Raw genomic sequence first — 57,671 nt, 5'->3', positions numbered from 1 at the left:
ACCACCGGCGGCTTGTCGCGCGGATCCTTGTCGGGGGCTGAGTCGCCGCAGGCGGCGAGGGTAAAGGGCAGGAGGCAGCCAACTAGGGCGGCGGGACGCAGGCGCATGGGATCCCTTTCTCAAAAGGCGATGTAAGAATCCAATTTTTATACTTGTGACCAATACTGTCAATGGTCACATAATCGTTGGGTCAGGTGGTCTCAGGGTGAGAGGCTTCTCAGGACCAGGGCCGGCAGTTGAATGATCGCGTCCGCGAGGGTGTCCAGATTGTGTTGCAGTAACGCGGCATTCACGTAAGGCCGGATGATCAGAAAGATGCCCAGGGTCGACTCGTCCAGCGGGGTCTTGCGCTCGAATTCGCCCAGATCGCGTCCCTGTACGAGGATCTGCCGAATGGTCTGCTGGACAGTGGCTTCATGGGCCATCACCGACGACCACTGATCGCGCGAGGCGACGGCAGCGATGTCGTAGAGCTTGCGGTCATGGAAGAACAGATCGGCGCCACCCTCGGCAATGGCGCGGAACAGACGCCTCAGCTGCTCGGACGGGGTGGTCGCGTCGCTGATCACGTCCTCGACGCGCTGGCGGATCAGCGCCAGCCGGCTGGAGCAGATGACCTCGCCGATGGCTTGCTTGGATTCAAAGAACTTGTAGATGTAGGCCTTTGAAAAGCCGATCGCCCTGGCCAGGTCCGAGACCGTGGTCTTGTCGTAGCCATAATGGGCGAAGTGCACCATGGCCGCCTGGATGATCTGATCCCTCACGTCGTGGTCGACAGGCCCCCGGGCCGGCGAGGGTGGAGAAGATGTGGTCATTCTGGAAGCATCCTAGAACTGATTGAAAGGGTGTGACCAATATAGGTTATGGTCACTATCTTTCGTGGTCTACGGGAAACGTCATGCTGGCCTATCGAGCGCTCATGCTTGTACTGAGTGCCAGTTTTGCAGCGGGTTGTTGGTGCGGATTATAAACGGCCAGCTGTCGCTTGAGTGCTCGGCACTCATCCGTCGTGGCCTCCAAGAAGGGTGCCACGAGCCTGATCAATGCCTTGTACGCCGATCCGTCATCACTCCGGGCGTCAGCCGTGCAACAGCCCAATCACCAGCAGCGCGTTGAACAGCAGCGACACCAGCGCAATAGCGCGCCAGGCCTTCACCGGTTCGCGTTCCAGCAGGGGCCGCGGGCGTGGGGGCGGCTGCTGTTCGCCGCGCTCCAGGGCCAGTTGCCACTCTTCGGCGGTCTCGAAGCGTTCGCTCGGATCGGTGGCCAGGGCCTTGTCGAGGGTGTGCACCAGCCACTCGGGCAGGTCCGGGCGGTAGCGGCTGGCCGGCACCGGGGTGCCGAAGCGGGGGCGCTGGAACGCTTCGATGGCGCCGTGGGGGTAGTGGCCCGTCAACAGGAAATACAGGGTCACGCCAGCGCTGTACAGGTCCTGGGCCGCGCTAGGCGCGGCGCCGGCATAGGCCTCCGGGGCGATGTAGTTGGGCGTGCCCGATAGCACGGCGGGGTCGTGGGTGGACAGCCCCGGGCAATAGGCCAGGCCGAAATCCAGCAGCCGCAGGTCACCGTCGTCACCGAGCAGCAGATTATCCGGCGTGACGTCGCGGTGCAGGATGTTGCGCCGGTGCAGCATGCCGAGTGCGCGTAGCAGCGCCGTGGCGATGTCCAGTGCCTGGTTGAGGGTCAGCGGGCCGTGCTGGCGATGTCGCTGGGCGAGGGTCAGACCGGGGTGCTCGCGCATCAGGTAATAGAGGTGCTGGCGGTCGCTGGCAGGGTGGACTTCGGGGAAACAGCGCCCGGCCACCCGGCGCAGGAACCATTCTTCCTGAAGCAGACGCTGGCCTGCTTCATCGTCTCCCTCGCATCGGGTCGGCAGGGTCTTGAGCAGCCAGCTGTTTTGCAGGGCATCGCGCACGCGGTACAGCAAGGACTGGCGGGTCTCGCTGAGCAGGGTCTCGACTTGCCAGCCCTCGAAGCACTGGCCTGGCTTGAGGCGCGCTGGCAGCGGCCAGTGTTCGACCTGCCCGAGGGCGTCGGTGAGGCTGGTCCGGCCGACGTCATCGACCTGCACCAGGACGGCGCTGGCGTTATCCTGGCTGCCGGCCAGGTGCGCGGCGTGGACCAGGGCGTCGACGGCTTTCTGCAAGTCCGGCTCGTCGCGTAGCACGCCGGCGATCGTCGCGTCACCGAGGGTTGCCCAGACGCCATCGCTGACCAGCACAAAGCAGGCTCCGATACGCAGGTCGCCGTCGCGGTAGTCCACCACCACGTGCTGCTCCAGGCCCAGCGCACGCTTGAGCACGTGTTGCAGGCCTGGCTGAGACCACACGTGGTCTTCGCTGAGGCGCTGCAGTTGCCCGTCGTACCATTGGTAGACCCGGCAGTCGCCGATGTGCGCCAAGGTGAAGCGCTGGCCGCGCAGCACCAGCGCACTGAGGGTGGTAAGCAGCGGCTGACCGCCGCCATTGGCGTGGAGCCAGCGGTTCTGGGCCAGCAACAGACGGTCCAGCGCTTGCGCCACACTCCAGGTCTGCGGGGTGGCGTAGTAGTCGTGGGCCAGGGCCTGGACGGTCGAGCGTGCCGCCAGGCCACCGTCGGCGCAGTGGCTGACACCATCGGCCAGGGCGAACAGGTAGCCCTTGCTGGTGGCCAGTGCCGAGGTCGGGCTGACCATGCGCGTGGCGTCCTGGTTCTCGGCACGAGGACCACACGCGCTGCTTTGGGCGTAACGTAGTTGCAACGCCATGATCGCGGCTCAGACCCGTGCCGCCGTAAAGGCTGCCGAGCCCCAGGTGGTTCGCCAGCGACGCTTGACGCCATGCAGGCCGAACCACGCCACCAGGCCGAGGCTGGCGAACAGCCAAAGGCCTAGCTGATAGTCGCCTGTCTGCTGCTTGATGGCGCCAAGACCCGCGGCGAGGAGGAAGCCGCCGATGCCGCCGGCCATGCCGATCAATCCGGTCATCACCCCGATTTCCTTGCTGAAGCGCTGCGGCACCAACTGGAACACCGCGCCGTTTCCCGCGCCCAGGCCGAGCATGGCGCTGACGAACAGCGCCAGGGCGGCCACCGAGCTGGACAGGTTCATGCCCACCGCCGCGATGCACACGGCGGCCACGGCGTACATGCCCAGCAGGGTGCGAATGCCGCCGAAGCGGTCGGCGAGCGCACCGCCCAGCGGCCGCATCAGGCTGCCGCCGAAGACACAGGCAGCCGTGTAGTACCCGGCGGTCACCGGGCTCAGGCCATACTGGTCGTGGAAATAGCCGGGCAAGGCGCTGGCCAGGCCGATGAAGCCGCCGAAGGTGACGCTGTAGAACAGCATGAACCACCAGCTGTCGCGGTCGGTAAGGGCCCTGAGGTAGTCGGTGGTGGACTTGGGCTTGCTGCGGTTCGGCGCGTTCTTCGCCAGCAGGCTGAACAGGATCAGGGTCAGGACCAGCGGGATCAGCGCGAGGCCGAATACGTTGGTCCAGCCGAACGCCGCCGCCAGCACCGGTGCGGCGAGCGCCGCCAGCACCGTGCCGGAGTTGCCGGCACCGGCGATGCCCATGGCCTTGCCCTGGTGCTCGGCCGGATACCACTGCGAAGCCAGTGGCAGGGCGACGGCGAACGAGGCGCCGGCCATGCCCAGGCATACGCCCAGCAGCAGCGCTTGTGCGTAGCTGTGGATACCGAGCTGCCAGGCGGCCAGCAGCGAAACGATGACGATGACCTGGCCGATGATGCCTGCCGTCCTGGGCGACAGCTGGTCGGCCAGCATGCCCATGACGAAGCGCAGAATCGCGCCCGCGAGAATCGGCGTGGCGACCATGAAACCGCGCTGCTGGGTGGTCAGCTGCAAGTCGGTGGCGATCTGCACGGCCATCGGGCCGAGTAGGTACCAGACCATGAAGCTGAGGTCGAAGTACAGGAACGCGGCGAATAATGTGGGGGTGTGTCCGGCTTTCCAGAAGCTGTTGTTCATTCCAGCACCTCATCTGCAAAAAGAGTCAACGAAGGTCAAGTGCTTGCAGGTGGGCGACCTGTCACGGTTGCTCCACCGCCCCGTTTCGCAAGGCCAGAAACGCAAAAGACGTCGCAATCCCGATTCGCTTGCGCGATGGGAGGTGCGACGTCTTTGTCGGGGTGGGGCAGCCGCCGTTGGCTACCTGTGCACTGGCTACAGCAGGTTGTATGCCAAGAGGGCAAGAGGGCGGCCGCACCCGCTCTGGCGGGGCTTGGAGCGGGCCGCAGCAAAGGGCGGTAGGGCAGAAATGCCTCGATTGGTGCGCCCGCCGCCGCATTCTGGTGCGCGGCCTGCAACCGAGGTCGCCACCGGGCGTGGCGTGCGCGGTGGTCGACGGCGCGATGTGCGTGGAAGTCGTGACATGCGAGCGCCAGTGAAGCAGCGCGTGGAATCGATCGGCAGCGACACCGCTCCAGCACCCGGTGCAGCCGACCGACGCCTGGCTCAGTCCAGCAGCTCGCTCATGGCGATGATCTGTTCGGCCACCTGGATCAGCTTCTGCTGCCGGCTCATGGCCTGGCGACGCATGAGGGTGTAGGCCTCCTCTTCGCCGCACGCTTTCATCTTCATCAACAGGCCCTTGGCCAATTCCACGCGTTTGCGCTCGGCCAGTTGCTGGTCGCGGGCCTGGAGCTGCGCGCGCAGCACCTGGTCGCTCTCGAAGCGCGCCATGGCCACGTCCATGATCGGCTGCAGGCGCTGGGCCTGGATGCCTTCGACGATGTAGGCGCTGACACCGGCCTGGATCGCCTGGCGCATCACGCCAGGGTCATGCTCGTCGGTGAACATGACGATGGGCCTGGGCTGGTCGCGGGTCATCATGACCACCTGTTCCATGACGTCGCGGCCAGGGGACTCGGTGTCGATCAGCACCACATCCGGGCGCACCGCCTCCAGCCGTGCCGGCAGGTCGATGGTCAGGCCGGACTCGTCGATCACCTCGAAGCCGGCCTCGCTGAGGGCCGAGCGCAGGCGACCGACTTTTCGCGAAGTGTCGTTGATCAGCAGGATGCGCAGCATATCGTCAACCTCCGGTCACGGGTCATGGCGGGCGTGAAGCGCGAAGCTGCGGGCGTAGCCGGCGGGGTCGCTGCCGTCCCAGACACTGCCGTCGAGCAGCTGCGAGCGACGCATCGGCCCAGGGGCGTGCGGCATTCGCAGACCGCTCGCTGCCTGGCGATACAGCTCCAGCTGCTGCACCTGGCTGGCCGCGGCCAGGTAATCCGGGTCGTCACGCAGCAGCCCCCAGCGGCGGAACTGGGTCATGAACCACATGCCGTCGCACAGGTAGGGGAAGTTGGCGCGGCCGTGGTTGTGGAAGCTCAGTGCATGAGGGTCTTGCCACTGTCTGCCGAGCCCATCGTCGTAATGCCCCATGAAGCGCGGCTCGATACTGGCCAGTGGCAGGTCGAGGTACGCCTGGCCGCTCATCAGCTGTGCGGTGCTGCGCCGATTCTGCGGGCTGGCCTCGATGAAGCGGCTGGCCTCCAGGACGGCCATGACCAGTGCACGGGCAGCGTTGGGGTATCGCTCGACGAAGCTGCGCGTGCAGGCCAGGACTTTGTCCGGGTGATCGGGCCAGATGGCCTGGCTGGTGACCACCGTACAGCCCTGCCCGAGGGCCACCGCGTGGGCCGACCATGGCTCGCCCACGCAGAAGCCGTCGATGCGCTCGGCCTGCAGGTGCGCGAGCATCTGCGGCGGCGGCACGACCATGCTGTTCACGTCCCGCAGCGGGTGGATGCCCTGGCTGGCCAGCCAGTAATACAGCCACAGTGCGTGGCTGCCAGTGGGGAAGGTGTGGGCGAAATTGAGCGGCCTGCCGGGCTGACCGGCGCGCTGCCTGAGGGCGTCGGGGGAGGTGACACCGGCGCTTCGCAACGCTTGCGAGAGGTTGATGCTCTGGCCGTTCTGGTTCAGCCCCATCAGCACGGCCATGTCGCTGGCCGGCGCACCGCTGATGCCGAGTTGAATCGCATAGACCATGCCGTACAGGGCATGCGCCGCGTCCAGTTCACCGTTGAGCAGCTTGTCGTTGAGTCCCGCCCAGGACGTCTGTCGATGCAGGTCGAGGGTGAGGCCGTAGGGCTGAGCGAAGCCCTGGGTCGCCGCGACCACCACAGAGGCAGCGTCGCTGAGGGGCATGAAGCCGATGTTCAGCACGGTCTTTTCAGGGGCGTCGCTGCCGGCCACCCAGGCCAGTGCAGGCGGGAGTGGCGGATCTTCGCTGTCGTCGCTCATGAGGTATTTCCTGAATGCTCTTGTTGGAGGGCACGCGCCGGGCGAGCCCTCGTTCAATAGACGTCCCGCAGGTAGCGACGGGCCTTGCTCAGCTCGCTGACGTACAGCGTTGCCGCCGCGCCGCTCATCTTGCCGTGGCGTTGCACGATGTCCTTGAGCGCGGCGTCCACGTCCTTGGCCATGCGTGCGGCGTCGCCGCAGACGCACACCCAGGCGCCTTGCTCCAGCCAGTGCCACAGTTCGGCACCGGCCTCGCGCATGCGCTGCTGCACGTAGATCTTCTCGTCCTGATCGCGCGAAAAGGCGGTGTCCAGCCGTTGCAGGACGCCCTTGCGCTGCCAGTCGCGCAGCTCGTCGCGGTAGTAATAGTCGGTACGAGCACGCTGCTCACCGAAGAACAGCCAGTTACGACGGCTGCCCTGGGCTTCGCGCTCCTGCAGGAACGCGCGAAACGGTGCAATACCGGTGCCAGGCCCGATCATGATCAGCGGCGTCTCGGGATCTTTCGGTGGTCGGAAGTGCGCAGAGGGTTGCAGGAACAGACGCACCCCCTGTGCTTCGGCGCGGTCGGCCAGGAAGGTGGAACACACGCCGCCGCGCTCCACGCCCTGATGGGTGTAGCGTACGGTGGCGACGGTCAGGTGCACTTCGTCGGGGGTCAGCGCGGGGCTCGAGCTGATCGAGTACAGCCGCGGCTGCAGCGGCTTGAGCAGTTGTACCCACTGCTGCGCGTCCAGCACGACCGGGAACTCGCGCAGCAGCACCGGTAGCTGTCGGCCCCAGAGCCAGTCCTGCAAGGGGCCGTGCTGGTCTTCTTCGAGCAGTGCGCGCAAGTGGGCGCTGGCGTTGAGCTCGGCGACGCGGCGCAATAGGTTCGGGTTTATGCGGGCGATTTCCAGGTGCTCGCTCAGCGCGCGGCGCAGCGTCATCAGGGGCTGGTTGTCCAGTGCGACTTCGCTGTCACCGCTCACACCCATTGCAGCCAGCACCTCGTCCACCAGCCTTGGTGCATTGACCGGCCAGACGCCCAGCGCGTCGCCGGCTTGATAAGGGAAGGTGTGACCCGCGAGGTCGAATGCCAGATGGCGGGTCTCCTTCTCGGCGCCATGGCCGTTGAGCAGACGATTGCTCAGCAGTGTGGTTCGCAGGGGCTGGGCACGCGTGTAAGGGTTGCGCTCCGGGGTGAGGGCGCTGCGGTGGGTCGAGGCAGGCAAGGGCAGGGCAGGAGCGCCGCTGGCGTTCCCGTTGGCCTTTGCAGAGTCATCAGCATTGATAGAGGTGCCGAGCCTGGCGCACAGCTCGACCAGCCAGCGTTCGGCGGGCGCCTGATAGTCCGGCTCGCAGTCCAGGCGCGGCTGAATGCGTTCGGCGCCCAAGGCCGCCAGACGCTCATCGAGCCTGCGCCCGAAACCACAGAACTGCCGATAGCTGGAATCACCCAGGGCCAGAACGCTGAAACGGCTGTCGGTCAGCGCCTGCGGCTCGGCCTGGGACAGCGTCTGCCAGAAATCCACGGCATTGTCCGGTGGGTCGCCGTCACCGAAGGTGCTGGCCACCAGCAGCACGCCAGCGGCGCTGCGCAGTTGCGGCAACTCGACCTCGTTCATGGGCTGCACGCGCGCACGGTGCCCTGCACCGGCCAATCGCTGGGCGCAGAGCCCTGCAAGGGTCTCCCCATTGCCGGTCTGCGACCCCCACAGCACCAGCCATTCGGCGCTGGGTGTCGGGGCCGTGGCTGGCAGGGGGGTATCGCCCGTGCGGGAGAACAGGCCTGCCAACATGCCGTCGATCAATACGCGCCGTCGTGGATCGACCGGCGCCTGTTCGGGCAGGACCGGCACCCCTGACTGGCGTGCTTGCGTGCTGCGCAGCCCGAGCAGAAAACCACGCATGTACAGCTGCTCCTGGGGCTGCAGCTCGAACGCGGGGGCCGGCTGCAAGTCCAGCAGCCGCTCGAGCGTCTCGACCTGCTCCCGGGCGAAAGCGTTGAGCGCGTGTTCGGCCTCGGGCGGCTCGGCGTGCCCGGCGAGGGAGGTTTCTGGCTGCTCGCTATCGGCTGCCGGCTCCAGCGCCACGGCGCAGTACTTGAACCCAGGCTGCAATGAAATCGGGTCGACGGCATCGTGGGTCACGGCGTTGATGGCCAGTGCTTCGCCGAACACGTCATTCCAGTGAAAGGGTGCAAAGCAGTCGCCTGGCCGAACGCGGTCGCTGATCACCGCGGGCAGCACCGCCAGGCCACGGCGCGAACGAACCTGAACCCCTCTGCCGGCGCGCAGGCCCAGCCGTTCGGCATCCTTGGGGTGGACCTCGACGAAGGGGCCGGGGTTGAGTTTATTCAGCGTGGGCACTTTGCCGGTCTTGGTCAGGGTGTGCCACTGGTGCTGCACGCGGCCGGTGTTGAGGACCAGCGGGAACGCATCGTCCGGCAGCTCGGCGGGCGGCAGGTGAGGGCGGGCGAAGAATTGCGCCTTGCCACTTGCCGTCGGGAAGGTGATCTGCCGCTCGCCCGCTACCGCCGCTTTGCAGTAGCGGATCGGGTTGCGCGCCGGCGCTTGCGGGGTTGCGCAGGGCCATTGCACGGGCTGATCGCGCAGCCGCTCATGGCTGACGCCGCGCAGGTCGTAGCCGGTGGCCGGGTTGGCCGCGCGCTTGATTTCCTCGAATACCTCGGCGGCGTTGGCATAGCTGAAGGCGTGCGCGTAGCCCATGGCGCAGGCGACCCGGGCGATGATCTGCCAGTCCGGCAGGGCATCGCCCGGAGGTTGCACGGCTTGCTGGGTGAGGGTCATGGTGCGCTCGGAGTTGATCATCACGCCTTCGGCCTCGGCCCAGAGGGCAGCAGGCAGGAGAATGTCGGCGTAGCGATTGGTCTCGGTGTCGAGGAACGTGTCCTGGGCGATGACCAGCTCCGCCTTGCCCAGTGCGTCGATGACCTGCTGACGATTCGGCACGCTGGCCACCGGATTCGTGCAGATGATCCAGCAGGCCTTGATGCTGCCCTCGGCCATGGCCTGGAACAACGCCACGGTGCCGTCGCCGCTTTCGGCACGCAGGCTGTCGGGTTCCGTTCCCCATAGCTGCTCGACGAAGGCGCGATCCTCGGCGATCAGCGCCGACCGCTGGCCCGGCAACCCTGGGCCCATGTAGCCCATCTCCCGCCCGCCCATGGCATTGGGCTGGCCGGTCAGGGAAAACGGCCCGCTGCCGGTGCGGCAGATAGCGCCGGTGGCCAGGTGCAGGTTGCACAGGGCGTTGGTGTGCCAGGTGCCTTGCACACTCTGGTTCAGGCCCATGGTCCAGCAGCTCATCCAGTTCGCCGCTTCGCCGATCCACTGCGCGCATTGGCGGATATCGGCCTCGGCCAGGCCGGTGATCTGCGCCACGTATTCCGGGGTATAGCGCTCCAGGAAGTCCTCCATCACCTCCCAGCCTTCGGTGAAGCGGGCGATGAAGGCTGGGTCGGTGTGGCCGTTCTTTAGCAACAGGTGCAGCAGGCCGTTGAGCAGGGCCAGGTCGCTGCCAGGGGCGATCTGCAGGTACAGGTCGGCCTTGTCCGCCGTGCCGGTGCGCCGTGGGTCCACCACGATCAGTCGAGCGCCCGCCTTGCGTCGGTCGAGCAGGCGCAGGAACAGGATGGGGTGACAGTCGGCCATGTTGGCGCCGATCACCAGAAACACGTCGCTGTGCTCGAAGTCTTCGTAGGCACCGGGCGGCCCGTCCGCGCCCAGGGACAGCTTGTAGCCGCTGCCGGCGCTGGCCATGCACAGTCGTGAATTGGACTCGATATGCCGGCTGCGAATGAAGCCCTTGGTCAGCTTGTTGGCCAGGTACTGGGCCTCCAGCGACATCTGCCCACTGACATACAGGGCGAAGGCATCCGCGCCATGGGTGTCGACGATGGCGCGCAGGCGCCGGGCCGTGGCCTGGATGGCCGCCTCCATGCCGACGGGCACAGGATCCTGATGGCGTACTTCGCGCACGAAGGCTTGCGCCATGCGACCGCTGTCGACCACCGGCAGGGCGCAGGTGCTGCCTTTGGTGCACAGGCGACCGGCATTGCTGGGGTGCTGCTTGTCACCCGACACCTTGACGATCAGGTTGTCCTGCACCTGCAAGACGATCCCGCAGCCCACCCCGCAATAGGGACAGACGCTGCGTACGGTCTTGCCGAGCTCAAGGGGTTTCACCATAGCCGTGCTCTCTTGCAGAAACGACGAAGGCGCCATACGGCTTCGACGTTTTTCAACGGAAGCTGCACGGCGCCTTTGTCGTGGGGGGTATTGCCTGAATGGACAGCCATCGACGTTGACGGCGTTTGCACAGACCTAGCAATGGCCGGGCCAACCAGCGCGGACGTCGGGACCCATGCGCTCGAAGGGTGTCGAGCGCGGTTCGTCAGCCAGCGAGGTGGCACTCGAGCATCGGCAGTGCCTCGACCTGGAGCAGCGCTGCATGCCATGCACCGTTTTGGGACTGCTACGCCGTGCCCGGCGGCAGGCCTGCGACGCCACCTCGGCCGCAAGCGTGCGCCTCACCGGTCGCTGGAGGCCGTTGTGGCACAACCGCTGCATGTGTTCGTATAACCGCTGCACGACCGCAGCGGTCTACCTGAACGATCAACGGTGATCGTGTGGCCCTGGGCGGCTCAGGTAACGACGACTGCGTCAGGTCCACGGGCCGGCAGCACGAACAGGCAATGGCGCCTGGAACCTTCTGGTTCCAGGCGTTTTTTTTTGCTTCGAAACAACCGGATCGGCTTCCAGAGGTGAGTGCATGAACAGCGAGTGGGCGGGTGATCTGCAGAACCTAGTGATAATCGGCAATGGCATGGTCGGCCATCATTGCGTCGAGCAGTTGATCGAGCAGGGTGCGCTGCAACGCTACCGTATTCACGTTTTCGGCGAAGAGCCGCTGCGTGCCTACGACCGGGTCCACCTCTCCGAATACTTCGGCGGGCGTGATGCCGAGTCCCTGGCACTGGGTGATGCGGCGCTCTACCAGCGTCCGGGGCTGACCTTGCACCTGGGCGAGCCGGTGCTGGCGATCGACCGCACGGGCCATCAGGTGATCACCGCCAATGGCGCGCTGTCTTATGACCGTTTGGTCCTGGCGACGGGGTCCTATCCCTTCGTTCCGCCAATCGACGGTGCGGCTGCGCAATCGCGGCTGGTCTACCGCACCCTGGCAGACCTGGACACCCTTCGCAGCGCCGCGGCCAATGCCCGGCGTGGCGTGGTGGTCGGCGGCGGTCTGCTGGGCCTGGAAGCGGCCAATGCCCTGCGTAGCCTGGGGCTGGAGGCCCATGTGGTGGAGTTCGCGCCGCGCCTGATGCCGGTCCAGCTGGACGCCGAAGGCGGTGTGGCGCTCAAGGCGCGTATCGAGGCCCTGGGCGTGCAGGTGCATCTGTCCCGGGGCACCCAGTCGATCACGCCGGGTGAGCAGTTGCGCTTTCGCATGAACTTCGCCGATGGCCAGCACCTGGAAACCGACCTGGTGGTGTTCTCGGCCGGTATCCGTGCCCAGGATGCACTGGCCAGGGCCTGCAACCTGGAAATGGGTGCCCGCGGCGGTGTCGCCATCGACGGCCAGTGCCTGACCAGCGACCCGCACATCCATGCCATCGGCGAATGCGCCGCGTGGAACGACAGCGTGTTCGGCCTCGTGGCGCCGGGCTACCAGATGGCCCGCAGCGTGGCCGCACAGTTGTGCGGGTTGCAGGCTCCGGCATTCGCTGGCGCCGACCTGTCCACCAAGCTCAAGCTGCTGGGTGTCGATGTCGGCTCCATCGGCGATGCCCAGGGTGCCAGTGCCGGCGCACGCAGCTACCGCTTCATCGACGAGACCACGGCCAGCTATCGCCGGCTGGTGGTGTCCGCCGATGGCACGCGAGCCATCGGTGCGGTGCTGGTGGGCGACAACAGCTACTACGACACCTTGCTGCAATACATCCAGAACGGCATCAAGCTGCCGGCCGACCCGTCGTCGCTGATCCTGCCCCAGGGCGAGGCAGCACCTGCGTTGGGCATGGAGGCGCTGCCGGCCACCGCCACGCTGTGCTCCTGCCACAACGTCACCAAGGGCGCGGTCTGTTGCGCCATCGATGCAGGCTGCGCGGACCTTGCCACGCTCAAGGGTCAGACCAAGGCCGGCACCGGCTGCGGTGGTTGCGCCGGGCTGCTCAAGCAAGTGTTCGAGCACGAACTCAAGGCGCGCGGCGTGACGGTCGACACCCGCCTGTGCGAGCACTTCGCATTCACCCGCCAGGAGCTTTATGCCCTGGTGCGCGTGGAGCGCATCGAGACCTTCGACGACCTGTTGGCCCGCCACGGCCACGGCCACCTGGGCTGCGACATCTGCAAACCGGTGGTGGGCTCGATCCTGGCCTCGTGCTGGAACCGGCCGATCATGGAGCCGTGGCTGGTGCCGCTGCAGGACACCAACGACACCTTCATGGCCAACATGCAGAAGAACGGCACCTATTCGGTGGTGCCCCGCATTCCTGCCGGCGAGATCACCCCGGACGGCCTCATCGCCATTGGAGCGGTCGCCAAGAAATACGACCTGTACACCAAGATCACCGGCGGCCAGCGCATCGATTTGTTCGGTGCGCAGTTGCACGAATTGCCGGACATCTGGGCCGAGCTGATCGCCGCCGGCTTCGAGACCGGCCACGCCTACGGCAAGTCGACACGCACTGTGAAGAGCTGCGTGGGCAGTACCTGGTGCCGCTATGGCGTACAGGATAGCGTAGACATGGCGTTGCGCATCGAGCATCGCTACAAGGGCCTGCGTTCGCCGCACAAGCTCAAGTTCGCCGTGTCCGGCTGCACCCGCGAGTGCGCCGAGGCGCAGAGCAAGGACGTAGGCGTCATCGCCACCGAGAATGGCTGGAACCTGTACGTCAGCGGCAACGGCGGTATGCGTCCACGGCATGCCGAGCTGTTCGCCACCGACCTGGACGACGCCACCCTGATCCGCTACATCGACCGCTTCCTGATGCTCTACATCCGCACTGCCGACAAGCTGCAGCGTACCTCGGTATGGCGCGAGAGCCTGGAGGGCGGGCTCGACTATCTCAAGGCGGTGATCATCGACGACAGCCTGGGCCTGGCCGCCGAGCTGGAGGCGCAGATGCAGCTGGTGGTCGATCGCTACGAGTGCGAATGGGCCAATGCCCTGGACGATCCGGAAAAGCTCAAGCGCTTCCGCACGTTCGTCAACGCCGCAGGTGCGGACCCGGACGTGCAGTTCGTCAAGGAACGTGGTCAGCGCCGGCCTGCGCGTGTCGAGCACGCCAGCCTGATCGCTGCCAAGGAGATCGAGTGATGACCCTTTTGAACATGCAGAAAGCTGACATCGGCCTGGAGTGGGTACGCGTGTGCAGCCGCCAGGACCTGGTGGCCCATTCAGGCGTCGTCGCGCTGTGGCAGGGTGTGCAGATCGCCTTGTTTCATGTGCCCGGCCAAGGTGAGGACAAGGTGTACGCCGTGCAGAACCGCGATCCACGATCAGGCGCCAACGTGATCGGTCGGGGGCTGATCGGCACCCTGGCCGGCCGGCTGGTGGTCACGGCGCCCTTGTACAAACAGCATTTCGATCTGGAGCAGGGCATCTGTGTGGAAGCCCCCGAGCAGCGGCTGCAGGTGTGGGCTGCGCGGCTCAACGGCGATGACGTGGAGGTGCGCGCACGGTGACCTTGGCCGGTGCGGCTCAGTAGCCGGTGAGGATACTGGTGATCACGCCCGTGGCGATGGCCACCAGCACGTAGTCCCCATTGATGCGCAGCCAACGGTGGTCAGGTGGAGGCGCCGACAGCTGGCGCGCGCGCCAATCGGTCACCCAGTAGCGGTCCTCGCGGTACTGCGGCTCGACCACGCGGCCGCGCTGCCACTGCTGATGCGGCACGGGCATACCGGCCTGCGGTCGGAAGCCCTCGTCGCGGTAGGCAGGATGACCGCCGCCGCGAGGGTGCGCATCGCCTTGGGGCTGCGGTTGGCCTCGGCTCGGCTGGCCAGGTTGTGACCCTGGTTGCTGAGGCCCGCCCTGCGGCCCCTGCTGCTGGCCGCCCGGGCGGCCGCCATCACGACCGTCCGGCCCGGGGCCGGGTTGGGCGAAGCTGGCCAGCGGCGCGCCGAGCATCAGCAAGGTGCACAGTATCGTCAGGTGCTTTTTCATCAAGGGTCTTCTCCTCGTATTCGGATCTACGGCACCTGGCCGGCAGCGGGTCATCGTGCCTGGGCCGAGCAGGTGCAACTGATCCTTCAGACCCTGTTTTGCGCGAAGAAGTCGAAGCCGCGAGGTAAAGAACCGGTAAAGACCGATTGTTCCTGCGCAGCACTGATGACAGCCTGCGCAGCCCTGGTGACCGCAACAAAGGCGCCACACCTGTTCGCCTTCCAACGGGGCTAGGCCACCCCGCGCCTCGCCACCCCGCACCGTCATCTGCCTGGCTCACTCTCCCTCACGCGCCGCAGCCATCTGATCATTGAAGCGCTGGAAAAACGCTGGGTAGTCGTCCCCACGCTCGGCGAAGCGCAGCGGCTTGACCCGCTCCACCAGAATTTCCTCGGCCTCGGGCGTGCGTTGCAAGATTGCCATCACTTCATCGATGAACGCACGCAGCGGCATAGCCTGAGGGTCGTTCGCCTGGCGCTCGCCCATCAGTTCGGTCTGCACATAGGGCGGCACGATTTCGTGCACCTGCACGTGGGTGTTCTTGAGCTGATAGCGCAGGGACTGGCTGTAGGAATGAATCGCCGCTTTGGTCGCGCTGTAGCTGGGCGTGAGCGCCAGCGGCAGGAAGGCCAAGCCTGAGGACACGGTGATCACCGCCGCATGAGGCTGTTGGAGAAAATGCGGCATCAGCGCATCGTTCAGCCGGATGGGCCCCAGCAGATTGGTCGCGACGGTCTCTTCCAGCTCGCTGGCGCCGACCTTCAACGATTCGCCGCGCATGATTCCCGCCGCATGCAGCACGGCGTTCAGGCGGGGGTAGTCGCCAAGCAGTTCTCGCGTGACGCGTTCGATGTCGTTGGCATTGGTGACATCGAGCACCTTGTAATGCAGCCCGGGATGGTCAGCCACCTGTCGCTGCAGTACCGATTCGCGCCTTCCAGCGATGATCACCTCGTTGCCCAGGGCCATGAACGCCTTGGCCAGTTCGAGACCGATCCCGCTACCGCCGCCGGTGACCAGAAGGGTATTGCCTGTGGTGTGCATGATCGCTACCTGTGTGGTGGAGTAAGAGGGGGCTACATGCAGTACCCTAGTTCCCTGGAGCGTGCTGCGGAAGTACGCGCCGAAAAGTGCCGTACTTACCGTGAGGAAACCTTGCAGATGAGCGATCACACCCGACCTGCACTGCGCCGCCCTGCGTGGCCCCATGGCGACGACAAGGTCGACCCGGAGCTGGAGCAACTGGTGCGCGAGATCATCGGTCGTGTCGCCGACAAGTGGACGATGCTGGTCATCGAGGCGCTCGCCGAGCAGGGCTGCCTGCGCTTCACGCAACTGGCTGCGCACGTGGGCAACGTCAGCCAGAAGATGCTGACCAAGACCGTGCGGCAGATGGAGGCGGACGGGCTGTTGCTGCGCACGGTCTACCCGGTCGTGCCACCGAAGGTGGAATACCGCCTGACTGAAATGGGCATGAGCCTGGGGGAGGCGTTTTGCGGGGTGTGGTTGTGGGCCGAGCGGCATCGCCAGACCATCGCGGCGTCGCGTCGCGCCTATGAGGCCACGCACGGGACGCGGGACGACGAGTCGGCCCGGTAGGGCCGTTGCACGCTTGTCACCCCGATGTCGGATTGTTTCACTGGGTACGGACACGACCAACCACCATGCTCACAGTCGAAGACCTGGTCGCCATCGAGCGGCTTCAACTGCAGATCGCCGCTGGCGCGGGCGGTAGCCGTCGCGTCATCAACTGGGCGCATACCGTGGAGCTACCTGACCCGTGGCGCTGGGTCTCGCCCGGTGATCTGGTCATGACCACCGGGCTCGGCCTGCCCGAGGCCGCCGAGGCCCAGGTGGCCTGGCTTCGGCAGCTCGTGCAGAGCAACGCCAGCGCGCTGGTCATCGCGCCTTGCCCCGCTGCGCCTGCGCCTTCGCAGGCGATGCTGGACGCTGCCGAGCTGTTGCTGTTCCCCATTGTGCTTGCGAGTTTCGAGCTGGAGTTCGTCAAGCTGTCCCACCACGTGATCGAAAGTGTGCTCCAGGCCCAGCGCGAGCGCTTCAATGCCAGCGAGCGACTGTTCCAGACCTACGCCCAGGCGCTGCGCCAGGCTCCCGATCTGGGCGGCCGTCTGTTGATCCTGGCCAACTCGCTGAACATGAACCTGGCCCTGGAAGATGCTGTCAGCGGTGCGCTACTGGTCAGCACGGCAGGTGCCACGCCGGCCCTCCAGCGACAGGGCGAGCGCATTCCGATCGCAGGCCGGGTGCGCACCAATCTCCTGATGAGTCGGCAGGCCCGGCGCAACGGTGACGACTCGATGCTGGTGCGCTCCCTGGTCGGCCTGCTGGCGGTGGAAATCGAGCGGCTGATGATCAATCGCGATCAGCAGCGCGAGGAAAGCGCAGCGCTGCTGCACACCTTGCTGGACACTGCGGAACTGAAACTGGCGTTGCCGATGCTCGAGCGCCGAGGCCTCACCGGCACCTTGGTCAGCCTGGCGGTGCGTACGGATGACAAAGGCCTGTGGCCGGTGAGCGAGCTGCACCATGCCCCGGACTTTCACCAGGCCTGTCCGCTGATGAGCGTCGAGCAGGGCCTGTTGCTGATGATCTGTCGGGACGACCCCGCCTTGCTGGATGTCCTGGAGCGCAACCTGGGTGCAGGCACGGTCATGGGTATCAGCGCGCCCATCGCCATGGCCACCGGTGTGCATGAAAGTGTCCGCCAGGCCCGGTTGGCGCTGAGCCAGGCCGAGGACCTGGGCAGGGCTCGGCTGCGTTATGGCGAAGCTGAGCTGGGCCTGATCATGGCGCCCAAATCGCTGGCCGAAGCGCGGGCTCTGGTGGGCCGCTACCTGGGTCCGCTGATCGCACATGACCGCCTGCAGAATGCGGCACTGCTACCGACACTGACGGCGTTCCTGCGCAACGATGGCAGTTGGAAGGCCACCGCTTTCGACCTGGGCATTCATCGCCAGACCCTGGTCTACCGCCTCAAGCTGGTGGAGCAGCTCACCGGTATCAAGCCCACCACTACGCAGGGCATCGCGCGTTTCTGGATCGCTCTGGAGGCGGGCAGAAACAGCGACCTGCTCGGCCAGCCTTGAACCGACAGCAGATCCCCGCTGTGCGCGCACAGTCCTGCACAGCGGGGTCGGGTGGTCTCAGTGACTGCTCGGCATGGCGAACTCTGCGCCCTGTGACGTACCCTGAGGCCAGCGTTGCATGATGCTTTTCTGTCTGGTGTAGAAGCGTACGCCTTCCTCGCCATACGCGTGCATGTCACCGAACAGGCTTTTTTTCCACCCGCCGAAGCCGTGCCAGGCCATCGGCACCGGGATCGGCACGTTGATGCCGACCATGCCTACCTGAATGCGCCGGCCGAATTCGCGGGCGATGTGTCCGTCACGGGTGTACAGGCTTACGCCATTGCCGAATTCATGAGCGTTGATCAGCTCCACGGCTTCACCAAAATCCCTGACCCGCAGGCAAGCCAGTACCGGGCCGAAGATTTCTTCCTTGTAGATGCGCATGTCCGGGGTCACGTTGTCGAACAGCGTGCCGCCCAGCCAGAAGCCTTCGCCGCAGTCTTCGCCCGCGGTCTGGCCGTTGAAGTTGCGACCATCGACCAACAGCGTGGCACTTTCTTCGACACCCAGGTCGATGTAGCCGGTGATGCGTTCGAGCGCGGCACGGGTGACGATCGGTCCCATTTCCGCTTGCTGATGGGTGCCATTGAGTACCTTGAGTTCGGTAGTCCGCTGGATCAGCTTGGGCATGACCTTTTGCGCGGTGTCGTCGCCGACAAACACCGCCACGCTGATCGCCATGCAGCGCTCGCCCGCCGATCCATAGGCTGCACCGATCAACGCATCGACCACCTGATCGATGTCCGCATCGGGCATCACCACCAGATGATTCTTCGCCCCGCCCAGCGCTTGCACGCGCTTGCCGTGGCGGGCACCGGTCTCATAGATATGGTTGGCGATCGGCGTGGAGCCGACGAACGACACCGCCTGCACATCGGGGTGCTCGATCAGTGCATGGACCGCGTCCTTGTCGCCTTGCACCACATTGAATACGCCGTCGGGCAGGCCTGCACGCTTGAGCAGGTCGGCCATGAACAGACTGGGACTTGGGTCCAGCGGGCTTGGCTTGAGCACGAAGGTGTTGCCGGTAGCCAAGGCCATGGGAAACATCCACATCGGCACCATCACCGGGAAGTTGAACGGGGTGATGCCAGTGACCACGCCCAGCGGCTGGCGCAGGACCCAGTTGTCGATGTTGGTGCTGACCTGGTCGGTGAAGTCGGTTTTCAGCAACTGCGGCGCGCCGCAGGCGAACTCGACGATCTCGATCCCGCGCATGACCTCGCCCTGGGCATCGGTGAAGACCTTGCCATGTTCGGCGGTGATGAGCCGGGCGAGATCGTCACGATGCTCATTGAGCAGTGCCAGAAACCTGTTCAGTATGCGCGAGCGACGCAGGGGGGTGAGGTTGCTCCACGCGGGAAAGGCTGCCTTGGCCGAGGCTACGGCGGCGTCCACGTCCTGTGCATTGGACAGTTGCACCTGGCCAGTCACGGCGCCAGTGGCAGGGTTGTAGACGGGCGACCCCTGGCCGCTCGAAGCGCTCGCCGGGGCGCCGCAGATCCAGTTGGTGATGCGTTGAGTCATGGTGGTTGTCTCGTTGGGTGGAAAAGCAGGGGGTGGGCCGACCGAAGGCCGCAGGGCCTGCAGCCGGCGCGCCTGTCGTGCGCCGTGCGCGCCGGTCATCGACCTGGAGATCGCGCCGGCAAGGACTGCGTCCAGGTCTGGCCGCACCGCCGATCGCGGTGCGCTGCACGACCAGTGCGGAGGGTGCAGCGGTATCAGTAAATGGCGTAGACCTTGCGCACGGTTTCCAGCACGTCCCAGCGACCGCTCCAGCCGGGCGGGAGGATGATCAGGTCACCACCGTTCACTTCCACCACCTCGCCGGTCTGGTCGTCGGTCAGCAACGCTTTGCCGCAGAGCAGGTAGGTGAACTCGGTGTCGGGACGATCGACTACCGGCCAGCCACCGGGCTGGCACTCCCATACGCCGAGGTTGCCCACTGCATCTGGCGCCAGGGTTCGTACGGCGATCTGCGGATCGCCGCGGTCGGCGCCGGCGCGCTGACCGGCACCCGTCAGCGCAAGGGTCTTGAGGTTGGCATGCTTGAGGATGGTGAAGGCAGGCACGGGCATTTCTCCTGGTCAGTGGGCACCGGTGAGCTTTTCCAGCAGCTTGGCGGTGCGTGAGGGTTGATGGGTCAGGCGTTCTTCGAGGTCGCTCAGGGACGCTGCAGCCAGGCCACCGTTGACCCCGAACCAGCGCAGCGGCTCGCGCTCCCAGACCGGCGAGCGGTGGTTGACCAAAGGCAAACCGTTGATGGGCTCGTCCCGTTCGAGGATGAGGTTGCGCAGGATGCGTCCGGCCAGGTTGCTGGTCGCCACGCCGTCACCGACGTAGTTGCCGGCCCAGGCCAGACGCTGGCTGCGATCGATGCTCACGCTCGGGCACCAGTCGCGCGACACGGCCAGCGCGCCACCCCAGCGATGGCTGATGCGCGCATCGTGCAGCGCTGGGAAGAAGTCCAGCAGGGTGTCGTAGAGCCTGGCATGGGTACGGTCCACCAGATCCGCAGCGGCCGACATCTTGGAGCCCCAGCGGTAGGGCGCGCCGCGACCGCCGAACACCAGCCGGCCGTCAGCGGTGACCTGGCCGTACACCCGCAGGTGGCGCATGTCGTTGAAAGCCATGCGATGGTCGAGTCCCAGGCTGGCCAGCCGCTCGGGCGGCAACGGCTCGGTGGCCAGCACCAGTGAATACAAAGGGATGACCGCGCGTGAGCCGTCCGGCTGCTGCGAAGTGAAGGCCTCGGTGGCGCGCACGGTCATCCCGGCGCGCACCGAGCCGCGATCGGTGTGCACCAGGCCGGGGGTCATGGAGGTCACTGTCGAGTGGTGGTAGATCTTCGCGCCCAGACGCTCTACCCGCGCAGCCAGCCCGTGTACCAGCTTGCCCGGATGGATCAGCGCGCAATGCTCCGTGTAGAGGGCGCCTACCGTGTCCTGCGCGCCCAGACTGGCTCGCGCCTGGGTAGCGTCGAGCACACGCCATTGCTCGGGCAGTCCGAATCGCGTCGACGCGGCGACGGTCGCTTGTGCCCGCGCCATCTGCGGGCCGCTTCGGGCCAGGGAAACGAAGCCCTGCTTGGCATAGTCGGCTTCGATGCCTTCCAACGACAGCACTCGACCGATTTCATCGACGGTTTCATTCATCGCCGCCTGCAAGTGCAGCGCAGCGTCGTGCGAGTACAGCTGCGCCACCCGTTGCAGCGAAATGGGAAAAATGGCCGAGGCCCAGCCGCCGTTGCGTCCCGAGGCTCCGAAGCCGACTTCCTGCCTGTCGAGCAGCACCACACGCAGCGACGGGTCGCTCTTGAGCAGGTAGTAAGCGCTCCAGAGCCCTGTGTACCCAGCGCCGACGATGACCACGTCGGCGTCCACGGTCCCTTCGAGGCGCTCGCGTGCCGGGCAGTGGCTGAACCACAGAGGTTTGTTGGGCAGTAGGGGTAGATCGAGTTTTGCTGACATGGCGGGTTCTTCCCAATGACGACCCAGGATTCGGGTGGTGTCTGACACGGTATTCAGGGTTTTGCGCCTTGCGCAGAAAGCGTATGGGTGTCGGATTCAGGTTTGCCGCACAGCCGCTTGACGAGGTAGGAGGCTGCGATGGCGAGAATGGCGATCAGGCACTGGATCAGGCTGAGCTGCATGGAAGGGTCGAATGCCATGCTGACCAGCACCGAGATGATCGCGACGGTGACCAGGATTGGCAGCCATGGATGGCCCCACATGGCGAACTTCAGGCTGCCCTCGGCCACCCAGCGACGACGAAGCCTGAGTTGCGCCAGGCAGATCATCAGGTAGACGAACAGGAACACCGTGCCTGACGAGTTGATCAGGAACTGGAAGACGGTCTGCGGCCAGAGCGCAGCGATGACTACGCAGCCATAACCGATCAGGGTCGAGGCGAGCACCCCACGCACGGGGACGCCGCGTCGGCTCACGGCGGTCATCCAGCTTGGCGCCTCACCGTGGGAGGCCAGCACGAAGAGCAGTCGCGACGAGGTGTACAAACCGGCATTGAGTACCGAAAGCACGGCCACCAGAATGACCACGTTCAGCAAGGCGCCAGCGCCCGGGATTCCCATGTGGTCCAAGGTGGTCACGAACGGCGACTTGCCAGGGCTCAGATCGGTCCAGGGTTGGACGACGACGATGAGGAACGTCGCAAGCACGAAGAACACCAGGATACGCACCATCACCGTGTTGACGGCCTTGCGGATATTGCGCGTGGGGTCTTCGGATTCGGCGGCGGCGAGCGTGGCGACTTCCACGCCGGTCATCGAGAAGATCACTATCACCACGCCAGTGAACAGCGAGCCCAGGCCGTGGGGCAGGAAACCGCCGTGCTCGGTCAGATGGCCGAAGCTGGCGTCGGAGTTCGGCCACACGTGGAACGCGTAGGCGCCCGCCACCAGCAGGAACACCACGATGGCAGCGACTTTGACACCGGCGAACCAGTACTCGGCTTCTCCGAAGGAATGCACTGACATCAGGTTCAACAGGGTCATGACCAGCATCAGCCCCAGGGCGATCATCCAGACCGGAAGGTCGGGCAGCCAGGCATTGATGATCTGGCCGCCGACCACAGCCTCGAAGCCTACGACGATGACCCAGAAGTACCAGTACAGCCACCCGGTCATGTACCCGGCCGCTGGACCGAACGCCAGGCGTGCATAATCGACGAATGAACCCTTGCTGGGATGTGCGGCGGCCATTTCGCCCAGCATGCGCATCACCAGCGCCACGATCGCGCCGGTGATGGCATAGGTGATGAAAGCCCCGGGACCGGTCGCCGAGATCACGGCACTCGAACCCACGAAGAGTCCCGCCCCGATGACGCCGCCCAGGGCAAGCATGCTGATATGGCGGGTTTTCAGAGCACGTTTGAGGCGCGGGTCATGTTCGGACTGGATCGGCATGGGTCGTCTCCTGTTATTTTTAGTGGTCAACGCTGCCAGGGAGCACGGTAGGGGCTCGCGAACGGCGCCGAAATCGCAAAAAGTTCGAGGTCTCGGCGCCTGCTTCATACCGATGTATGAAAGCCTTGCGAGCAATAGGGATGTTGGCCGTCGACTGCTGGCGGACGCGAACCCGGCTCGCCGATGGACTCGCAGATGCTGCCGACCTGCGGGCGAACACGCCGCCTGGCGTGGCGACCCGTGCGGTCACCAGGACGTCGGTATTCACGCCTCGTCGGGTTAACTAAGCGTCAGCTGCGACTCAGGGGACGGCCTGGATGCGGGCACCGGAATCGGGCGCGCGCGTGGGAAGGAATGACTGCGGGGCGCCAGGATGAGAAACGAGGTGGGGTGAAGTGAGATCGCTCCGCAGCCAGCCAGATGACTGCAACGTCGCCGTCACTGGCTGGGCAAGAACGGAATCGGGTATGCCGGTGGAGTTGGGACACTCGAACATGCCCTGCATCGGCTTACAACAGTGCGCGCGCCATGTTCACCATGTGCATCAACGCAAACAGCACTTCCCGTGTGGTGCCCTGCTGGTGGCTACCGGTTTCCTGGGCCGTGGCGGCTGCGCAGCGCAGCAGGGCCATGGCATGGGCGTTGGCTTGCTCGGGCGGGACGTCATCGCGCACGACCCAGGGCAAGGTGTCGATGCTGGCGTGAGGCGGCGTTGGGTTCAGGTAGTAATCGAGCGCGCGGCGGGCGGCCTCGCCGTCCAAATCCTTTTCTGGATGTGTCATAGGTTTCATCCTGTTACCAGTGGAGCGTGAAGGGAAATCAGTCACAACAGATATTAGTACTATATGTATTCTTTATCATCGAATTAATAATACAATATGTGTATTGAGCGCTGACGGGCAGTCCGTATCGTGCGGGCGATGGAAAAATGGATCGAGCTGGTCAAGCAACGGATGCGAGAGCTGGGACTTTCGCAGGAGCAACTTGCCGAACGCGTCGGGGTCACCCAGGGCGGGGTGGGCCATTGGCTGCGCGGGACGCGCCAGCCCAAGGTGGCGATGATGAACGATGTGCTCCAGGCGCTGGGCCTGGCGCACCTGCACGTGTCGCTGCGGATGATGCGCATCGATCAGCTGGCTGAGCGCAGCGGCAGCTACGAGGCCGGCGAAACGGACGAGGTCGACGACCTGCTGCAGTACATCGTCTGCTTCCGCTATCCGGTGCTGACCTGGGCCGAGCTGGATGGGCCATTGCCCAAAGACGGCAGCGTCTACGAGCAGACCGACTACAGCGCCCAGGGCAAGGCCTTCTGGCTGCCGGTGGAAAGCGATGCCATGAGCGCGCCGACCGGGGCGAGCGTGCCCGAGGGCATGCTGGTGCTGGTCGACCCCGGCGTGCAGGCGGCCCCTGGCAAATTGGTGATCGCCCGCAATGGCGGCACCGCCGCAGTGTTCCGGCAGTTGGTCGAGGAGGGCGGGCAGCGTTACCTCAGACCGCTCAATCCGACCTATCCGAAACTGCTGTGCGGTGAGCACCTGCAAGTGCTGGGCGTGGTGGTCAGGTCACACGGGCGGCACTGATTTGCGCCACCCGGACCGGTGTGAGCGCCGCATCAGGCCTCCTCCAGCGCCACCAGTACCGTCCCTTCGCTGACCATGTCGCCTTCCTGGCAGTACAGCGCCTGCACCGTACCGGCGTGCGGCGCGCGGATGCTGTGCTCCATCTTCATCGCCTCCAGGACCACCAGGGCGAGCCCAGCCTGCACCGATTGGCCGGGCTCGACCAGCACCCTGACGATGCTGCCGTTCATCGGTGCATTCAGCCCGCCCTGATGCGCCTGTCCGGCCTCGGCCCTGGCAATGGGGTCGAAGGCCTCCACCGGGTACAGCTCGCCTTCCCAACGCAGGTACAGGGTATGCCCGCGACGAACCGCCAAGTGATCGCGGCGGACACCGGCATGCTCTTCCACGAGCTGTTCACCGACCCCTGCGAACAGCGAGGTCGCGCTGTCGTGCAGGCTCACGCTGTGATCCTGCCCGTGGCAACTCAGGTGCAGGCTGGTGCAGTTGGGCAGACCCAGGCGCAGGCCGTGGCGCGCAGTCCAGGGTGAGTGTGGATCGTCGGCACGACCCTCGGCTGCCATGCTCGACAGCCACGCCTGCGCGGCGGCTTGCCAGAAGCGCGCTGGCAGCGCCTCGACCGCAGGCAGCAGCTGCGCCTGATAGCGGGGAATGAAGCCGGTATCCAGGTCGGCGGCAGCGAAGGCGGGGTGTGCCAGGATGCGCCGCAGGAACGCCAGGTTGGTCTTGACGCCACCCACGGCGAATTCGTCGAGCATGGCCAGCAGCCGCAGCCGCGCCTGCTCGCGGTCCCGACCCCAGGCGATGAGCTTGCCGAGCATGGGATCGTAGAACGGCGACACTTCGTCGCCCTCGCTGACGCCGCTGTCCACCCGGCGACCTTCGCCCGGCGCCGACTCGCGGTACAGTGCCAGGGTGCCGGTCGAAGGCAGGAACTGCTGGGCCGGATCCTCGGCGTACAGGCGCACCTCGATGGCGTGGCCGTGCAGCGGCACTTGCTGCTGGGTGAGGGGCAGCGCCTCGCCGCAGGCCACGCGGATCTGCCAGGCCACCAGGTCGAGGCCGGTGATGGCCTCGGTCACCGGGTGTTCGACCTGCAGGCGCGTGTTCATCTCCATGAAGAAGAACGCGCCGCGGGCGTCGAGCAGAAATTCCACGGTGCCGGCACCGACGTAGCCGATGGCCTGGGCTGCGCGCACGGCCGCTTCGCCCATGGCCTGACGTAGTGCCGGCGACAGCCCGGGGGCGGGGGCCTCTTCGACCACTTTCTGGTGCCGGCGCTGGATCGAGCAATCGCGTTCGTTGAGGTATAGGCAGTGACCCTGCTGGTCGGCGAACACCTGGATTTCGACGTGCCGGGGCTTGAGCAGGTACTTTTCCACGAGGATCCGCGCGTCGCCGAACGAGGCGCGGGCTTCACGTTGCGCCGAGGTCAGCGCCTCGGCCAGCTCGCCCTCCTGCTCGACCACCTTCATGCCTTTGCCGCCTCCGCCGGCGCTGGCCTTGAGCAACACCGGATAGCCGATGCGCTGGGCGGCGTCGCGAAAGGTCGCCAGGTCCTGGGACTCGCCGTGGTAACCCGGCACCAGCGGTACGCTGGCGGCCTCCATCAGCGCCTTGGCGGCCGATTTGCTGCCCATGGCTTCGATGGCGCTGGCAGGCGGGCCGAGGAAGATCAGGCCCGCCGCTTCGACCGCCTGGGCGAAGGCGGCATTTTCGGACAGAAAGCCATAGCCGGGGTGAATCGCCTGCGCGCCGCTGGCCGTGGCGGCGGCGATCAGCTTGTCGATCATCAGGTAACTGTCGGCGGCCTTGCTGCCGCCGAGCTCGACCCGGATATCGGCCTCGCGGCTGTGTCGGGCGTCGCGGTCGGTGGCACTGTGCACGGCGACCGTGGTCAGGCCCATGGCCTTGGCGGTGCGCATCACGCGGCAGGCGATCTCGCCGCGGTTGGCGACCAGCAAGGTGGTCAGCGTCGGTGTACTCATGGCTGTGGCTCCTGGTCGATGGGTCGCCAGGCGGGGCGACGTTTTTCCAGGAAGGCGCGCAGGCCTTCCTGAGCTTCGTCACTGACACGAATGCGTGCGATGCTGTTCTCGCAGTAGCGGCGCAGCGCCGGGCTCAAGTGGCCGGCATCCACCTCGCGCAGCAGCTCTTTGGCAGCGCGCAGGGCTCTGGGGCCGTTGTGCAGGAGGGTATCGACCCAGTCCGCGAGGCGGGCCTCCAGCTGCGCCGGCGCACAGGCCTCGGCAAGAAGGCCCAGCTCACAGGCGCGCATGCCGCTGAAGCGCTCGGCCGTCAGGGCATAGCGGCGGGCGGCGCGCTCGCCGATGGCCTTGACCACGAAGGGGCTGATTACCGCCGGGACCAGGCCGATGCGCACCTCCGACAGGCACAGTTGAGCATCCTCGGTGCCGATCGCCATGTCGCAGCAGGCGATCAGCCCCAGTGCCCCGCCGAAGGCCGAACCGTGCACCACGGCCAGGGTCGGGACCTTCAGGCGGTGCAGGGCGTACATGAGTTCACCCAGCTCGCGGGCATCATCCAGGTTGCTGTTGAAGTCCAGCTGCGCTGCCTGGCGCATCCACGCCAGATCGGCGCCGGCACTGAAATGCCGGCCGCGACCGCGCAGCACCACGAAGCGCAGCTCGGCGTCGCTGGCCAGGCGCTCCAAGGCGATGATGAGCTCGCGGATCATCTGCGCATCGAAGGCGTTGTGCTTGTCTTCCCGGCTGAGCCACAGCGTGGCGAAACCGCGGGGGTCCTTGATCAGTTCCAGGGTGTCGAAGTCGTGCATGGGTCACATCCGGAAAATGCCGAAGCGGCTGGGTTCGATCGGGGCGTTGAGCGCGGCCGACAGCGCCAGGCCGAGTACGTCGCGGGTCTGCGCGGGATCGATCACCCCGTCGTCCCACAGCCGCGCGCTGGAATAATAGGGGTGCCCCTGATGTTCGTACTGGTCGAGGATCGGTTGGCGCAGTGCGCGCTCGTCATCGGCGCCGAACGCCTCGCCGCTGCGCTCGCTCTGTTCGCGCTTGACCTGCACCAAGACCCCGGCCGCCTGCTCGGCGCCCATCACGGCGATCCGTGCATTGGGCCACATCCACAGCAGGCGCGGATCGTAGGCCCGACCGCACATGCCGTAGTTGCCAGCACCGAAGCTGCCACCGATGATCACGGTGAACTTGGGCACCTGGGCACAGGCCACGGCGGTCACCAGCTTGGCGCCGTGCTTGGCGATGCCGCCTTCTTCGTATTTCCTGCCGACCATGAAACCGGTGATGTTCTGCAGGAACAGCAGCGGGATGCCGCGCTGGCAGGCCAGTTCGATGAAATGCGCGCCTTTCTGCGCCGCTTCGGCGAACAGGATGCCGTTGTTGGCCAGGATCGCCAGCGGATAACCGTGCAGGTGAGCGAAGCCGCACACCAGGGTGGTGCCGAACAGCGCCTTGAACTCGTCGAACACCGAGCCATCGACCAGGCGGGCGATGATTTCACGCACGTCGAAAGGCCGCTTGGCATCGGCCGAGACCACGCCGTACAGCTCCTGTGGGTCGTACAGCGGTGCCTGCGGGGCGCGGCATTGCAGGTGGCCGAGCTTGCGCCAGTTGAGGTTGGCCACGCAGCGCCTCGCCAGTGCCAGGGCATGCTCGTCGTCGTCGGCATAGTGGTCGGCCACGCCGCTGGTCCGGCAGTGAACGTCCGCACCTCCCAGGTCTTCGGCACTGACCACTTCGCCCGTGGCCGCCTTCACCAGCGGCGGGCCTGCGAGGAAGATGGTCGCTTGCTGGCGCACCATGATGGTTTCGTCGGCCATGGCCGGGACATAGGCACCACCGGCCGTGCACGAGCCCATGACCACGGCGATCTGGGGAATGCCCTGGGCGCTCATGTTGGCCTGGTTGAAGAAGATCCGCCCGAAGTGCTCGCGGTCCGGGAACACTTCGTCCTGGCGCGGCAGGTTGGCGCCACCGGAGTCCACCAGGTAGATGCAGGGCAGGCGGTTCTGCTGGGCGATGGTCTGCGCACGCAGGTGTTTCTTCACGGTCAGCGGGTAGTAGGAGCCGCCTTTGACCGTGGCATCGTTGGCCACGATCATGCACTCGATGCCTTCGACGCGGCCGATGCCGGCGATCAAGCCGGCCGCTGGCACCGCTTCGCCATAGACCTCGTAGGCCGCCAGCTGGCCGATCTCCAGAAACGCCGAGCCGGGATCGAGCAGCCGGTCGATCCGCTCGCGCGGCAGAAGCTTGCCCCGCGACACGTGCCGTTGCTGCGCCTTGGCGCCGCCACCTTCGGCGACACGGGTGAGCAGCGCACGCAGCGCCTGAACCTGTTCGAGCATCGCGGCGTGGTTCTCGACGAACTCCGCCGACCTGACATTCAGCTGTGACTTGAGGATCATCGTGGTGCCTTCAAGTGAAAAGGGGGGAGCTGCAGGTTCTGGGCGTCGAGCCGCTGGCAGCCTCAGCGGGTTTCATTGAACAGTTCACGGCCGATCAGCATGCGGCGGATCTCACTGGTGCCGGCGCCGATCTCGTACAGCTTGGCGTCACGCAGCAGGCGCCCGGCCGGGAATTCATTGATGTAGCCGTTGCCGCCGAGGATCTGGATCGCTTCCAGGGCCATCTGGGTCGCGCGCTCGGCGCTGTAGAGGATCACCCCGGCCGCGTCCTTGCGCGTGGTCTCGCCGCGGTCGCAGGCCTGCGCGACGGCATACAGGTAGGCGCGGCTGGCGTTGAGCTGGGTGTACATGTCGGCCAGCTTGCCCTGGATCATCTGGAATTCGCCGATGCTCTGGCCGAACTGCTTGCGGTCATGCACGTAGGGCACCACCAGATCCAGGCAGCTCTGCATGATGCCGGTGGGTCCGCCGGCCAGCACCACGCGCTCGTAGTCCAGGCCGCTCATCAGCACCCGTACGCCGCCGTCGAGCTGCCCGAGGATGTTCTCCTCGGGCACTTCGACGTCGTCGAAGAACAACTCGCAGGTGTTGGAACCGCGCATGCCGAGCTTGTCGAACTTGGCGCTACGGCTGAAGCCGCTCCAGTCCCGCTCGACGATGAACGCGGTGATGCCGTGGGCACCCCGGTCCAGGTCGGTCTTGGCGTAGATCACGTAGACGTTGGCATCGGGGCCGTTGGTGATCCAGGTCTTGCTGCCGTTGAGCATGAAGCGATCACCGCGCCTGTCGGCGCGCAGTTTCATCGACACCACATCGGAGCCGGCGTTGGGTTCGCTCATGGCCAGGGCGCCGATGTGTTCGCCCGTGATCAGCCTGGGCAGATAGCGACGCTTCTGCTCGGGGGTGCCGTTGCGGTTGATCTGGTTGACGCACAGGTTGGAATGGGCGCCATAGGAAAGGGCGACGGAGGCAGAGGCACGGCTGATCTCCTCCATGGCCAGAACATGGGCCAGATAGCCGAGGCCTGCACCGCCATATTCCTCCGACACGGTGATACCCAGCAGACCCATGTCGCCGAACTTGCGCCACATGTCGGCCGGAAACAGGTTGTCCTGGTCGATCTGCGCCGCGCGGGGCGCCAGCTCGGCGGTCGCGAAGGTGCGTACCTGATCGCGCAGCATGTCGAGGGTTTCGCCGAGGGCGAAGTTCAGGGTCGGATAATGCATGGGGCACCTTGTTGTTCTTGGAATGGGTGGAAACGGGTTCCGCTGCGCTGGCATCCCATGCAGAGCGGACGTGGGCTCTCATGGGCGGACGCAGACGGGCAGCGAAGCCTTGTCTGTGACCTTTACGTAAACGTAAACCTGGGGGCGGAGTCTGTCAAACCTCTTATTGACCTTTACGTAAACGTCAATTTAAGCCAAAGTATCGTTCGCTTGTTTCAGTCGCGCCCCAACAACCACAAGAAGGGACAGCTGTGAACACACTCAGTCATACGCAAGGCCCCTCGCACCCGCCATTGCTCAGCTTGACCCTGGGTGAGGCGCTGGACGCCACAGCGGCCCGCTGGCCGGACCGCGAGGCATTGGTCGTCAGGCATGAAGGCGTGCGACATACCTGGCGTTCGCTGGCCGAACAGGTCGACCTGCATGCGCGAGGCTTGATGGCGCTGGGCATCGAGCGCGGCGAGCGGGTCGGTATCTGGGCACCCAACGGTGCACCCTGGTGCATCCTGCAACTGGCCACGGCCAGGATCGGTGCGATCCTGGTCACCATCAATCCAGCCTATCGCGTCAACGAACTGGAATTCGTCCTGCGTCAGTCCGGCTGCTGCTGGTTGGTGTGCGCCGAGGCGTTCAAGTCGTCCGACTATCACGCCATGCTCCAGCAGCTGCTGCCGGAGCGCGCCGAGGGCGCGCCTGCCCGCGAACGGCTGCCGCACCTGCGCGGCGTGATCAGCCTGTCAGGCGCACCTCCGACGGGTTTTCTTCCCTGGTCTGCGCTGGCCGAGCGGGCAGGGCAGGTGGGCCTTCACGAGCTGCGTGAGCGCCAGCGCAGCCTGACGTGCGATCAGGCGGTGAACATCCAGTACACCTCCGGCACCACCGGCGCGCCCAAGGGCGCTACCTTGAGCCATCGCAACATTCTCAACAACGGCTACATGGTCGGTTGCAGCCTGGGGCTGAGCGAACAGGATCGGTTGGTGGTGCCTGTGCCGCTGTATCACTGCTTCGGCATGGTCATGGGCAATCTGGCCTGTCTGATCCACGGCAGCACGCTGATCTATCCCAACGACGCGTTCGATCCTGAAGCGACTTTGCGCGCGGTGGTCGAGGAACGCGCGACCGTACTCTACGGCGTACCGACCATGTTCATCGCCATGCTCGACCATCCCCTGTGCGCCCAGTCCGATCTCTCCACGCTGCGCACCGGCATCATGGCCGGCGCCACGTGTCCGATCGAGGTGATGCGCCGGGTCATCGAGCAGATGCACATGGCCCAGGTGCAGATCGCCTACGGCATGACCGAGACCAGCCCGGTGTCGCTGCAGACTGGTCCCCATGATGACCTGGAGCTGCGCGTGAGCACGGTCGGCCGCACCCAACCGCACCTGGAGACCAAGCTGGTGGACGCCAGCGGTGCCGTGGTGCCGCGCGGCGAGATCGGCGAGCTGTGCACCCGTGGTTACAGTGTGATGATCGGTTACTGGGACGCCCCCGACGCTACCCGCCAGGCCATCGATCCGGCCGGCTGGATGCGCACGGGCGACCTGGCGATCATGGACGAGCAGGGCTATGTGAAGATCGTCGGGCGCAACAAGGACATGATCATTCGTGGGGGCGAGAACATCTATCCGCGCGAGCTGGAAGAGTTCCTGCACACCCATCCAGCGGTCGCCGAGGCACAGGTGGTGGGCATTCCCTGCGATCGCTTCGGCGAGCAGATCGTCGCATGGCTCAGGCTGCATCCGGGGTGTGACTTGACGACCGACGAAGTTCAGGCCTGGTGCAAGGCCCGTATTGCCCATTTCAAGGTGCCCAGGCACATCCACTTCGTCGACCGCTTTCCGATGACGGTGACGGGGAAGGTGCAGAAGTTCAGGATCCGCGAGCTGAGTATCGCGCGTTTCGCTCCGGGACAGGGCAAGTAGCCGAGCCCGCACGATGCGGGCTCGGTTCGCCAACGGCTCAGGCCTTGATCGGCGGCTCTTGCTCTGGAGGATCACCCACCGGCGGCGGCGCCGGTTGAGTGGACGGAGGCTCGGGATCCACCTCCGGCTGTGGCGGCGGCAGCGGTGGATCGTCGATGTTCGGATCGGGCGTGTGGGGCGTGGGAAGCGTCATGGCCGGACCTCGCGAGCTGGTTGAGGGGTCTCGAAGCTTCGACATCCAGGCGCCACGATTCGCTCAATTTATATGGAACCCCTGCAGGACCCCAGGCTCTGAACCCTTACCGCCACCAGTCCCAGGGAGCAAGGCCCGATGTCCGGTAACGAGCCCGTCGCAGCAGCGCCTTTCGAGCAGGTGCCCAAGGCCAACGATCATCCCGACCAGGCCATCAATCTGTCGCAGGCCCTCCTGGCGCCGCGCATCGTCATCGAAGACACCACGCCGGTGCTCGACGGTGGTGCATTCGCGGTCAAGGCCATTCGAGGCCAGCCGGTAGCGGTGACCAGCAAGGTGTACAGCGACGGGCATGATCGCCTGGCCGTCTTGCTGCACTGGCGCCAGGCCGACAGTCGCCAATGGCAGGCCGTGCCGATGAGCGACGCCGGCAACGACCTGTGGACGGCCGCGTTCACTCCTCAGGCGCTGGGCCTGCACCTGTTCTGCATCGAGGCTTGGGTCGACCCTTACGCCACCTACTGTTACGACCTGGAGAAGAAATACCAGGCCGGCGTCGCCATCGAGCTGGAGCTGGAAGAAGGCCGGCTGCTGCTGGGCAAGGGCGTCGATCGCAGCGAGGGTGAGCTGCGGGAGCGGTTGCGTCAGCTACTGGAGCGTCTGCCGACCTTGTCCGGCGACGACCAGGTGGCGCTGCTGCTCGATCCGCAGAGCGCGAGCCTGATGAGCCAGGCCGAGCACCGCAGCTACCTGACATGCAGTCGCGAATTGCCGTTGGACGTGGACCGTGAGCAGGCGCAGTTCGCCAGCTGGTACGAGCTGTTCCCGCGCTCGATCACCGACGACCCGTCGCGTCACGGCACCTTCGACGACGTGCACCAGCGCCTGCCGATGATCCGTGACATGGGCTTCGACGTGTTGTATTTCCCGCCCATCCATCCCATTGGCAGACAGCACCGCAAGGGTCCCAACAACTCCCTGCAGGCGGGGCCGGACGATCCGGGCAGCCCTTACGCCATCGGCAGCCCGGACGGCGGCCACGACGCCATCCATCCGCAGCTCGGCAGCCGCGAAGACTTCCGCCGCCTGGTGGCCGCTGCGGCCGAGCATGGTCTGGAAATCGCCCTGGACTTCGCCATCCAGTGCTCGCAGGATCACCCTTGGCTCAGCGAGCACCCCGGCTGGTTCAGCTGGCGGCCGGACGGCACCATTCGCTACGCCGAGAACCCGCCAAAAAAGTACCAGGACATCGTCAACGTCGATTTCTACGCACCGGACGCCATCCCCTCGCTGTGGATCGCCCTGCGCGACGTGATCATCGGCTGGGTGGAGGAGGGCGTTCGTACTTTCCGCGTGGATAACCCGCACACCAAGCCCCTGCCGTTCTGGCAATGGCTGATCGCCAATGTGCGCAGCCGCTATCCGGACGTGCTGTTCCTGGCCGAGGCCTTCACCCGACCGGCGATGATGGCGCGGCTCGGCAAGGTCGGGTATGCCCAGAGTTACACCTACTTCACCTGGCGCAACACCAAGACTGAACTGCACACGTATTTCGAGCAGCTCAATCAGCCGCCGTGGAGCCTGTGCTATCGCCCGAACTTCTTCGTCAATACGCCAGACATCAACCCCTTCTTCCTGCACAGCAGCGGCCGCGCAGGCTTTCTCATCCGCGCCGCGCTAGCGACCATGGGCTCAGGTCTGTGGGGTATGTATTCAGGCTTCGAACTGTGCGAGAGCGCGGCGTTGCCGGGCAAGGAAGAGTACCTGGACTCGGAGAAGTACCAGATTCGCCCACGCGACTTTACGGCACCTGGCAACGTCATTGCCGAAATCGCCCAGCTCAACCGCATTCGCCGGCAGAACCCGGCGTTGCAGACTCACCTGGGCATCGCCTTCTTCAATTGCTGGAACGACCAGATCCTCTACTTCGCCAAGCGCACGGCCGAGGGTGACAACTTCATCCTGGTCGCCATCAGCCTGGACCCGCACAACGCCCAGGAAGCGCACTTCGAGTTGCCACTGTGGGAGCTGGGACTGGACGACGACGCCCACACCCAAGGCGAAGACCTGATGACGGGGCATCGCTGGACCTGGTACGGCAAGACCCAATGGATGCGCATCGAGCCCTGGCATCAGCCGTTCGGCATCTGGCGGATTTCCAAGCCCGTCTGAACGCAGCGTCGAACCCGATACAGCAAGGAGTCGCCCATGGCCAAGCGCGCGCGCCCGGCAGCCTTCAGCGAAGACCCGCTCTGGTACAAGGATGCGGTGATCTACCAGCTGCACATCAAGTCGTTCTTCGACTCCAACGGCGATGGCATCGGCGACTTCGCCGGACTGATCGGCAAGCTGGACTACATCGCCGAGCTGGGGGTGAACACCCTCTGGCTGCTGCCGTTCTATCCCTCGCCGCGGCGCGACGATGGCTATGACATCGCCGAATACAAGGCCGTGCACCCGGACTACGGCAGCCTGGCCGACGCGCGGCGCTTCATCGCCGAGGCCCACCGCCGCGGGCTGCGGGTGATCACCGAACTTGTGATCAATCACACTTCCGACCAGCACCCCTGGTTTCAACGCGCCCGGCACGCCAAGCGCGGCAGCAAGGCGCGCGAGTTCTACGTGTGGTCCGACGACGACCACAAGTACGATGGCACGCGGATCATCTTCCTGGATACCGAGAAATCCAACTGGACCTGGGACCCCGTCGCCGGCCAGTACTTCTGGCACCGCTTCTACTCCCATCAGCCGGACCTGAACTTCGACAACCCGCAGGTGATGAAGGCGGTGATCGGCGTGATGCGCTTCTGGCTCGACCTGGGTGTCGACGGGCTGCGTCTGGACGCCATTCCCTACCTGATCGAACGCGACGGCACCCACAACGAGAACCTCCCCGAGACCCACAGGGTGCTCAAGACGATCCGCGCCGAGATTGATGCCAACTACCCGGACCGCATGCTCCTGGCAGAGGCCAACCAGTGGCCGGAAGACACCCGTCCCTACTTCGGCGAGGGCGATGGCGACGAATGCCACATGGCCTTCCATTTCCCCCTGATGCCACGCATGTACATGGCGTTGGCCATGGAAGATCGCTTTCCCATCACCGATATCCTGCGCCAGACACCGGAAATTCCCGCCAACTGCCAGTGGGCGATCTTCCTGCGCAACCACGATGAACTGACCCTGGAAATGGTCACCGATCGCGAGCGCGATTACCTGTGGAACTATTATGCGGAGGACCGTCGGGCGCGCATCAACCTGGGCATCCGCCGGCGCCTGGCGCCCTTGCTGCAACGCGACCGACGGCGCATCGAGCTGCTGACCAGCCTGCTGCTGTCGATGCCCGGTACGCCAACCCTCTACTACGGGGACGAACTGGGCATGGGCGACAACATCTACCTGGGTGACCGCGATGGCGTGCGCACGCCGATGCAGTGGTCACCCGACCGCAACGGCGGGTTCTCCAAGGCCGATCCGCAGCGCCTCGTGCTGCCGCCGGTGATGGACCCGCTGTACGGCTACCAGTCGGTCAACGTCGAAGCGCAGAGCCACGACCCGCATTCGTTATTGAACTTCAATCGTCGGTTGCTGGCGGTGCGCAACCAGCAAAAGGCGTTCGGCCGGGGCTCGCTGAGAATGCTCAGCCCCAACAACCGGCGCATCCTGGCCTATGTACGCGAATACACCGATGCACAGGGCAACACCGAGGTGATCCTGTGCGTGGCCAACGTGTCGCGCGCGGCCCAGGCTGCCGAATTGGACCTGTCGGCCTACGTGGACAAGGTGCCGGTGGAAATGCTCGGCGGCAATGCCTTCCCGCCCATTGGCCAACTACCCTTTCTGTTGACGCTCTCGCCCTACGGCTTCTACTGGTTCCTGCTGGCGCCCCACGACAGCCTGCCGAGCTGGCACAACACACCTACCGAAGGAATGCCCGAATTGAACACTCTGGTGCTGCGCCAACGTCTGGAAGAATTGCTTCAGGCGCCTTCTGTCGACACCTTGCAGGACACGGTCCTGCCCGAATACCTGCTCAAGCGGCGCTGGTTCGCCGGCAAGGAAAGCCCGATCGACGCCGTGCGCATCCGCTATGGCGTGCGTTTCGGCAGCCCGAGCCACCCTGTACTGCTCAGTGAGCTGGAAGTGATCGGTGATGGCGTCAGCACGCAGTATCAGCTGCCGTTCGGCCTGCTCGCCGAAGATCAGATCAACAGCGCGCTGCCTCAGCAACTGGCTCTCTCACGGGTGCGCCGCGCCAGCCAGGTCGGCCTGATCACCGACGCCTTCGTCCTTGAGCCGTTCGTGCGTGCGGTACTGCGTGCCTGCCAGGACGGTACGCGACTGTCGACCGACGCCGGGGAGCTGCACTTCGAGTGCACCGATCAATTGGCCCCACTGGCACTGGGCGATGACAGCGCTGTGCGCTACCTGAGCGCCGAGCAGTCCAACAGCTCCGTAGTGATCGGTGAGCGTGCAGTGCTCAAGCTGATCCGCCGGGTCAATCCGGGTATCCACCCGGAACTGGAAATGAGCGCGTATCTCACCGCGGCGGGCTTCGCCAATATCTCCCCGCTGCTGGCGTGGGTCAGCCGAGTGGACGATCAGGCGCAGCCGCACCTGCTGATGATCGCTCAAGGCTACCTGAGCAACCAGGGCGATGCCTGGTCGTGGACACAGAACACCCTGGAGCGGGCGATTCGCGATGAGATGGAGCCGACCCAGGGCAGTGCCGAGGCGCACACCGATGCCCAGGCCGAGTTGGCCGGTTTCGCCACCTTGCTCGGTCGGCGCCTGGGCGAGATGCACATGCTGCTCGGCGCGCCCAGCGCTGATCCGGCCTTTTCGCCGCGGCCCAGCGACTCGCAGGACAGCCAGCGCTGGCGCCAGCAGATCGGTGCCGAGCTCGATCATGCCCTGGACCTGCTCGGCCAACACCGCGGCAACCTTGACCCCGGCAGCCAGGCGCTGGTGGATGACCTGCAGCAGCAGCGCGAGGGTCTGGCTCAGCATATCGACCAACTGGCCCGCCAGGCCGAGGGTGGCCTGCTGATGCGCGTGCACGGCGATCTGCACCTGGGCCAGGTGCTGGTGGTGCAAGGTGACGCCTACCTGATCGACTTCGAGGGCGAGCCGTCACGCCCGCTCGAGGAGCGACGGGCCATGCACAGCCCCTACAAGGACGTCAGCGGTGTGTTGCGTTCCTTCGACTATGCTGCAGCGATGATCCTGCGCAGCGCTTCGGCGGTCGACCTGTCCGACGCCGCGCGCCAGGCACGTCAACGGGTCGCCCGCCAGTATCTGCACCAATCGCGCCACGCTTTCGTCCACGCCTATGGACTTGCCACCGCCGCCATGCCTAACGCCTGGCAGCATGAGGACGGTGCGCGCGCAGCGCTGGAGCTGTTCAGCCTGGAGAAAGCCGCCTACGAAGTGACCTACGAGGCGGAGAATCGGCCGAGCTGGTTGGCCGTACCCTTGCAAGGCTTGCATGCATTGATCAGTACCTCGGGTGAGTCCTGATGACCACCCATGATGCGACAAGACACAACGCGCTGCGATGATCCAGGTCCAGCCCACTACCGACATTACATGCTAAGGAAGAGTCAGATGAGTTCAATCACGCGCAGCAACGGCGGCCTTCGCCAGCGCGATCTCGATGCACTGGCCAGCGCCGAGCATGCCGATCCCTTCGCGGTGCTCGGCCCGCACGATGATGGTGCCGGCGGCCAGGTCATTCGTGCGTTTCTGCCCGGTGCGTTGAATGCCCGGGTACTCGCACGTCACGACGACCGCGTACTCGCCGAAATGGAGCAGGGGAGTTTGCCGGGGCTGTTCACGGCGCATCTCGAGCAGCCCCAGGCCTACCGCTTGCAGATCGGCTGGGCAGGTGGTGAACAGATCACCGAGGATCCGTACAGCTTCGGTCCGCAACTAGGCGAGATGGACCTGTACCTGTTCGCCGAAGGTAATCATCGCGACCTGTCGAGCCGTTTTGGCGCTCAACCGACTCAGGTCGATGGCGTGCAGGGGGTGTGCTTCTCGGTGTGGGCACCCAATGCTCGACGCGTCTCGGTGGTGGGGACCTTCAACAACTGGGACGGACGTCGCCACCTGATGCGCCTGCGCCATAACGCCGGTGTGTGGGAATTGTTCATCCCAGGCCTGGCCGTGGGGGAGACCTACAAGTTCGAGGTGCTGGGGCGCGATGGCGTCCTGCCCCTGAAGGCCGATCCCCTGGCGCGCGCCACCGAGTTGCCGCCCAGCACCTCGTCCAAGGTCGCCGGCGCGCTGGGCCATACCTGGGCCGATCAGCAGTGGATGGAGCAGCGTGCCGAGCGCCATGCCATCAGCGCCCCATTGTCCATCTACGAGCTGCATGCCGGCTCCTGGCAATGCGAGATGAACGAGGCGGGCGAGGTGGCCCGGTTCTACAACTGGCGTGAACTGGCCGAGCGTCTGGTGCCCTATGTGCAGGAGCTGGGTTTCACCCACATCGAGCTGCTGCCGATCATGGAGCACCCCTTCGGCGGTTCCTGGGGCTACCAGCCGTTGTCGATGTTCGCACCCACTTCGCGCTATGGCACCCCCGAGGACTTCGCCGCCTTCATCGATGCCTGCCACCAGGGTGGCATCGGCGTGATCCTGGACTGGGTCCCGGCGCATTTCCCCACTGACGAGCACGGCCTGGCGCGCTTCGATGGCACCGCCCTGTACGAGTACGACAATCCGCTCGAAGGCTTTCATCAAGACTGGAACACGCTGATCTACAACCTCGGTCGCAACGAGGTGCGCGGCTTCATGCTGGCCTCGGCACTGCACTGGCTCAAGCATTTCCATATCGATGGGCTGCGGGTCGACGCCGTGGCCTCGATGCTGTATCGCGACTATTCGCGCAAGTCCGGCGAATGGATCCCGAACCGCCATGGCGGGCGCGAGAACCTCGAGGCCATCGAGTTCCTCCGTCAGCTCAACGACGTGGCAGCGCTCGAAGCGCCCGGCGCGCTGATCATCGCCGAGGAGTCCACCGCCTGGCCGGGTGTCAGCCAGCCCACCCACCAAGGTGGCCTGGGCTTCAGCTACAAGTGGAACATGGGTTGGATGCACGATTCGCTGCATTACATCCAGAACGATCCGGTCCACCGCGCGCATCACCACAACGAGCTGAGCTTCGGGCTGGTGTATGCCTACTCCGAGCGCTTCGTGCTGCCCATTTCCCACGATGAAGTGGTCCACGGCAAGCGCTCGCTGATCGACAAGATGCCCGGCGACCGCTGGCAGAAATTCGCCAACCTGCGTGCGTACCTGGCGTTCATGTGGACCCACCCTGGCAAGAAGCTGCTGTTCATGGGCTGCGAGTTCGGCCAGTGGCGAGAGTGGAATCATGACCAGCAGCTGGACTGGTACCTGTTGCAATACTCAGAGCATCAGGGGGTCAAGCATCTGGTGGGCGATCTCAACCGACTGTACCGCGAGCACTCGGCGCTGCATGAGCAGGACTGCCAGCCCCAGGGCTTCCAGTGGTTGATCGGCGATGATGCGGTGAACAGCGTTTATGCCTGGTTGCGCTGGAGCAGCAATGGCGAGCCACTGCTGGTGGTGGCCAACTTCACGCCGGTGCCTCGGCACGATTACCGCATCGGCGTGCCGTTTGGTCAGCATTGGCAGGAGTTGCTCAACAGCGATGCCGAGCGTTATGCCGGGTCAAATCTGGGCAACGGTGGCGGGGTGATGGCTGAGGAACTCCCGGCCCACGGCCAACCTTTGTCGATTAGCCTGAATCTGCCGCCGTTGGCGGTATTGGTCATGAAGCCACTCTGAGGGTGTTGCAAGCTGCCTGGCGTCCGCCTTTGGGATGCTGGGCTGGTGAGTGATGTCGATGAGACAGTGATGAATCGCCGCTGAGACCCCGAGACAACGCCTGTTGCACAGGGCCTCGTCTCAGCGGCGGGACGTCACGATTTCTTCAACTTCACATTACTGGCGTAGTTGCGGCCATCGCGTTGGGTTACCTCGAACTCGACTTCTGCGCCATTCTTGAGATCCAGGTCGCCCACGGCTTCGGCCGGCAATATCACATCGTCCTCGTCGACCTCGTAATCAAGGAAGCCTGCCTTGAGTTGGGCATTGTAGAGTTTCACTTTCGCAACTTTTACATCGGTCATGGTGTTTTCCTCTTGGTGGTCCGACTTGGCGTCGGTGTTGTACAACGCTCATGCAAATGCCGGATGGCCGCGCAATGGCAGTTCAGCAGCTCGCACAGTCAGGCCGCCTCGACGGCCTGGACCGCTGTCAATCGAGCCTGTGCCCGCCGCTTCCATAATTGAGCTGGTAGTCGCGTGGAGTGTATTCTCGGCCCCACACTCCTACGGGCGTCGAGCTATCGCCCTTCACCAGAGCGATCACTGACATGACCGCCCCATGAACAATGTACGTCTCGATCAACTTGCCTGTGAACCACGACCCTGCGGTCAACCAACGAGAGGACCTGGCAACGTAATTGTTGATCCTGTGACCCCGCAGCAGCGCTTTGCCGTAGAATCCTGCACGTGAGTAATCCGCCACGTTTACAAGGCGTACAGCGTCGACGTTCAGGTAGTTGAGCATCCATTTACCCCCCGGCATGAGTTTGTTACCCCCCGCCATGAGTTTGGCTCCCCATCCCCTAGCCGATTTGGTGACCTCCTGCGCGGCATAGATGGCCGTGGCATCGAAGCCGTGGATTGAGATCTCGCCCATTTCATTCATTGCGTAACTGGCGGCCTGGGCGATTCTGCGAGTCTGTCTCAACTTGCCGATCTGGCGCAGTGATCGCAGCCCGACCCTGATCGCCTTCGATGTTTCCTTGATCAGGCCCCAGGCACTTTGCGCCAGCGACGCTACCCCGGCGACCAACGAGGCAATACCGAGGGCCTTGGAAAGGCGCGGATCGGAGTCCTCCGTCAGCACCGCTGCCACCTCCAGGGTGAACGAGGCGAGTGCGAGCAATGTCATCGCCGTGAAGACCAATATCGTCGAAGTGCCCCCCGTCAAGACACCGCCTGCGATGCCGACGATCGTCAGCACCAGGGACAGTGCCAGACCTCGCCAACGCGAACCGACCGGCATCGGTTTGGTGTCCTGTAGCGCTCTGGCGTAAGTTGCCAGCTCACGATCCTGGCCCCACCGACTGAGCATGATCGCCCCGCTGGGGTCATGCAGGTTGACCGGATCCGGGCAGTGGGCATAGTCGTTCAGGCCGCCTTGACCAAACGGACTCAGCCAGTCAGGCTGGGCATAGCGGCGCAGCGTCGGGTCGTAGCTGCGGTAGCCATTGCCCGCATGGTAATGCCCGGTGACCGGGTCGCGGCGCATGCCGTTGTAGCCAGCGATCAGTCCATCGAGCACCACGCCTTCGCCGAACGGCAACAGCGGGGCCAGTTCGAGTGCGCCGTCGCGGACCTGCCCGGCGACGCCTGACTGCGGATCGTCGATCAGCCAGCGCACCTGATCGTCGTCGTACTGGGCCAGGCCCGGAGAAAGGCTGGTGTGCCGGGCCACTTGGCCTGCCTTGTCCAGGCAGACCTCGCCGATCAAGTTCGCGCCGTGGTAGCGCAAGACATGGGTGGTCCCGTCGTTGCCCGAGTGCTGCGCCGCCAGGCGCTGCAGACCGTCGTATTCATAGCGCGCCAGTAGTGCGCCGCTGGCATCCTTGACGCGGCTGAGCTGGCCGACGGCGGTGTAGTCGATCGTGCGTTGCTGGCCGTCCACTTGCAGGTGGCCATTGCTGTTCCAGCTCAGGCTCGTTTTCTGGCCGTCCTGTTCTACCGAGGTCATGCGGGTAGGGTCGTTCTGTGTTTCGAACGCAAACGTCTGGGTGACCTGGTCGCCCGTAAAGGGGGTGCTGGTGCAACTGACCAGGTTGTCCAGGGCGTCCCAGCGAAACTGCTGGGCTTTTATCGCTGTGCCGGCGTTGTCCGTAGGGCAGTGCGCCGCATCGCTGGCCTCGCACGTGTAGCTTTGCAGGCGGTCCAGCTTGTCGTAGGCGAAGCGTTCGCAGCGCAGTCGCTGCCCTTGCGAATAACTGGTCTTGCTTGCCAGGCGGCCATCGCCACGCCAGTCCATGTGCTGGCTGAAGCAGGCCACCCCATTGTGAAGGAAGGTGCGTGAGGTTTCGCGGTCGAAACCGTCATGCTCGCTCACCACGTGCCACTGCCCGGCGCCTTTAAGCGCGTGTACCTGGCGAGCCTGCAGGCGGCCGAGTCGATCGTAGCGGTAGCGCACCTCCTCGTGGTCCTGACAGCTGCGCAGCGCTCGGCCGTCACGGTCGAGGAACAGCCGTTGCCAGTGGCCATCGGCGCGCAACGAAGCCACGCTTTGCCCGCGCAGGCTCTGCCAGTCCGCGGTCTGCGAGGTAAATCGCGAGGTGGTTTCAGTGCTTCGCTGGCACCCAGGCAGGCGCGGGTTGGACAGGCTGTGCTGCCAGCCGTCACGCGCGGTGTCGGCACCTGCCGCTGGGTCAGCGGCGGCCTTGATCAGGGTTCGATCACCTTGCCGAGACTGGCTGAACAGACTGTCGCCCTGGGCCTGGACGTGGACCCCGGTGGATGTGGCGCGGGTGGTCAGCCGGGTTTTGTCGGGCAGGATCACCGTGTCTTTGGCAAAGCCGTATTCGCGGCTGCCCACCTTGCGCTTGGCCAGGATGGACGGCGCATTCACCGTCTGCGTGGCGACGCATGTGCCATCGACCTTCAGCTCGTCGATGTGGGTGCTGAAGCCGGGATAGCGGTGTTCGACGATGGAGGCGTCGGGTCGAGTGACCTTGGTTACCCGACCGAGGATATCCCGTTCGAATTGATAATTCAGCACCTCGCCGTCGACTGTGCGGGTGTAGCGAATCACGCGTCCATCGGCGTCGTAGTGCTGGGCAACCTGCATTTGCTGTTGACCGGTGGCGTCCGCCCATTGTCTGGTGGATTCAAACGTGCCGTCCGTATTGGCAGTATGTCGGGAGGTACGCTCGGAAAGACACCATTCACCCAGACCGCGTCGTTCGATGACGTCAATATCGATATCTTCGAGTGATGTGGCCAACGCGTCGTTCGACAATGCTGTGCCGGAAGAGAATTTCTTCAGGCCGTCCATTGCTTTTAATTCAGACTCGTCCAGCCCCTCAAAAAGGTCAAAGATATCCTGGACACTGACGCCCTCGATGTCGTCCAAGTTTTTGAATTTTTGGAGTGGGGGGGGCTGAAGGGTGTATTCCGCGCCGTGGTATTCAGTATGCTCGTTAATGATGGGCGGGTAGTTGACAAGAACAGGTCCGTGAATATTTTCTAGGCCATCTAATTTATTTAGACCGGCCAACCGCTGGATCGTTTTGATTAACTTCAACTCGTCAATGATGGAAAATTTATCAATTGCGGTTTTTTCCCCAAGCACATATGGGTCGGCGTTTAATATTTCGTCGTAATCCAAGTCGGATTGCAGATTGCGAATCTTGAGATAGGTTAATCCAATCGTATTTGCGTCAGAACCTTCATCAGATAATGAGTAATAGACTGACGACTCCCAAGAAACGCGCTTTTTCGGTTGATTGGCATCGATTCCAGCGAAAATGTCCAAGATACGCTGAGCCACACCAGACTCCGCTTCACTGGACTCAGACGTCACTGCCGTGCGTGCCAATTTCAGCGTCAACGCACCCTGAGCCCGACCGTGCTCAAGCGCAGCCTCGCCCGCGCCGGTTTCCACCGACAACCAGGGCTGCCCTGCCACTTGCCTGCGCAACGAACTGTCGTTACACACCGCCTGCCCGCCCGGCAGATAGTCCCACGACCAGCTACCGATCACCGAAGCGTCATCGATGCCCTTGAAGCAATACTCATCCATGGGCACGTAAACACTCGTCCCGGCCCTGCGCCACTCGTTGCGCCAGATGCGTTTCAACCCGTCCAGGTGGGACCGACTTTGATCGCCGTTGAGGAAAGTGCGCACGACCTGCTTGCCATCGGCGCTGTAGGCTGACCCTATACGCTCATCGGGAGCCTGCTTGGCGGCCCTGCCTGTATGCCCGGGCGCCAGTGTGTAGCGGGTCTGCTCGGTAACTCGTCCGACTGCATCGCGCCGCCAATGCGTCTCGACGTCGTTCTCAACCTCAACAAGTGCAGCACGGCTATGGCGCGAACGCAGCGTCTTGCTCACCTGGGCGGTACCGGCAGTCGTCCTGGCGGTTACGCGAACCCAGATGCCTGGCTGATTGGGGTTGTCTTCGAAGGCCTGGATAGTCTCCAGCTCGATACATTCGTCGTTGTGGTGCGTCGTCTGTTTGCTGGAGATCGACCACACTTTGACTTTGCTGTCCTGGCTGGGTGTGGGCTTGCTGGTGATGCCGGTGGTGGTCGTGCTGATCTGATGCCAGAGCACTTCGTCACCGGCAAGACTCCAGGTGGTGTGCTCGTCAAGAGAGTCGTCGGTCAGTGCGCCCTGGAGGCCCTCTATGATCACCAGCTCGGCCAGCTCCAGGTAGTCTCGTCCCGCGCGGTTGACGATGCGATAGCCATAGAGTTTCAGGCCCTGAGCATTGCCATGGTCGTCGCATTGGTACTCCGCCATCAGTGGCGCAGCGGCATGGTCCGGAAGGGCAGGGCACTCCAGCGTGGGCAACGTGCTGAGCTGGGTGACCGAGCCAGGCACTATCTGGTTGGTGGTGCCGCTCGTGTAGTAGCTGTAGTGGATCGAATGCTCGCCGCTGGCCCGCAGACGCAGCACCTTGCCATGCTCGTCCATGACCCTGGTGGTGACCTGCACGGTTTTGCCCAGGTCTTCACGCGCTACTTTCGGCGCCAGGCTGAGCATGCTGGCGATTGCCGAGCTGATCAGCTTTCTGTTTCTCGTGGAATACTGCCAGACCAGGGCCAATACGGCCTGCTGATAGTCGACACCGGAGGTATCGGCACTCACCTCAACGCCGTCTCCAGTGGGTTTGACGATGATGCGATTGATCACGCCATCCAGCTCATCTCCCCAGCCGGTGTAGCGATACTGGCTGACGGCACGTTCACTGCGCGAAACGAATTCCAGCCAGTGCCCCTCAGCAGTGCCCGAGCCCTGGAGCAACGTGACTCGGTCGCCGTTCGCGTCAAGGCCATAGACATGCGTGTCGTGGGCTATCGAACCATGTGCCCCATGGTGGACTGCGGCGATGAACAACTGATCGTCGGAGTGTTGATAGCTACCGGTATAGGCATAGTGCTCGATCTGATTCTGCTGGCCGTCACCTGGCAGCAGCGCATGCAGCGCAACCCGCGGCAGGGAAGGGGCGTCATGGTTCAGACGAGCGCTGTTGTGCAGGTACTGGACGCACTCGACCGAGCCGTCGAGCTCCTGCAGCCGGCACAGCACCCGGTCCAGCGTCGGGTCATCGTCATAGCCACACTCCACTTGCTGCACTACCGCCGTACCGTGCAGGCGCTTGAGGGTGCGCAGCAAGTAGTCCTTCAGGATCAGTTGGACGTCGAACGCTTCGTCGGTCCCCGGCCACACTTGCATGTTTACCTGACTGCCCGTTTTTTCCTGCGGCTTCACATAGTCGGCGGCAAACAGCGTGTGTCCGTCACTTTTGATGTTTTTCAGCAGGAACTGCCCGTTCTGACGCTTCCACTCCAGGTCCAGCGCTTCACCGTATTGCGAGACGATGCGCGAGGGCAGCAATTGCACGAACGGGCGCTGGTAGTGAGCGATGCGCTTGTCCAGTTCCTTGAGGTTGTCGTTACCCTCCCAGGCCTTGACGGCTTCGGCGTAATCAATCGCCGCTGCGCCGTAGTAACCTGCGGGTGCAAGGCCCCACAGCACCCAATGCTGCCATTTTTCTGGGAACGTCGGGAACTCGGGTGCACTTTTGTTTTTTATCGCCAGCAGCGCCGCCAATAGTTTCTTGCGGAACTCGTCGTTGGGCTCTATTTCATCACTGCCCGCCGATGCGGGCTTACTCAAGACCTCTTGACGTCCGCTGGGAAATTCGACGACGAATGTGCTGTAGTCCTTGTCACAACTCACTCTGCACGTTTCCAGCTTGAGGGCCTGGCCTTCACCCAGTTGTGCCCACTGATCCTGGCTGAAACGCACCATCGTGCCGTCGGCCAGCGTGAGTACGCGATGGTCGTCTGCCTGGATGGCGCTGGTGATCAGTTTGGAAAAGCGCCAGGCCCAGCCGTCACCCAAACCAGCTTCGTTGCCACGCAGTGCCGAATAGTGCAGGGACAGGTCGCACACTGGCCCCAGTCCGCGTATCCCTTGCAGGGTGGCGATGGCGTAATGGGCATGGAACAGGCCGCTGCGATGATCCACGCCGGTCTGGTCCTGGTTGCTGGTGTCGAACACCTCGGAGTGACTGGTGTTGCCGTAGTCCTCGCAGAGAAAGCTGATTTGCTCGTAGGGCTCAATGGCTGCGGGTGGAGTGAACTGTACGTTCTGCGCGGAATACCAGAAGTTGCTGGGGTGGCAGGCGCCAATCTCGCCCACCGTCAAGGCGGTGCTGTCCCGGGCGCTTTCCGGGTAATCCAGATACAGGTCGTAGAGGCTGTTTTCGATCGGCCCGGCCCAGGTAACCTGGGTATCCGTAACGTCAACTGGCCAATGCCGATGCTCGCTGCCACGAGGGATACATGCGCTTATGCGGTAACCTTTGGCGCGGGCGGCATCGCCAAGCAGGAATATCAGTTCGCCGTTCAGCGCCTTGACCGTGACCTGCAAGGCCTCCGGGACGTCGCCAGCCTTGACGGCGAACTCCGCCTTGGCGGTCTGTGCGCTGGCGGGCAGGTCGTCGAAGCCCGTGAGGTACTTGGCATAATCGCTGTCTTGCCAGCTCGTGCCGGCACCCACATTGGTCAAGGCCAGCTCCAGCTCAGAGTACCTTGGCAAATACGACGCCCCGGCGGCTGCATCGATTTGCACCTCTGGCCAGGCCTGGGCGGTGATGAAGCTGGCGAGCGCTTGTATCCAGGCATCGTGGGTCAACGGTTCGCTGGGCGTGTCGGGCTTGAACAGTGAGTGGTGCAGCAGCTTGCCATTAGGGTGCCGCAGGGTTACCAGGACAGCGTCTTCGACAGCCTTCCAGGCCGAATCCAGGAGCGGACCAGATACGCGATTGGTTGGGCCGGGTAACGTGGTGAAAATGCGCAGGCCATCGCCTAGTTGCCTGAGAACCCACTCGTCAGCGTCTTTGGACGATGCGGCGCCGGGGGCGATCGCTTTCGCCTGGAGGTAACGCGATATGGGCGAAACGTCCAGAGCTTGCGCCCATGCCGTCGCCCAGCCGTTTGCCAGTCTTTGGGTTGAGTCAGGCGTCCATTCGTGGTGCGCCATCAGCCGATGTGAAAACGCATCGTAGACCCAGGCTTGCAGTGCCTGCTGCTCCGGCAGCTCCACGCCCACTTCAATAGGTTGGCTCTGCCACCAATGCACCTCAGTTAAGGTCACGCTCAGCTCGGCACATTGCGGAACCCACAATGCGTTGCCGGAAACATTAGGTATTACATCACAATCTTTGTCGAGAACACCTGCGCGCAATAGTTGGCTCTTTTGGTTGATCAGGCAGGAGAGCGCCTTAGACCAGCTGGTAGGACTGCCATCCCCGGATGCCCTCATAAGATCGTATAGGCGTTGAGGTTCTAACATGTGTTGTTCGTAGAGCGCTTGCGTTGTCAGATCGCGTACCTGTACACAAAGAATTGCTCTGCCGGACGGATCAAATGAGTCGTTGATGGCTAGGGCCTGCACAATGTTTCCGGCAAACGGCGCTGTATGGAATGCGCGATAGCGCACTGGACTCCACAGGCGCAACTCCGTGGCCCCACCGACACGGCTCATACGGGGGACCATAAGCTCACTCTGCTGACTGATAAGTTGGGTAAAAGTATGAGGCCACTTCTCTTTCTCGAGCTCACCAGACTTGTACTCGACGCAACTGATGTCACCGGTCAGGCGGTCGATCGTATATGCTCTGAGCACCTCTTTTTTCTTCAGGTCTCGAACTGCCTTGATCGAGCTGCTGGAGTGCCAGCCGCCTTCGATACTGCCTAAGCGTTCGAGCGAGAAGCCCCGCATGTCCGGAAGATAGCCATCGGGCTGGGTAGTGATCAGGTACGGAACCTGGAAATGCTTCATCTGCACAGCGGTGGCTTGCCACTCAGGCTGCATCGTCAATTCGAGTTGCAGTACCTGCGGCAACTGCAGCGTCCACGAGGCCTTATCTGTTGTTGATTTTTGTGACTTGCCAATGTCATGAATAGCGTGGGTGACGCCGATATTGGCCTTGATGCTCTTCGCCAGCGCATCGATGCGCTCGAGCAGATTATCCGCGGCGAATGTCAGCTCGCACTGCCACTGTTTCAGGACTGCACCGGTTTTCTTGTCGCGCAATGCCAACGGTACGCTCTTTTTGCCGGCTCCACCTTCGGGGGGCGGGACGTAGGCATCGAGCATCTGCGCCAACGTGGCCTCCTTGCCGTCGGCAGTCCTCAGCGCGCTGTTCCAAGGGGTGGCCTTGTCGGTTTCCTCGAACCCCCCGAGAACGATGCGCAATGGTGTGTTCACATGCCAGAAATCGACGGTACCTTCCCCAGCGATATCGCCGTCGACCGCGCTACGGGTGCCCAGGCGCAGGTACGCGTCCAGCCCGCTGGCCTTGAGCTTGGCACGTACCAGCGTGGGCCATTTGTCCTGGGTACTGTCATCGCCAAAGCTGAACGACAGCGGCGAGCCCGGCACAGGGACGCCGGTCGTTTCATCGTTGACCTGAAGCACGCGTACCGCCTTGCTCCACTTGTCGTTCAACGGTATACCGGCATGGCAGGCGATCCACTCGGTCTGCGTCTCATCTTCGCTGCTCGCCACCTGGCTGAGGCCCAGTTCCAGCTGCAGCGCGTGCGGCAGGCTCAGCGTCCAGTTGCTCTTGTCGGTCTTGACGGTCAGTGCTTTGCCCAGGTCGTGCACCGTATGCTTGACCTGGATATTCGCTTCGATGCTGCTGGCCAGGTCATCGACTTGCTGCAGTGGGTCACCAGTGGCGGTGTAGTCCAATTCGCAATCCCACTGCTGCAGCACGTTCGCACTGTTCTTGTCGCGCAAAGTGAAGCGCACCCTGCGCTGACCGACGCCCCCCTTGGGCGGCTGGACGAACGCTTGCAGGGCCTGCGCGAGTGTCGCTTCAGCACCTGTGGCACTGTGCAGCGCACATGACCATTTCGCCGCCTTGTCCGTTTCTTCGAAACCACTGATCGACACGCGCAGCGGTTTATCGACCTGCCAGAAATCGACGGTCGCCTGCCCGTCGATGTCGCCATCGACCTCATCTTCGGTGCCCAGCCGCAAGTAGGCATCCAGGCCGCTGGCTGCGAGCTCTGCACGGACCCGTGCCGGCCACTTGTCCTTGGTGTCATCGTCGCCGAAGATGAACGACAAGGGCGATCCTGGGAGCGGCTCGCCAGTACGGCCGTCGCGCACATCGAAGGTGCGTACCGCCTTGCTCCACTTGTCATTCAAGGGAATTGCGCTCTGGCAACGGTGCCAGGCCGGTGAAGAGGATACGGAAGGTTCCAGCGCGCGTTCGGTCGCCATTTCGGCATGCTCCCACCTTGAGTTCGAGAGCCCATGGAACGGCCTTGGGAACCTGTCGGCAACTGGCAAAAATGCTAGGTGGCGGCCAGGAAACCAGCGCCGGCCACTGTTGGTTGGACATCCCGCAATGACCAACGCCCTCGCTGTCACCTGGTAGTTCTGCCAATTGCACGGTCAGGTAAAGGCCGTGATGCTCACCAGTCTTGCAGCCAGCGTTGGAGTGTCGAGCCATGAGTATCAGTACGCAGTGGGTAGCAGAGGCCAATCAGCAAAACACCCGTTCCCCCAGCCAATGGGCGGCCGACGCCCAAACGCTGGCGCAGGCACTGGTCAAGCGGGAGGCGACCGCGGAATCGGCAGCCACGCTTGAACTGTGGAAAAACAACTGCCTGCAGGGTGCCTTCAGCGACTTGCAATACCCGAGCAAGGATGCTGGCGACGATATCGCGCCGCTCCATGAGCACCTGGAACGCGTGCGCAAGCTGGCCAGCGCCGCCATCGGTAAAAGTGGCGATGCTGCCAGTGCCTATGCTGCCTGCGCCGCGCAAGCGTTGGCGTATTACACGGCGCAGCAATACACGACACGTAACTGGTGGCATATCCAGCTGGGGCTGGCACTGAAGGTGGGCGGTTGTCTGCTGCTGCTCGCCGGAACCGACCAGGCCGGCGCGATCGGGGGCAGCCTCGACTACCTCCAGCGTACGTCGAACGTCGACCTGGGCCATACCGGCGCCAACCAGATGAACTTCGCTTACGTGCAGCTGTTGTGGGCTATCGCCGGGTGGAAAGCCAAGCATGAGACACAGTATCTGGCCCATGCATACGCCGCTTCCAGGGCAGTTGCCCAATGTTGCGAAGTGGTAATTTCGTCTGGCCCGACCGAAGGTGAAGGGATCAGGGTCGATTCTTCCTACAGCCAACACAACCCGGTGACATCAGATAAACGTGTCCAGTCGCAGCTTTATGCGGGCACGTATGGTGAGGTGTTCCTGAGCGAGTTTTTCAAGTTCAACGAGGTGCTCACTGGCGTGTTCGCATTGACCGCCGAGAGTCTGGTGACGATCGAGCGTCATCTGACCGAGGGCGTGGGGTGGTTCGGCTACGCCGGACGTTACGACTTTCATGTCATGGGCAGAGCCGTCAGCCGAAACGCTGGCGGCGGCACACGGGTGTGGTCGAGCTGGTGCAAGGCATTGATGCCGACGGCCAGGAATCCGGCGCTGCTGGGTGAGATGAACGACCTGGCAACGGGCAAGGTGCTGACCACTCCGGGCTTCAGAGGTACCCGTGCATTCTGGAACAACGACTTTCTGGCTCACATCGATAATGACTTTGCCGTGTTTTGCAAAACGATTTCCACCCGCACCGTAGGTACCGAAACCGGAAACGGTGAAAACAAAAAAGGTTACTACATGGGTGGCGGCAGCTACTCGGTGCATACCCATGGCAAGGAATACCTGGGCATTGCGCCCGTATGGCACTGGCAGTTCATACCCGGCACCACGGTCGAGCGCGTTCCAGAGTTCACCTACCCACAGGCGCAGTGGGGGTATGGCGCCGAGGGCAGTCATGATTTCTCCGGGGTGATCAGCGATGGACAGACCGGGGTCGCGACCATGATCCTCACACGCCAGCGCATCCAGGAATCTCGTCAGACGCGGATTGCGAACGCAGGTATCTTGTACTGCCTGGGTCAGGCAGGTGACCTGACGAAAACGCAGCGCAAGGTACACACCACGGTCAATCAATGCTGGTTCAACGAATTGGCAGCCGTCGAATACAAGGGCGGCAATACGCATCTCAGGTCCGGTGAATTGACCCGGTCTGATATTGATCAAGTGGTGCATGACGATGTGGTCTATCAGTTCCTGAAGCACAGTAGCGTCACAGTCGAGATGGCCACCTGCAAGGGCTCGTGGCAGGCGATCAACGACACACTTCCCGACACTGAAGTCAGCGGCGAAGTGTTCTCGTTATGGATCAACCATGTCCTGGGCGCCTCCAACGACTACGCCTACGCCATTCGCAAGAAAGGCACTGCGGCGGCCAAGCCCGATGTCGTGTGCACCGATCACGCGCACTACGTGGATATCAAGGATGCAGGTGTTGCCGCAGGTGCGGTGTTCACCACCTCGACCGTGATCGCGCTTGCCCCCGTGAAAATCACTGCATTGGCGGCAATGGCCTTCGTCGCAAAGTATGACACCAGTACCTTGACGCTGACGGTAGGTGACCCCACGCAAAAACTCGATCAAATTGAGGTGCAACTCGATTGGAAGAGCAGCACTTACACGCACGTGATCAAGCTACCCACTGGCGACGATCACCGAGGTAAAAGCGTTACGGTCGCGTTCACTGAAAAAGGCGTCATCGGGTGAATGACCTCCTCGCTACGTTCACACGATCTGGTCAGCCATCACAGGTCTGGTGTCGATGGACACTGGCAGAGCGGCTGTGGCAGCGAGCCCTAGAAGGGGGCACTCGCAGTCCACCACTGCATCTTCACCCGAGCCACGCAAGGATGTGGCTTGCTTTCCCAGGCTGGGCCACCTGTATCAGCGTGCACCTCATATCAGCAAGCCGCCTTGTTCGGCGCGCTCGAAGGGACGGGTGAAGATGTTGGGCATGACCATCCACTGCGGGTAGCGAGTTCAGCCAGAAAGACGCGAAAGTTCGCCTCATGAGGTCGAGTCGGGTTAACTTGGGCCGGTTTCGAAAAGAGGCAGCGGACTGGATCGATCGAAAAAAATCAGGGCACATGGCTGAGATTGCCATGTGCCCTGAATAGGCTACTGCGAATGACTGCCAGCCGTCATGCCGCCAGGGTTGGCAGTGCGCGGCTAGTCTTCATCGCGCTCCAGTACCAGCAGCAGGAACGAGCGACCGGTGACATCGAAGGTTGTGTCGAAGTCCAGTCGTTGCGCCTTGCTCAGCTCGGGTCGGTCGGTGTCGATCAGGCAATTCCAGTGCTCACCCTGTGGCACGGAAGGCAGCACGAACGGCACGCTGTCATGGTGCGAATTGACGATCAGCAGAACCGTCGCTTCCGAACCAGGGCGGGCAATGCCACTGACCTGCGCGCGGCCATCGATCAGCATGCCCAGGCAGCGCCCGTGCGGATTCTCCCACTGCTCGACGCTCATCTCGTTGCCGTCCGGTGCCAGCCAGGTGACGTCCTTGACACCGATCGCCTCGTTGTAGTCGCCCACCAGGAAGCTGGAGCGGCGCAGCACGGGGTAGTCCTTGCGCAGCTTGGTCAGGCGCTTGACGAAGGCCAGCAGTGCGCTGCCTTCTTCGTCCAGGTCCCAGTTGATCCAGCCAATCTCGCTGTCCTGGCAATAGGCGTTGTTGTTGCCGTGCTGGGTACGGCTGAATTCGTCACCGGCGACGATCATCGGCGTACCCTGGGACAGCAGCAGAGTAGCGAAGAAGTTGCGCATCTGGCGCATGCGCAGCGCCTTGATGTCGGCATCTTCCGTCGGCCCCTCGGCGCCGCAGTTCCAGGAGATGTTGTTGCTGGTACCGTCCTGGTTGTTCTCCTCGTTGTCCTCGTTGTGCTTCTCGTTGTACGACACCAGGTCGCGCAGCGTGAAGCCATCGTGGGCAGTGATGAAGTTGACCGACGCGTAGGGTCGGCGACCCCGATTGTTGAACAGATCGCCGGACCCTGTGAGGCGCGCGGCGAAGTCCGCCAACTGGCCCTCGTCGCCTTTCCAGAAGGCGCGGGCGGTGTCACGGAAGCGATCGTTCCACTCGGCCCAGCCGGGCGCGAAATTGCCCACTTGATAGCCCCCTGGGCCGCAGTCCCAGGGTTCGGCAATCAACTTGACGCTACGCAGCAAGGGGTCTTGCCGGCAGGTCACGAGGAAGCTGTGACGCTCGCTGTAGCCGTCGTGGTAGCGCCCGAGAATGGTCGCCAGGTCGAAGCGGAAACCGTCCACGTGCATTTCACCGGCCCAGTAGCGCAGCGAATCGGTGACCAGCTGCAGCACGCAGGGATGGCTGAGATCCAGGGTGTTGCCGGTGCCCGAGTCGTTGATGTAGTAGCGCTTGTCGTCAGGCATCAAGCGGTAGTACGAGGCGTTGTCGATGCCGCGCATGGACAGGGTCGGGCCACGCTCGTTGCCTTCGGCGGTGTGGTTGTAGACCACGTCCATGATCAGCTCCAGGCCTTTCTCATGGATGTGGGCGACCATTTCCTTGAATTCGGCGATCTTGCCGCTGGCCAGGTACTTGGGGTGTGGTGCGAAGAACGCCAGGGTATTGTAGCCCCAGTAGTTGTTCAGACCCTTGTCCAGCAGGTGCTGGTCGTTGACGAAGGCGTGGATCGGCAGCAGCTCGACGCTGGTCGCACCCAGGTCCTTGATATGCTTGAGCAGCTCGTCGTTGGCCAGGCCGGCGAAGGTGCCTCGCAGATTTTCTGGCACGGCAGGATGACGCATGCTCAGACCGCGCGCATGGGCCTCGTAGAAAACCGTCTGCTCCCATGGAATCTGCACTCGCTGGTCGCGGCCCCAGGTAAAGGCAGGGTCCACTACCTTGCACTTCGGCACGAATGGCGCGCTGTCGCGTTCGTCGAAGGACAGATCGTCGTCCGGGTGACCCAGGGTGTAGCCGAACAGCGCTTCGGACCACTTCAGTTCGCCGACCAGCTGTTTGGCGTAGGGGTCGATCAGCAGCTTGTTGTGGTTGAAGCGATGGCCGTTCTGAGGCTCGTAGGGACCGTACACCCGGTAGCCATAGACCAGCCCTGGGTGCGCGTCGGGCAGGTAGCCGTGGTAGATCTCGTCGGTGTATTCAGGGAGTTCGATGCGTTCGAGTTCGTTCTCGCCGCTGGCGTCGAAGATGCACAGCTCCACCTTGGTGGCGTTGGCCGAGAACAGGGCGAAGTTCACGCCCAGGCCATCCCAGGTGGCCCCGAGGGGAAAGGGCAGGCCTTCACGAATGCGGGTTGGCGCGACGGAACGGGTTTTCTTCGGGGTGCGTGCGGTCATGGCAGCTCTCGTCTGGCCAGAATAAGGGAAAGGTGATGCGCCGCTGCCGAAGAGGATCGGCAGCAGCCGGTGCCGCCAGGATCAGTTCGCGTCGGGCTTCTTCGGTGCGCGAGGCTTTTTTGCCGGTGCCGGCTTTTCGCCGGGCACCGCGGCCGCCTTGGGTGCAGCGGGGGCTTTGGGCTTAGCTGCGCCTTTGGCATCGGCAGGCGCCTTGGCCTTGGCCGGCGCCTTCTTGGGCTTGGCGTCGGGGGTCTGGGACTTGGCCTTGGCCAGCTTCACGGCCTTTTCCCAATGCTCCTGGTCGCGCCCCTCGGGTTTGCCTTCCGATTCCCAGAGCTGGTAGGCGAACTCACGAATATGTTTTTCATCACTCATTTGGCTGCTCCTGATCTTCATGCATGTTCAATCAAAAGGTTGAGCGGACAGTCCGACAGCACTTTACTGAGCATCAGCTCCCTATTAGGGCTGACAGCGATGTCGGAAAAAAGTCCCTTGCAGGTAGCAGGCGAAACGGCGAACGGCAGCACGATGCGCGTATCGCCCCAGTCCTGTGGCGCGATCAGTGGGGTAGAGGCCTCCCCAAGCAGCTCGCTGGCAAGGCGCGGCACCACGACGATCGCCCGTTCACCCTCACCCAGCCGGGCGAAGGCCAGTACCTTGTCGGCGTGGCGCCCCTGGGCATCGAGGGGCAGGTAGGCGCCCCGTTGGAACAGCTGCGGATGGGCGCGACGCCGTTCCAGCACCCGAGCGATCAGGGCCTGCTTGATGCGGCCGTCGCGCCAGTGGGTGAGCAGCTCGGAGACCGGCGCTTGCTGCTCCAGGCTGACACGTCGTGCCGGGTAGTCCACGGGCCGTCTGTTGTCCGGATCCACCAGGCTCAGGTCCCAGTATTCGTTGCCTTGGTACAGGTCAGGCACTCCCGGTACGGTCATGCGCAACAGGCACTGCACCAGCCCGTTGAGCGCGCCGGGACAGGCGATGCGCTCGGCCGCATCGGCCAGCGAGTGACGCAGCAGTTGCTGGTCTTCGTCGAGCAGGAGGCTGTCCAGGTAATGCGAGCAGGCGTTTTCATAGGCTTCGTTCGGCGCTGCCCAACTGCTGCGCAGCTTGGCCTCGCGCAAGGCCTTCTGCTGCCATTGGCGCACGCGTTCGGCGAAGTCCTTGAGGCCCTCTCGATCGTCTCGGTGTAGATCCAGCGGCCAGCTGGCCAGCAATGTCTGCAGCAACAGCATCTCGTCGGCCGGACTCGGCGCCGGACCGTCCTCGAGGTTCTTCAGGGAGGTGCCGGCCAGTTCACGCCAGTGCGCGACCCGGCTGGCCAGCCAGGGCCCACGCTCGCTGAGTACGGCCAGGCGCGCGCGGCAGTCCTCGCCACGCTTGTGGTCGTGGGTAGCGGTGGCCAGCAGGTTGTCCGGAAAATCGCGAAGTCGACGCTGCGCTTCGTTGTGGAAATCGACGGGCGTGGCGCTGAAGCGCTCGGCCTCGAAGCCCACGTCGTTACGCGACAGCAGGCGCGCACTGCGGTAGAAGGCGGTGTCTTCCACGGCCTTGGCGGCGCTGGGCGCGGTCAGTTGCTGGAACCGCACGCACGCGTGGCGCAAGCGCTTGCGCGGCTTGCCTGGCGGCAATTCGCGCCAGGCCTGACCACCCAGCCAACGTTGCAGCTGCTCCAGCAACGGCCAGTCGGCTTCGCTGAGCGACTGACGCGCGCCTTCCAAGGCTTGCTGGAAGAACGGCTCATCCTGCTCAGGGCGACCGCAGGCGCTAATGTAGGTGCGATAGACAGGATAATGCTCGACCAGGGCCTGTACGCCACGACGAATCGCACCCAGGGTCAGGTCTCGGGTCATCAGGTCATCACGGGCGACCTGCAGCAGGGCCTGGGCTACCGATTCGCAGTCGCCTGCCAGGCTGGCGTTTAGCACCAGGCGACGGGCGATACGCACTTCCTCGTCGAACTCGGGGCGCTCGCTGACGCTGCGCCACAGTTCGGTCAATGGCGCCTCGCCGGCTGGATCGTGCTGGACCAGCGAGACCTGGTTCATGAATTCATAGCCGGTGGTGCCATCGGTGAGCCAGTCCTGGTGCAGGTGTTCGCCGGTGCCGAGGATCTTTTCCACGTAGATCGGGAAATGCTCCAGGGCCGCCTCGGCAGGACGCCCGGCCAGCAGGCAGTCGACCCGGCGCCGCAGGTTGCGGCAGTAGCGCCGTGGATCGGCCAGGCCGTCGATATGGTCGATGCGCAGACCGTCGACCAGGCCGCGCTCGATCAACTCGAACAGCTTGGCGTGGGTCGCCTCGAATACCGCCGCGCGTTCCACGCGCAGGCCGCCGAGTTCATTGATGTCGAAGAAGCGGCGCCAGTTGATGTCGTCGGCGGCGGTGCGCCAACTGGCCAGGCGGTAGGTCTGGCGCTCCAGCAGCTGGTGCAGGCGCTGGAAGCCTGACGAGTCCTGGCTGTCGAAGGCCGCCAGTGCCGGGCGCAGGTCGTGCCCTTGGGTGGCCAGACGCACCAGCTCCGATTGCAGCGGGACCGCGTCGGCCAAGGGATTGGCGGCCTCGCCGAGCGCGCTGAAGCGCTCGCCCAGCGCCTGCAGCGCGGTGTCCTGGCTGTGGGCCAAGACGCGACCGTAATCCAGCGGACAGATGGGAAAGCGGTGCTCAAAGTGCTCGATTTCCAGCACGCCATGCTCAGCGTCGAAGGTCAACGGGATCTCCCCGTTCTGCAAGGCCACGCCGTAGTCGCTGCCCAGGAACGGCAGCAGCAGTTGCCCGGCCAGCAGCGGGTCGGTGGAGTGCCACTGGATGTCGAAGAACTCGGCGTAGGGGCTGCGCCGGCCCCAGGCCAGCAGGTCCTGCCACCATGGGTTGTCGGCACCACCGACCGCCATGTGGTTGGACACGGTGTCGAGGATCAGCCCCATGCCATGCTGGCGCAAGGCAGCGACCAGTCGCAGCAGGGCGGCTTCCCCGCCTAACTCAGGGTTGACCAGGGTCGGGTCGACCACATCGTAACCGTGGCGTGAACCCGCGCGGGCCTTGAGAATCGGCGAGGCGTACAGATGGCTGATACCGAGCTGGGCGAAGTAGGGCACCAGCGGCACGGCATCGTCGAGGGTGAAGTCGCTGTGGAACTGCAGACGCTGGGTGGCGGTAAGCGCTTTCATCGGTCGCGCTCCCCAGCCTGGACCCGGGCCTGAGCCAGCAGTTCGAGGCGCCGCGAGGCGTGTTCATCGTCCAGCAGCTCGGTCA

The 57,671-nt window shown here is 64.0% G+C and carries 35 protein-coding genes (2 of these 35 only partly in view); 10 read left to right on the top strand and 25 right to left on the bottom strand.

Going from position 1 to position 57,671, the window contains the following annotated elements:
• The 7 genes from IAE34_RS01205 to IAE34_RS01175 all read right to left on the bottom strand — a co-directional run.
• Positions 1–107 carry the 5' portion of an efflux RND transporter periplasmic adaptor subunit gene (locus IAE34_RS01205; protein ID WP_200137038.1) on the bottom strand. 997 nt of this gene lie to the left of the window's left edge, so the window shows 107 of its 1,104 coding nt (coding positions 1–107); its start codon is at positions 105–107; the stop codon falls past the left edge of the window.
• Positions 108–200: 93 nt separating this feature from the next.
• On the bottom strand, positions 201–815 hold the full coding sequence (locus IAE34_RS01200) for a TetR/AcrR family transcriptional regulator (RefSeq protein ID WP_200137037.1): 615 nt from the start codon (positions 813–815) through the stop codon (positions 201–203).
• Positions 816–1,078: 263 nt separating this feature from the next.
• Complete coding sequence (locus tag IAE34_RS01195) at positions 1,079–2,746, bottom strand: bifunctional protein-serine/threonine kinase/phosphatase (RefSeq protein WP_200137036.1); 1,668 nt, start codon at positions 2,744–2,746, stop codon at positions 1,079–1,081.
• Between the two features lie 9 nt (positions 2,747–2,755).
• Positions 2,756–3,967, bottom strand: a complete 1,212-nt coding sequence (locus tag IAE34_RS01190; protein WP_200137035.1) for a nitrate/nitrite transporter — start codon at positions 3,965–3,967, stop codon at positions 2,756–2,758.
• A 486-nt stretch (positions 3,968–4,453) separates the two neighbouring features.
• Positions 4,454–5,029: an ANTAR domain-containing response regulator gene (locus tag IAE34_RS01185; RefSeq protein ID WP_200137034.1), complete on the bottom strand. Its 576-nt coding sequence runs from the start codon at positions 5,027–5,029 to the stop codon at positions 4,454–4,456.
• A 15-nt stretch (positions 5,030–5,044) separates the two neighbouring features.
• Positions 5,045–6,250, bottom strand: coding sequence for a CmpA/NrtA family ABC transporter substrate-binding protein (locus tag IAE34_RS01180; RefSeq protein WP_200137033.1), 1,206 nt, complete (start codon positions 6,248–6,250; stop codon positions 5,045–5,047).
• 53 nt (positions 6,251–6,303) lie between these two features.
• Positions 6,304–10,443: a bifunctional nitrate reductase/sulfite reductase flavoprotein subunit alpha gene (locus tag IAE34_RS01175; RefSeq protein WP_200137032.1), complete on the bottom strand. Its 4,140-nt coding sequence runs from the start codon at positions 10,441–10,443 to the stop codon at positions 6,304–6,306.
• Between the two features lie 583 nt (positions 10,444–11,026).
• Between IAE34_RS01175 and nirB the strand changes: the two genes are divergently transcribed.
• Both nirB and nirD read left to right on the top strand, forming a co-directional pair.
• The gene (gene nirB / locus IAE34_RS01170) at positions 11,027–13,579 is read left to right on the top strand and encodes a nitrite reductase large subunit NirB (protein WP_200137031.1); all 2,553 of its coding nucleotides are present in this window, start codon (positions 11,027–11,029) and stop codon (positions 13,577–13,579) included.
• Positions 13,579–13,947: a nitrite reductase small subunit NirD gene (gene nirD, locus IAE34_RS01165; protein ID WP_200137030.1), complete on the top strand. Its 369-nt coding sequence runs from the start codon at positions 13,579–13,581 to the stop codon at positions 13,945–13,947. The genes nirB and nirD overlap by 1 nt, the downstream gene beginning before the upstream one ends.
• A 16-nt stretch (positions 13,948–13,963) precedes the next feature.
• Here nirD and IAE34_RS01160 read toward each other — a convergent pair whose 3' ends face one another.
• Both IAE34_RS01160 and IAE34_RS01155 read right to left on the bottom strand, forming a co-directional pair.
• Entirely contained in the window at positions 13,964–14,428 is a 465-nt protein-coding gene (locus IAE34_RS01160) for an RcnB family protein (RefSeq protein WP_200137029.1), read from the bottom strand.
• A gap of 276 nt (positions 14,429–14,704) precedes the next feature.
• Positions 14,705–15,472: an SDR family oxidoreductase gene (locus IAE34_RS01155; RefSeq protein ID WP_200137028.1), complete on the bottom strand. Its 768-nt coding sequence runs from the start codon at positions 15,470–15,472 to the stop codon at positions 14,705–14,707.
• A gap of 36 nt (positions 15,473–15,508) precedes the next feature.
• Between IAE34_RS01155 and IAE34_RS01150 the strand changes: the two genes are divergently transcribed.
• Both IAE34_RS01150 and IAE34_RS01145 read left to right on the top strand, forming a co-directional pair.
• Complete coding sequence (locus IAE34_RS01150; RefSeq protein WP_233630860.1) at positions 15,509–16,027, top strand: winged helix-turn-helix transcriptional regulator; 519 nt, start codon at positions 15,509–15,511, stop codon at positions 16,025–16,027.
• Positions 16,028–16,092: 65 nt separating this feature from the next.
• Complete coding sequence (locus IAE34_RS01145) at positions 16,093–17,535, top strand: PucR family transcriptional regulator (protein ID WP_200137027.1); 1,443 nt, start codon at positions 16,093–16,095, stop codon at positions 17,533–17,535.
• 57 nt (positions 17,536–17,592) lie between these two features.
• On the opposite strand, the gene IAE34_RS01140 is transcribed toward IAE34_RS01145, so the two are convergent.
• The 5 genes from IAE34_RS01140 to IAE34_RS01120 all read right to left on the bottom strand — a co-directional run bounded on the left by IAE34_RS01140 (position 17,593) and on the right by IAE34_RS01120 (position 23,292).
• The gene (locus IAE34_RS01140; protein ID WP_200137026.1) at positions 17,593–19,104 is read right to left on the bottom strand and encodes a CoA-acylating methylmalonate-semialdehyde dehydrogenase; all 1,512 of its coding nucleotides are present in this window, start codon (positions 19,102–19,104) and stop codon (positions 17,593–17,595) included.
• A 194-nt stretch (positions 19,105–19,298) separates the two neighbouring features.
• A complete protein-coding gene (locus tag IAE34_RS01135) occupies positions 19,299–19,655 on the bottom strand; it encodes a cupin domain-containing protein (RefSeq protein ID WP_200137025.1) in 357 nt (118 codons plus the stop codon).
• 9 nt (positions 19,656–19,664) lie between these two features.
• Entirely contained in the window at positions 19,665–21,047 is a 1,383-nt protein-coding gene (locus IAE34_RS01130; protein WP_200137024.1) for an NAD(P)/FAD-dependent oxidoreductase, read from the bottom strand.
• Between the two features lie 53 nt (positions 21,048–21,100).
• Positions 21,101–22,501, bottom strand: a complete 1,401-nt coding sequence (locus IAE34_RS01125; RefSeq protein WP_200137023.1) for an amino acid permease — start codon at positions 22,499–22,501, stop codon at positions 21,101–21,103.
• A 509-nt stretch (positions 22,502–23,010) separates the two neighbouring features.
• Positions 23,011–23,292, bottom strand: a complete 282-nt coding sequence (locus IAE34_RS01120; protein ID WP_200137022.1) for a DUF6124 family protein — start codon at positions 23,290–23,292, stop codon at positions 23,011–23,013.
• 129 nt (positions 23,293–23,421) lie between these two features.
• Here IAE34_RS01120 and IAE34_RS01115 point away from each other — a divergent pair, with 129 nt between their 5' ends.
• Positions 23,422–24,081, top strand: a complete 660-nt coding sequence (locus IAE34_RS01115; RefSeq protein ID WP_233630859.1) for a LexA family protein — start codon at positions 23,422–23,424, stop codon at positions 24,079–24,081.
• Between the two features lie 32 nt (positions 24,082–24,113).
• On the opposite strand, the gene IAE34_RS01110 is transcribed toward IAE34_RS01115, so the two are convergent.
• The 4 genes from IAE34_RS01110 to IAE34_RS01095 form a co-directional block, all read right to left on the bottom strand.
• Positions 24,114–26,069 (bottom strand): acetyl/propionyl/methylcrotonyl-CoA carboxylase subunit alpha, encoded by a 1,956-nt coding sequence (locus IAE34_RS01110; protein ID WP_200137021.1) that lies wholly within the window; start codon positions 26,067–26,069, stop codon positions 24,114–24,116.
• Positions 26,066–26,878, bottom strand: a complete 813-nt coding sequence (locus IAE34_RS01105; protein ID WP_200137020.1) for a gamma-carboxygeranoyl-CoA hydratase — start codon at positions 26,876–26,878, stop codon at positions 26,066–26,068. The genes IAE34_RS01110 and IAE34_RS01105 overlap by 4 nt, the downstream gene beginning before the upstream one ends.
• 3 nt (positions 26,879–26,881) lie before the next feature.
• Positions 26,882–28,486, bottom strand: coding sequence for a carboxyl transferase domain-containing protein (locus IAE34_RS01100; protein WP_200137019.1), 1,605 nt, complete (start codon positions 28,484–28,486; stop codon positions 26,882–26,884).
• Between the two features lie 62 nt (positions 28,487–28,548).
• The gene (locus IAE34_RS01095) at positions 28,549–29,712 is read right to left on the bottom strand and encodes an isovaleryl-CoA dehydrogenase (protein ID WP_200137018.1); all 1,164 of its coding nucleotides are present in this window, start codon (positions 29,710–29,712) and stop codon (positions 28,549–28,551) included.
• A 251-nt stretch (positions 29,713–29,963) separates the two neighbouring features.
• Here IAE34_RS01095 and IAE34_RS01090 point away from each other — a divergent pair, with 251 nt between their 5' ends.
• Positions 29,964–31,637, top strand: a complete 1,674-nt coding sequence (locus tag IAE34_RS01090) for an AMP-binding protein (RefSeq protein WP_200137017.1) — start codon at positions 29,964–29,966, stop codon at positions 31,635–31,637.
• Between the two features lie 37 nt (positions 31,638–31,674).
• Here IAE34_RS01090 and IAE34_RS01085 read toward each other — a convergent pair whose 3' ends face one another.
• A complete protein-coding gene (locus IAE34_RS01085) occupies positions 31,675–31,830 on the bottom strand; it encodes a hypothetical protein (RefSeq protein ID WP_200137016.1) in 156 nt (51 codons plus the stop codon).
• 138 nt (positions 31,831–31,968) lie between these two features.
• On the opposite strand from IAE34_RS01085, the gene IAE34_RS01080 reads away from it, so the two are divergent.
• The 3 genes from IAE34_RS01080 to glgB all read left to right on the top strand — a co-directional run bounded on the left by IAE34_RS01080 (position 31,969) and on the right by glgB (position 39,648).
• Positions 31,969–34,002 (top strand): alpha-1,4-glucan--maltose-1-phosphate maltosyltransferase, encoded by a 2,034-nt coding sequence (locus tag IAE34_RS01080; protein WP_200137015.1) that lies wholly within the window; start codon positions 31,969–31,971, stop codon positions 34,000–34,002.
• Positions 34,003–34,038: 36 nt separating this feature from the next.
• Positions 34,039–37,350: a maltose alpha-D-glucosyltransferase gene (treS, locus tag IAE34_RS01075; RefSeq protein ID WP_200137014.1), complete on the top strand. Its 3,312-nt coding sequence runs from the start codon at positions 34,039–34,041 to the stop codon at positions 37,348–37,350.
• 87 nt (positions 37,351–37,437) lie between these two features.
• Positions 37,438–39,648, top strand: a complete 2,211-nt coding sequence (glgB, locus tag IAE34_RS01070) for a 1,4-alpha-glucan branching protein GlgB (protein WP_200137013.1) — start codon at positions 37,438–37,440, stop codon at positions 39,646–39,648.
• A gap of 134 nt (positions 39,649–39,782) precedes the next feature.
• Here the strand turns inward: glgB and IAE34_RS01065 are convergent, their stop codons facing one another.
• On the bottom strand, positions 39,783–39,992 hold the full coding sequence (locus IAE34_RS01065; RefSeq protein WP_200137012.1) for a cold shock domain-containing protein: 210 nt from the start codon (positions 39,990–39,992) through the stop codon (positions 39,783–39,785).
• A gap of 127 nt (positions 39,993–40,119) precedes the next feature.
• Positions 40,120–49,425 (bottom strand): RHS repeat-associated core domain-containing protein, encoded by a 9,306-nt coding sequence (locus IAE34_RS01060; RefSeq protein ID WP_200137011.1) that lies wholly within the window; start codon positions 49,423–49,425, stop codon positions 40,120–40,122.
• A gap of 230 nt (positions 49,426–49,655) precedes the next feature.
• Between IAE34_RS01060 and IAE34_RS01055 the strand changes: the two genes are divergently transcribed.
• Entirely contained in the window at positions 49,656–51,803 is a 2,148-nt protein-coding gene (locus IAE34_RS01055; RefSeq protein WP_200137010.1) for a polysaccharide lyase family 8 super-sandwich domain-containing protein, read from the top strand.
• A gap of 462 nt (positions 51,804–52,265) precedes the next feature.
• Here IAE34_RS01055 and glgX read toward each other — a convergent pair whose 3' ends face one another.
• The 4 genes from glgX to malQ form a co-directional block, all read right to left on the bottom strand.
• A complete protein-coding gene (gene glgX, locus IAE34_RS01050; RefSeq protein WP_200137009.1) occupies positions 52,266–54,419 on the bottom strand; it encodes a glycogen debranching protein GlgX in 2,154 nt (717 codons plus the stop codon).
• A gap of 81 nt (positions 54,420–54,500) precedes the next feature.
• Entirely contained in the window at positions 54,501–54,794 is a 294-nt protein-coding gene (locus IAE34_RS01045; protein ID WP_200137008.1) for a DUF2934 domain-containing protein, read from the bottom strand.
• A gap of 17 nt (positions 54,795–54,811) precedes the next feature.
• Entirely contained in the window at positions 54,812–57,586 is a 2,775-nt protein-coding gene (locus IAE34_RS01040; protein ID WP_200137007.1) for a malto-oligosyltrehalose synthase, read from the bottom strand.
• On the bottom strand, positions 57,583–57,671 hold the 3' portion of the coding sequence (gene malQ, locus IAE34_RS01035; RefSeq protein ID WP_200137006.1) for a 4-alpha-glucanotransferase. Its footprint extends 1,981 nt past the window's final position; the window shows 89 of its 2,070 coding nt (coding positions 1,982–2,070); its start codon lies beyond the right edge, outside the window; its stop codon occupies positions 57,583–57,585. Before malQ ends, IAE34_RS01040 begins: the two co-directional genes overlap by 4 nt.

The organism is Pseudomonas sp. S30 (assembly GCF_016518545.1).
GTDB lineage: Bacteria > Pseudomonadota > Gammaproteobacteria > Pseudomonadales > Pseudomonadaceae > Aquipseudomonas.
The sequence above is the reverse complement of the archived record's forward strand: the minus strand, read 5'-3'. Positions and strand labels throughout refer to the sequence as shown.

Coding starts and splice junctions, on each gene's coding strand:
- IAE34_RS01200 (WP_200137037.1), bottom strand. CDS start 815: ATGACCACATCTTCTCCACCCTCGCCGGCCCGGGGGCCTGTCGACCAC.
- IAE34_RS01195 (WP_200137036.1), bottom strand. CDS start 2,746: ATGGCGTTGCAACTACGTTACGCCCAAAGCAGCGCGTGTGGTCCTCGT.
- IAE34_RS01190 (WP_200137035.1), bottom strand. CDS start 3,967: ATGAACAACAGCTTCTGGAAAGCCGGACACACCCCCACATTATTCGCC.
- IAE34_RS01185 (WP_200137034.1), bottom strand. CDS start 5,029: ATGCTGCGCATCCTGCTGATCAACGACACTTCGCGAAAAGTCGGTCGC.
- IAE34_RS01180 (WP_200137033.1), bottom strand. CDS start 6,250: ATGAGCGACGACAGCGAAGATCCGCCACTCCCGCCTGCACTGGCCTGG.
- IAE34_RS01175 (WP_200137032.1), bottom strand. CDS start 10,443: ATGGTGAAACCCCTTGAGCTCGGCAAGACCGTACGCAGCGTCTGTCCC.
- nirB (WP_200137031.1), top strand. CDS start 11,027: ATGAACAGCGAGTGGGCGGGTGATCTGCAGAACCTAGTGATAATCGGC.
- nirD (WP_200137030.1), top strand. CDS start 13,579: ATGACCCTTTTGAACATGCAGAAAGCTGACATCGGCCTGGAGTGGGTA.
- IAE34_RS01160 (WP_200137029.1), bottom strand. CDS start 14,428: ATGAAAAAGCACCTGACGATACTGTGCACCTTGCTGATGCTCGGCGCG.
- IAE34_RS01155 (WP_200137028.1), bottom strand. CDS start 15,472: ATGCACACCACAGGCAATACCCTTCTGGTCACCGGCGGCGGTAGCGGG.
- IAE34_RS01150 (WP_233630860.1), top strand. CDS start 15,509: ATGCAGTACCCTAGTTCCCTGGAGCGTGCTGCGGAAGTACGCGCCGAA.
- IAE34_RS01145 (WP_200137027.1), top strand. CDS start 16,093: ATGCTCACAGTCGAAGACCTGGTCGCCATCGAGCGGCTTCAACTGCAG.
- IAE34_RS01140 (WP_200137026.1), bottom strand. CDS start 19,104: ATGACTCAACGCATCACCAACTGGATCTGCGGCGCCCCGGCGAGCGCT.
- IAE34_RS01135 (WP_200137025.1), bottom strand. CDS start 19,655: ATGCCCGTGCCTGCCTTCACCATCCTCAAGCATGCCAACCTCAAGACC.
- IAE34_RS01130 (WP_200137024.1), bottom strand. CDS start 21,047: ATGTCAGCAAAACTCGATCTACCCCTACTGCCCAACAAACCTCTGTGG.
- IAE34_RS01125 (WP_200137023.1), bottom strand. CDS start 22,501: ATGCCGATCCAGTCCGAACATGACCCGCGCCTCAAACGTGCTCTGAAA.
- IAE34_RS01120 (WP_200137022.1), bottom strand. CDS start 23,292: ATGAAACCTATGACACATCCAGAAAAGGATTTGGACGGCGAGGCCGCC.
- IAE34_RS01115 (WP_233630859.1), top strand. CDS start 23,422: ATGGAAAAATGGATCGAGCTGGTCAAGCAACGGATGCGAGAGCTGGGA.
- IAE34_RS01110 (WP_200137021.1), bottom strand. CDS start 26,069: ATGAGTACACCGACGCTGACCACCTTGCTGGTCGCCAACCGCGGCGAG.
- IAE34_RS01105 (WP_200137020.1), bottom strand. CDS start 26,878: ATGCACGACTTCGACACCCTGGAACTGATCAAGGACCCCCGCGGTTTC.
- IAE34_RS01100 (WP_200137019.1), bottom strand. CDS start 28,486: ATGATCCTCAAGTCACAGCTGAATGTCAGGTCGGCGGAGTTCGTCGAG.
- IAE34_RS01095 (WP_200137018.1), bottom strand. CDS start 29,712: ATGCATTATCCGACCCTGAACTTCGCCCTCGGCGAAACCCTCGACATG.
- IAE34_RS01085 (WP_200137016.1), bottom strand. CDS start 31,830: ATGACGCTTCCCACGCCCCACACGCCCGATCCGAACATCGACGATCCA.
- IAE34_RS01080 (WP_200137015.1), top strand. CDS start 31,969: ATGTCCGGTAACGAGCCCGTCGCAGCAGCGCCTTTCGAGCAGGTGCCC.
- treS (WP_200137014.1), top strand. CDS start 34,039: ATGGCCAAGCGCGCGCGCCCGGCAGCCTTCAGCGAAGACCCGCTCTGG.
- glgB (WP_200137013.1), top strand. CDS start 37,438: ATGAGTTCAATCACGCGCAGCAACGGCGGCCTTCGCCAGCGCGATCTC.
- IAE34_RS01065 (WP_200137012.1), bottom strand. CDS start 39,992: ATGACCGATGTAAAAGTTGCGAAAGTGAAACTCTACAATGCCCAACTC.
- IAE34_RS01060 (WP_200137011.1), bottom strand. CDS start 49,425: ATGGCGACCGAACGCGCGCTGGAACCTTCCGTATCCTCTTCACCGGCC.
- IAE34_RS01055 (WP_200137010.1), top strand. CDS start 49,656: ATGAGTATCAGTACGCAGTGGGTAGCAGAGGCCAATCAGCAAAACACC.
- glgX (WP_200137009.1), bottom strand. CDS start 54,419: ATGACCGCACGCACCCCGAAGAAAACCCGTTCCGTCGCGCCAACCCGC.
- IAE34_RS01045 (WP_200137008.1), bottom strand. CDS start 54,794: ATGAGTGATGAAAAACATATTCGTGAGTTCGCCTACCAGCTCTGGGAA.
- IAE34_RS01040 (WP_200137007.1), bottom strand. CDS start 57,586: ATGAAAGCGCTTACCGCCACCCAGCGTCTGCAGTTCCACAGCGACTTC.